Annotated in this window: 54 protein-coding genes (1 of these 54 cut by a window edge); 32 read left to right on the forward strand and 22 right to left on the reverse strand. The window is 74.2% G+C overall.

The genetic code is table 11. The features are described from left to right. Positions 1–670: 670 nt before the first annotated feature. Genes FL583_RS11725 through FL583_RS11735 form a run of 3 tightly spaced genes read right to left on the reverse strand, consistent with a single transcriptional unit; the run spans position 671 to position 2,316 of the window. Positions 671–1,135, reverse strand: coding sequence for a hypothetical protein (locus FL583_RS11725; protein ID WP_142704626.1), 465 nt, complete (start codon positions 1,133–1,135; stop codon positions 671–673). Between the two features lie 3 nt (positions 1,136–1,138). Beyond that, entirely contained in the window at positions 1,139–1,705 is a 567-nt protein-coding gene (locus FL583_RS11730) for a TetR/AcrR family transcriptional regulator (RefSeq protein WP_170323606.1), read from the reverse strand. Positions 1,706–1,731: 26 nt separating this feature from the next. Next, positions 1,732–2,316, reverse strand: a complete 585-nt coding sequence (locus FL583_RS11735; RefSeq protein ID WP_142704628.1) for a helix-turn-helix domain-containing protein — start codon at positions 2,314–2,316, stop codon at positions 1,732–1,734. A 67-nt stretch (positions 2,317–2,383) separates the two neighbouring features. Between FL583_RS11735 and FL583_RS11740 the strand changes: the two genes are divergently transcribed. Next, entirely contained in the window at positions 2,384–4,015 is a 1,632-nt protein-coding gene (locus FL583_RS11740) for an FAD-dependent oxidoreductase (RefSeq protein ID WP_142704629.1), read from the forward strand. Between the two features lie 34 nt (positions 4,016–4,049). Then, the gene (locus tag FL583_RS11745) at positions 4,050–4,811 is read left to right on the forward strand and encodes a class I SAM-dependent methyltransferase (protein ID WP_142704630.1); all 762 of its coding nucleotides are present in this window, start codon (positions 4,050–4,052) and stop codon (positions 4,809–4,811) included. Between the two features lie 19 nt (positions 4,812–4,830). Here FL583_RS11745 and FL583_RS11750 read toward each other — a convergent pair whose 3' ends face one another. Further along, entirely contained in the window at positions 4,831–7,179 is a 2,349-nt protein-coding gene (locus FL583_RS11750; protein ID WP_142704631.1) for an ABC transporter permease, read from the reverse strand. Further along, positions 7,176–7,868 (reverse strand): ABC transporter ATP-binding protein, encoded by a 693-nt coding sequence (locus FL583_RS11755; RefSeq protein WP_142704632.1) that lies wholly within the window; start codon positions 7,866–7,868, stop codon positions 7,176–7,178. Before FL583_RS11755 ends, FL583_RS11750 begins: the two co-directional genes overlap by 4 nt. Before the next feature lie 214 nt (positions 7,869–8,082). Between FL583_RS11755 and FL583_RS11760 the strand changes: the two genes are divergently transcribed. Together FL583_RS11760 and FL583_RS11765 are read left to right on the forward strand one after the other, a co-directional pair. Next, positions 8,083–9,501: a sensor histidine kinase gene (locus FL583_RS11760; protein WP_205752045.1), complete on the forward strand. Its 1,419-nt coding sequence runs from the start codon at positions 8,083–8,085 to the stop codon at positions 9,499–9,501. 56 nt (positions 9,502–9,557) lie between these two features. Next, the gene (locus FL583_RS11765; protein WP_420843132.1) at positions 9,558–10,163 is read left to right on the forward strand and encodes a response regulator; all 606 of its coding nucleotides are present in this window, start codon (positions 9,558–9,560) and stop codon (positions 10,161–10,163) included. 39 nt (positions 10,164–10,202) lie between these two features. On the opposite strand, the gene FL583_RS11770 is transcribed toward FL583_RS11765, so the two are convergent. Further along, entirely contained in the window at positions 10,203–11,402 is a 1,200-nt protein-coding gene (locus FL583_RS11770; protein WP_205752046.1) for a CynX/NimT family MFS transporter, read from the reverse strand. Positions 11,403–11,439: 37 nt separating this feature from the next. Here FL583_RS11770 and FL583_RS11775 point away from each other — a divergent pair, with 37 nt between their 5' ends. From FL583_RS11775 to FL583_RS11820, 10 genes are all read left to right on the forward strand, one after another. Continuing rightward, the gene (locus FL583_RS11775; RefSeq protein WP_142704635.1) at positions 11,440–12,108 is read left to right on the forward strand and encodes a FadR/GntR family transcriptional regulator; all 669 of its coding nucleotides are present in this window, start codon (positions 11,440–11,442) and stop codon (positions 12,106–12,108) included. A 117-nt stretch (positions 12,109–12,225) separates the two neighbouring features. Then, a complete protein-coding gene (locus tag FL583_RS11780) occupies positions 12,226–13,260 on the forward strand; it encodes a site-specific integrase (RefSeq protein ID WP_142704636.1) in 1,035 nt (344 codons plus the stop codon). A 57-nt stretch (positions 13,261–13,317) separates the two neighbouring features. Next, positions 13,318–13,815, forward strand: coding sequence for a toxin-antitoxin system HicB family antitoxin (locus FL583_RS11785; protein ID WP_142704637.1), 498 nt, complete (start codon positions 13,318–13,320; stop codon positions 13,813–13,815). 50 nt (positions 13,816–13,865) lie between these two features. Continuing rightward, a complete protein-coding gene (locus FL583_RS11790) occupies positions 13,866–14,708 on the forward strand; it encodes a DUF4097 family beta strand repeat-containing protein (RefSeq protein WP_142704638.1) in 843 nt (280 codons plus the stop codon). Between the two features lie 719 nt (positions 14,709–15,427). After that, on the forward strand, positions 15,428–15,952 hold the full coding sequence (locus FL583_RS11795) for an RNA polymerase sigma factor (protein ID WP_142704639.1): 525 nt from the start codon (positions 15,428–15,430) through the stop codon (positions 15,950–15,952). Then, complete coding sequence (locus FL583_RS11800; protein WP_142704640.1) at positions 15,939–16,655, forward strand: hypothetical protein; 717 nt, start codon at positions 15,939–15,941, stop codon at positions 16,653–16,655. The genes FL583_RS11795 and FL583_RS11800 overlap by 14 nt, the downstream gene beginning before the upstream one ends. 86 nt (positions 16,656–16,741) lie before the next feature. After that, positions 16,742–17,812, forward strand: coding sequence for a homogentisate 1,2-dioxygenase (locus FL583_RS11805; RefSeq protein WP_142704641.1), 1,071 nt, complete (start codon positions 16,742–16,744; stop codon positions 17,810–17,812). Further along, complete coding sequence (locus FL583_RS11810) at positions 17,809–18,894, forward strand: alpha/beta hydrolase (RefSeq protein WP_142704642.1); 1,086 nt, start codon at positions 17,809–17,811, stop codon at positions 18,892–18,894. The genes FL583_RS11805 and FL583_RS11810 overlap by 4 nt, the downstream gene beginning before the upstream one ends. Beyond that, positions 18,891–20,045: an acyl-CoA dehydrogenase family protein gene (locus tag FL583_RS11815; protein WP_142704643.1), complete on the forward strand. Its 1,155-nt coding sequence runs from the start codon at positions 18,891–18,893 to the stop codon at positions 20,043–20,045. The genes FL583_RS11810 and FL583_RS11815 overlap by 4 nt, the downstream gene beginning before the upstream one ends. Continuing rightward, positions 20,035–21,390, forward strand: a complete 1,356-nt coding sequence (locus FL583_RS11820) for a phosphotransferase family protein (RefSeq protein ID WP_205752047.1) — start codon at positions 20,035–20,037, stop codon at positions 21,388–21,390. Before FL583_RS11815 ends, FL583_RS11820 begins: the two co-directional genes overlap by 11 nt. Here FL583_RS11820 and FL583_RS40865 read toward each other — a convergent pair. The 3 genes from FL583_RS40865 to FL583_RS11830 are packed head-to-tail and all read right to left on the reverse strand — an operon-like array spanning position 21,383 to position 23,205. Beyond that, a complete protein-coding gene (locus tag FL583_RS40865; RefSeq protein ID WP_205752048.1) occupies positions 21,383–22,105 on the reverse strand; it encodes a hypothetical protein in 723 nt (240 codons plus the stop codon). The two genes, FL583_RS11820 and FL583_RS40865, sit on opposite strands and share 8 nt — an antisense overlap. Before the next feature lie 2 nt (positions 22,106–22,107). Beyond that, positions 22,108–22,602 (reverse strand): RNA polymerase sigma factor, encoded by a 495-nt coding sequence (locus tag FL583_RS11825; RefSeq protein WP_205752049.1) that lies wholly within the window; start codon positions 22,600–22,602, stop codon positions 22,108–22,110. A gap of 36 nt (positions 22,603–22,638) precedes the next feature. Next, complete coding sequence (locus tag FL583_RS11830) at positions 22,639–23,205, reverse strand: cysteine hydrolase family protein (RefSeq protein ID WP_142704645.1); 567 nt, start codon at positions 23,203–23,205, stop codon at positions 22,639–22,641. A 128-nt stretch (positions 23,206–23,333) separates the two neighbouring features. Here FL583_RS11830 and FL583_RS11835 point away from each other — a divergent pair, with 128 nt between their 5' ends. The 3 genes from FL583_RS11835 (at position 23,334) to FL583_RS11845 (ending at position 25,023) form a co-directional block, all read left to right on the forward strand. Further along, entirely contained in the window at positions 23,334–23,573 is a 240-nt protein-coding gene (locus tag FL583_RS11835; RefSeq protein WP_142704646.1) for a hypothetical protein, read from the forward strand. Further along, positions 23,570–24,010, forward strand: coding sequence for a hypothetical protein (locus tag FL583_RS11840; RefSeq protein ID WP_142704647.1), 441 nt, complete (start codon positions 23,570–23,572; stop codon positions 24,008–24,010). Before FL583_RS11835 ends, FL583_RS11840 begins: the two co-directional genes overlap by 4 nt. 131 nt (positions 24,011–24,141) lie before the next feature. After that, positions 24,142–25,023 (forward strand): DMT family transporter, encoded by an 882-nt coding sequence (locus FL583_RS11845; protein ID WP_420843133.1) that lies wholly within the window; start codon positions 24,142–24,144, stop codon positions 25,021–25,023. 665 nt (positions 25,024–25,688) lie between these two features. Here FL583_RS11845 and FL583_RS11850 read toward each other — a convergent pair. Further along, complete coding sequence (locus tag FL583_RS11850) at positions 25,689–26,705, reverse strand: LCP family protein (protein WP_170323607.1); 1,017 nt, start codon at positions 26,703–26,705, stop codon at positions 25,689–25,691. Between the two features lie 412 nt (positions 26,706–27,117). Here FL583_RS11850 and FL583_RS11855 point away from each other — a divergent pair, with 412 nt between their 5' ends. Then, positions 27,118–27,933 (forward strand): SDR family oxidoreductase, encoded by an 816-nt coding sequence (locus tag FL583_RS11855; RefSeq protein ID WP_142704650.1) that lies wholly within the window; start codon positions 27,118–27,120, stop codon positions 27,931–27,933. Here the strand turns inward: FL583_RS11855 and FL583_RS11860 are convergent. Beyond that, positions 27,916–28,656 (reverse strand): TetR/AcrR family transcriptional regulator, encoded by a 741-nt coding sequence (locus FL583_RS11860; RefSeq protein WP_142704651.1) that lies wholly within the window; start codon positions 28,654–28,656, stop codon positions 27,916–27,918. The two genes, FL583_RS11855 and FL583_RS11860, sit on opposite strands and share 18 nt — an antisense overlap. 119 nt (positions 28,657–28,775) lie before the next feature. On the opposite strand from FL583_RS11860, the gene FL583_RS11865 reads away from it, so the two are divergent. Then, the gene (locus FL583_RS11865; RefSeq protein ID WP_142704652.1) at positions 28,776–30,290 is read left to right on the forward strand and encodes a DHA2 family efflux MFS transporter permease subunit; all 1,515 of its coding nucleotides are present in this window, start codon (positions 28,776–28,778) and stop codon (positions 30,288–30,290) included. Here the strand turns inward: FL583_RS11865 and FL583_RS11870 are convergent. The 5 genes from FL583_RS11870 to FL583_RS11885 form a co-directional block, all read right to left on the reverse strand. Next, positions 30,220–31,041, reverse strand: coding sequence for an alpha/beta fold hydrolase (locus tag FL583_RS11870; protein WP_142704653.1), 822 nt, complete (start codon positions 31,039–31,041; stop codon positions 30,220–30,222). The genes FL583_RS11865 and FL583_RS11870 overlap by 71 nt on opposite strands. Then, on the reverse strand, positions 31,013–33,202 hold the full coding sequence (locus FL583_RS11875; RefSeq protein WP_142704654.1) for a cytochrome c oxidase assembly protein: 2,190 nt from the start codon (positions 33,200–33,202) through the stop codon (positions 31,013–31,015). Before FL583_RS11875 ends, FL583_RS11870 begins: the two co-directional genes overlap by 29 nt. A 1,956-nt stretch (positions 33,203–35,158) precedes the next feature. After that, the gene (locus tag FL583_RS11880; RefSeq protein WP_170323608.1) at positions 35,159–38,122 is read right to left on the reverse strand and encodes a helix-turn-helix transcriptional regulator; all 2,964 of its coding nucleotides are present in this window, start codon (positions 38,120–38,122) and stop codon (positions 35,159–35,161) included. Positions 38,123–38,183: 61 nt separating this feature from the next. Then, positions 38,184–38,345, reverse strand: a complete 162-nt coding sequence (locus FL583_RS40055) for a hypothetical protein (protein ID WP_170323609.1) — start codon at positions 38,343–38,345, stop codon at positions 38,184–38,186. 73 nt (positions 38,346–38,418) lie between these two features. Continuing rightward, positions 38,419–39,402 (reverse strand): sigma-70 family RNA polymerase sigma factor, encoded by a 984-nt coding sequence (locus tag FL583_RS11885; protein ID WP_142704656.1) that lies wholly within the window; start codon positions 39,400–39,402, stop codon positions 38,419–38,421. A gap of 63 nt (positions 39,403–39,465) precedes the next feature. On the opposite strand from FL583_RS11885, the gene FL583_RS11890 reads away from it, so the two are divergent. After that, on the forward strand, positions 39,466–40,266 hold the full coding sequence (locus FL583_RS11890; RefSeq protein WP_142704657.1) for an alpha/beta fold hydrolase: 801 nt from the start codon (positions 39,466–39,468) through the stop codon (positions 40,264–40,266). 19 nt (positions 40,267–40,285) lie between these two features. On the opposite strand, the gene FL583_RS11895 is transcribed toward FL583_RS11890, so the two are convergent. Together FL583_RS11895 and FL583_RS11900 are read right to left on the reverse strand one after the other, a co-directional pair. Further along, complete coding sequence (locus FL583_RS11895; protein ID WP_142704658.1) at positions 40,286–40,840, reverse strand: DUF2087 domain-containing protein; 555 nt, start codon at positions 40,838–40,840, stop codon at positions 40,286–40,288. A 159-nt stretch (positions 40,841–40,999) separates the two neighbouring features. After that, positions 41,000–41,920: a hydroxymethylglutaryl-CoA lyase gene (locus FL583_RS11900; RefSeq protein ID WP_205752050.1), complete on the reverse strand. Its 921-nt coding sequence runs from the start codon at positions 41,918–41,920 to the stop codon at positions 41,000–41,002. Between the two features lie 110 nt (positions 41,921–42,030). On the opposite strand from FL583_RS11900, the gene FL583_RS11905 reads away from it, so the two are divergent. From FL583_RS11905 to FL583_RS11950, 10 genes are all read left to right on the forward strand, one after another. Then, positions 42,031–42,675, forward strand: coding sequence for a GntR family transcriptional regulator (locus FL583_RS11905; protein ID WP_142704659.1), 645 nt, complete (start codon positions 42,031–42,033; stop codon positions 42,673–42,675). Further along, positions 42,672–43,871, forward strand: a complete 1,200-nt coding sequence (locus FL583_RS11910) for a CaiB/BaiF CoA transferase family protein (protein ID WP_205752052.1) — start codon at positions 42,672–42,674, stop codon at positions 43,869–43,871. Before FL583_RS11905 ends, FL583_RS11910 begins: the two co-directional genes overlap by 4 nt. Before the next feature lie 11 nt (positions 43,872–43,882). Beyond that, complete coding sequence (locus FL583_RS11915) at positions 43,883–45,925, forward strand: hydantoinase/oxoprolinase family protein (protein ID WP_142704660.1); 2,043 nt, start codon at positions 43,883–43,885, stop codon at positions 45,923–45,925. Then, positions 45,925–47,796: a hydantoinase B/oxoprolinase family protein gene (locus FL583_RS11920; RefSeq protein ID WP_142704661.1), complete on the forward strand. Its 1,872-nt coding sequence runs from the start codon at positions 45,925–45,927 to the stop codon at positions 47,794–47,796. The genes FL583_RS11915 and FL583_RS11920 overlap by 1 nt, the downstream gene beginning before the upstream one ends. 58 nt (positions 47,797–47,854) lie before the next feature. Then, a complete protein-coding gene (locus FL583_RS11925) occupies positions 47,855–48,508 on the forward strand; it encodes an isochorismatase family protein (RefSeq protein ID WP_205752053.1) in 654 nt (217 codons plus the stop codon). A 29-nt stretch (positions 48,509–48,537) separates the two neighbouring features. Further along, positions 48,538–49,788: a cytochrome P450 gene (locus FL583_RS11930; protein ID WP_142704662.1), complete on the forward strand. Its 1,251-nt coding sequence runs from the start codon at positions 48,538–48,540 to the stop codon at positions 49,786–49,788. A 261-nt stretch (positions 49,789–50,049) separates the two neighbouring features. Beyond that, the gene (locus FL583_RS11935; RefSeq protein ID WP_142704663.1) at positions 50,050–50,244 is read left to right on the forward strand and encodes a hypothetical protein; all 195 of its coding nucleotides are present in this window, start codon (positions 50,050–50,052) and stop codon (positions 50,242–50,244) included. 64 nt (positions 50,245–50,308) lie between these two features. Next, the gene (locus tag FL583_RS11940; protein WP_142704664.1) at positions 50,309–50,794 is read left to right on the forward strand and encodes a hypothetical protein; all 486 of its coding nucleotides are present in this window, start codon (positions 50,309–50,311) and stop codon (positions 50,792–50,794) included. Then, positions 50,760–51,095: an Imm51 family immunity protein gene (locus FL583_RS11945; protein ID WP_142704665.1), complete on the forward strand. Its 336-nt coding sequence runs from the start codon at positions 50,760–50,762 to the stop codon at positions 51,093–51,095. Before FL583_RS11940 ends, FL583_RS11945 begins: the two co-directional genes overlap by 35 nt. A 219-nt stretch (positions 51,096–51,314) precedes the next feature. Next, the gene (locus FL583_RS11950) at positions 51,315–52,994 is read left to right on the forward strand and encodes a RecQ family ATP-dependent DNA helicase (RefSeq protein ID WP_205752054.1); all 1,680 of its coding nucleotides are present in this window, start codon (positions 51,315–51,317) and stop codon (positions 52,992–52,994) included. On the opposite strand, the gene FL583_RS11955 is transcribed toward FL583_RS11950, so the two are convergent. Together FL583_RS11955 and FL583_RS11960 are read right to left on the reverse strand one after the other, a co-directional pair. Beyond that, a complete protein-coding gene (locus tag FL583_RS11955) occupies positions 52,977–54,167 on the reverse strand; it encodes a glycosyltransferase (protein ID WP_142704666.1) in 1,191 nt (396 codons plus the stop codon). The genes FL583_RS11950 and FL583_RS11955 overlap by 18 nt on opposite strands. Next, the gene (locus tag FL583_RS11960; RefSeq protein ID WP_142704667.1) at positions 54,164–54,742 is read right to left on the reverse strand and encodes a TetR family transcriptional regulator; all 579 of its coding nucleotides are present in this window, start codon (positions 54,740–54,742) and stop codon (positions 54,164–54,166) included. Before FL583_RS11960 ends, FL583_RS11955 begins: the two co-directional genes overlap by 4 nt. 131 nt (positions 54,743–54,873) lie before the next feature. Between FL583_RS11960 and FL583_RS11965 the strand changes: the two genes are divergently transcribed. Continuing rightward, entirely contained in the window at positions 54,874–55,593 is a 720-nt protein-coding gene (locus FL583_RS11965) for an ABC transporter ATP-binding protein (RefSeq protein WP_142704668.1), read from the forward strand. Beyond that, positions 55,590–56,354 carry an ABC transporter permease gene (locus tag FL583_RS40060; RefSeq protein ID WP_170323610.1) on the forward strand — a complete coding sequence of 255 codons (765 nt, stop codon included), beginning with the start codon at positions 55,590–55,592 and terminating at the stop codon, positions 56,352–56,354. Before FL583_RS11965 ends, FL583_RS40060 begins: the two co-directional genes overlap by 4 nt. Positions 56,355–56,364: 10 nt before the next feature. Here the strand turns inward: FL583_RS40060 and FL583_RS11975 are convergent, their stop codons facing one another. Both FL583_RS11975 and FL583_RS11980 read right to left on the reverse strand, forming a co-directional pair. Continuing rightward, positions 56,365–57,015 (reverse strand): response regulator, encoded by a 651-nt coding sequence (locus FL583_RS11975; protein ID WP_142704669.1) that lies wholly within the window; start codon positions 57,013–57,015, stop codon positions 56,365–56,367. Further along, positions 57,012–57,049, reverse strand: the 3' end of a protein-coding gene (locus FL583_RS11980) for a sensor histidine kinase (protein ID WP_142704670.1). The gene runs 1,573 nt beyond the window's last position; 38 of the gene's 1,611 nt are visible here — the last part of the coding sequence; its start codon lies off the right edge, out of view — the gene reads right to left on this strand; it ends in the stop codon at positions 57,012–57,014. Before FL583_RS11980 ends, FL583_RS11975 begins: the two co-directional genes overlap by 4 nt.

Raw genomic sequence — 57,049 nt, forward strand, 5'->3', positions numbered from 1 at the left:
GCCGGGCCGGGCGGGGCCTGGCCGGGCCGGGCCTGGCCGGCGGGGGCTGTGGCGGATGGGGTGCGGTGCGCTCTGGATGAGGTCGGCGGAGCGCAGGCCGACGGCAGCGGCCTCGGCCGCGGCGCGGCCCGAGTTCGGGCGCCCTCCATGCTTGTTCCGGCCGTCGCCCGCGGCCCCCCGCGCTCGCCCGCTCCTGGCCTGCGGCCCCGCCGTGCTGCTCTGCGGCTCTGGCCCACCCCGCCTCGGCCCGGTGGCCTTGCCTCCGGCGCAGCCCGATCGCGGCGGGGGGTTGACGGCTCGGCGCGGCCGACCGGCCATGGTTCGGCGCCCGGCCAAGCCGCGGGCTGATGTCCGAGCTCAGCTCGGCCCGAATGCCACGGCGGCCCGGCTCGACGCGTCAGGACCCGGGTACTCGACGCGACCCGGCCGCGCCACGGGGCTGAGAAGGGGCGGGCCAGTCCCGTGCGGTCGAGCTGCGCCGTAGTCGGGCTGCAGCGCGGTCGGGTCGTGGCGCGCTGGAGGCTCGCATCAACCCACCGCCGCGATCGGGCTGCGGGGTGATCGAGCTGCGCCGCGATCGGGCTCCGCCGCGATCGGGCTCCGCCGCAGCGGGCCGCGGCGCCGTCGGAAATGGCCGGTGAAGGACCGCGTGAGCACGGCGGGATCCGGCTCACAGCGTCGGGGCGGCGACGAAGGTGGCGGCGGTGGCGGTCAGGAGCAACGCGTGCAGGATCAGATGTTCCAGGTTGGGCCTCGGCCGATCGCCGATCCGCGGCACGACGGTCACCGTCTGCGCGTACGTGCGCGCGTGCAGATCGGCCCACGTCACCCCGGTCCCCCCAGTGGCCCACGGCACCGTGTACCCGGCCAGATACGGCAACCACCACAACAGCACCCCACCCACCGCGATCACCAGCTCCAACGCCCCGGCCACATAACCCAGGACCGGCAGCGACCACGCCGCCCCGAGGGCCAGCAGCACCGCGGGCAGCGTCATCACCGGTGCGTTGATCGCCACCTCGGTGCGCTGCTCGGAGCGCTTCGCCGCGCGGACGTTGTTGAACGGATAGAGGTCGACGAGCGTCGTGACGAGGAAGTAGGCCACGGTGAGAAGGATCAGCGCCAACGCGATCATGATTCACTCCCGGGAATAGCGAGCGGCAATACCGTCCAGAAAGGTCGTGACGGCCACGTCGAACCAGGCGTCGTAGAAGCCGGACGGGGCGGCCGGAGGCTCCGGCGCGTCACCGAACTCGGCCAGCGCCAGGCCCGTCACCAGGACGTAGACCGACTGGGCGAGGAGCAGAGCGACGTCGTCGGAGACGTCGAGGCCGGCCCGCAGCGAGGCGAGCAACGGCGGGACGAGCGGTTCCCAGACCTCCGGGGACACGTCCTGGGTGGCCACGATGACGGTGGCGCCCGGGTGCGCGGCCAGGGTGCGGCGCAGGTCGCGGGCCAGCGACAGCAGAAGGTCCCGCCAGCCGAGCGCCGGGTCGAGCCTTGCGGTGGCCTCGGTGGCGATCCGGTCGGCGAGCAGCCTCAGCAGCGTCACCCGGTTGGGCACGTGGTAGTAGAGCGACGCGGCCGTGACCCCCAGCTGGGTGCCCAGGTTGCGCATGGACAGCCCGGTGTAGCCCTTCTCGTCCACCAGGGCGAGGGCCGCGGCCTGGATCGCCGCCGCGTTGAGCTCTCCGTAGGCCGCCACGACCCGAATTCTAACAGTGTTAAAATCTATCCGGAAGCCGGTCGGGCGCGCACGTGGATGCGTTCGCCCTGCGGGCCGAACAGCGCGAGGACCTCGGCCGCGGCCGGGCCCGGGTTGCTGATCGAGTGCGGCGTCCGGCAGTCGAACTCGACGACCTCGCCGACGCCGAGGACGAAGTCGTGCTCGCCGAGGATCAGCCGCACCCGCCCGGACAGCACGTACATCCACTCGTAGCCCTCATGTACGCGCAGCTCGGTGACGTCCACCGACGCCGGCGTCGGCGGGATGATCTGCTTGTAGGCCCGCAACCCGCCGAGGTGCTGCGACAGCGGGATCGTCGTCCGCCCGTGCGCGGTGTAGGGCTTCATGTGGACGCGGGGGTCGCCGGTCGCCGGGGCACCGACGAGCTCGTCGAGCTGGACCTGGTGGGCCCGCGCCAGGGGCAGCAGCAGCTCGAGCGTGGGTTTGCGCTGCCCCGACTCCAGCCGGGACAGCGTGCTGACCGAGATCCCGGTGGACTCGGCCAGCTGGGTCAGCGTCGTCCCGCGTTCGATCCGCAGCGACTTGAGCCGCGGCCCGACCGCGGTGAGGACGTCATCCAGATCCGCCATGATCCTACTTTGCCATTTCGGCAAGAAAGTTTGTCACCCCGGGGCGGTCGGGTGCACGCTTCCGGCCATGACGACGACGAACGAATACGACGTGATCGTGATCGGCGGGGGCGCGGCCGGCCTGAGCGGCGCCCTGACCCTGGGCCGCGCCCGCCGGTCGGTGCTGGTGGTCGACGCCGGGCAGCCGCGCAACGCGCCGGCGGACGGCGTCCACGCGTTCCTCACCCGCGACGGCCTGCCCCCGGCCGAGCTGGTCGCGCTGGGCCGGGCCGAGGTCGAGTCCTACGGCGGGCGGGTGGTGACCGGCACGGTCGCCGACGCGCGCCCGGCCGGGGACGGCTTCGCCGTGCGCCTGGCCGACGGCACCGGCCTGCGGGCCCGGCGGCTGCTGGTCGCTACCGGCGTCACCGACGAGATCCCGCCGGTGCCGGGGCTGGCCGAGCGCTGGGGCCGGGACCTGCTGCACTGCCCGTACTGCCACGGCCACGAGGTCCGCGACCGGGCGATCGGGATCCTCTCGACCGGGCCGTTCGCGGTCGAGCAGGCGCTGCTGTGGCGCAACTGGAGCGAGCGGATCACGCTGTTCCTGCACACCGGCCCGGAGCCGTCCGATGCCCAGTACGAGCAGCTCGCCGCCCGGGGCGTCGCCGTGGTGGACGGGACCGTGACCGGCGTGCGGGTCACCGGCGACGTCCTGACCGGCGTGGAGTTGGACGGGGACCGGACGATCCCGGTCGACGCGGTCGTCACCACGACGCGGATGGACGTCCGCCTCGACGGGCTCGACGGGCTGGGCCTGCCGGTCGCCGACCTCGAACGCGACGGGGTCGTGATCGGCACCCACGTCCCGGCGGACCCGACGGGCCGGACCGCGGTGCCGGGCGTGTGGGTGGCCGGGAACGTGACCGCGCCGACGCTGCAGGTCGTCAACGCGGCCGCGGCGGCCAACCTGGCCGGCGCGATGATCACGTTCGACCTGATCGCCGAGGAGACCGCCCGCGCGGTGGACGCGGCGGGCCGGCACGGGCTGGGGCACGATGCGGTCATGACCGACGAGCTGGCCGAGACCTGGAACGACCGGTACCGCGAGAACGAGGCGATCTGGAGCGGGGAACCCAATGCGGCGCTGGTCAAGGAGGTCAGCGACCTGACCCCGGGCCGGGCCCTCGACCTGGGCTGCGGGGAGGGCGGCGACGCGGTGTGGCTGGCCCGGCAGGGCTGGACGGTCGCCGCGGTCGACATCTCCTCGGTCGCGCTGGAGCGGGCGGCCGCCGCCGCGGCGACCAACGGCGTCGCCGACCGGATCACGTTCGAGCAGCACAACCTCGGGGTGAGTTTCCCGGACGGCCGGTACGACCTGGTGTCGGCGCAGTTCCTGCACTCGTGGGGCGACATGCCCCGGGACGAGATCCTGCGGAAGGCGGCGGCCGCGGTGGCGCCGGGCGGGGTGCTGCTCATCGAGGGGCACTCGGGCGCACCGCACTGGCAGGAGGCCGACGGCTCCGCGGGCCACGACCCGCACGAACACCAGCACCGGGGTCACGACCTGCCCGGCCCGGGCGAGGTGCTGGCGTCCCTCGGGCTGCCGGAGACCGAGTGGGAGACGCTGGTCGTCGACGAGCACGAGCGGGTCCGGACGCTCCCGGACGGGCGGATCATCAACCACGTCGACAACACGGTAAAACTCCGGCGCCGGTAGGGCGCCGGTTGGAGGCGCCGGTAACGTCGGTTGCATGGCTCCACGATCTCCGCACACCGACCGGGCTCGCGCCGAATCGTTCGGCGGTATCGCCACCGACTACGACCGCTACCGGCCGGTGTGCCCGGACGCGTTGCTCGCCGATCTGGTCGGGCTGGGCCCGGACCGCGTTCTGGACGTCGCGTGCGGCACCGGCAAGATCGCGGTGCCGCTGCGCGCGGCCGGTCTGGACGTGCTCGGGGTGGAGATCGACGAGCGGATGGCGGCGGTGGCCCGCGGGCACGGCGTCCCGGTGGAGATCTCCCCGTTCGAGTCGTGGGACGCCGCCGGGCGCCGGTTCGGGCTGATCACCTGCGGCAACGCCTGGCACTGGATCGACCCGGAGCGCGGCCCGGCGAAGGCCGCCGAGGTGCTCGAGTCCGGCGGCACGATCGTCCGGTCGTGGACGTACGCGGTGCTCGACGCCGACGCCCGGGCGTTGCTGGCGGCGGTCTACGCCGAGCACGCGCCGGACGCGTCGACGCATGCCGGGTCCGACGAGGACGACGACGAACCGCTGGACCCGTTCGCGTCCCGGCCCGAGTTCGACGCGCCGGAGATGCGCCGGTACGCGTGGGACCTCACGATCCCGGGTGACGAGTGGGTCGGGCTGATCGCGACGTTCTCCGACCACCAGCTGCTGCCGGCCGGTCAGCGTGCCCGGCTGCTGGAGGCGGTGTCCGGTGCGATCGCCGCCGCCGGCGGCGTCCTGCGCGGCCACGGCCGCGCCGACGCCCTCTTCACCCGCCGCCACTGACCCGCCCCGGGGCGGCTGCTCACTCCGTGCGTAGCGCGGTCGCGGTGCGGGTCTTCGCGGCCCAGCCGGCCGGCAGGAACGCACCGACGACCGCGAGCACGAGCCCGCCCAGCGCGAACAGCGTCAGCTGCCACGGCCGGTACACGGCCAGCACGACCGGCGGCAGCTCCACCCCGGCGCCGTGCCCCATCGCCGGAACCAGCACACCGTGCAGCACCAGCCCGGCCGGCACCCCGACGACCCCACCGACCAGCCCGATCAACGCCACCGACGACAGCACCGAGGTCAGCGTCTGCCGGGGCGTCATCCCGAGCGCCTTGTGGATCCCGATGTCGTGCACCCGGTCACGCACGTCCAGCACCACCGAGTTGAGGACGCCCAGCCCGGCCACCGTCACCAGCATCAGCGTCAGGAGCCCGGCCAGGGTGTCGATGACGACCAGCAGCTCGTCGACGCCCTCGCTGCCGTCGACGTGGACGGTCAGCCCGAGCGGGTCGAGTTTCGCCCGGATCGCGGTGGCGTAGGCGCCGACGTCGGTGCCGTCGGACAGGCCGACCTGCCAGGACTCCGGGGTGGCGCCGGCCCCGGCCCGGGTCAGGAGCAGCCCGTCGTTGTTGCCGGGGTCGAACACTACGCCGACGATCGTCAGCACGGTCGTGACCCGGCCGTGGGTCACGGTGATCGGATCACCGAGCTTGGTGCCGGTGGCCCGCAACAGCTCGGTGGGGACGACGACCTCGCCGGGGCGGGTGAACCAGCGTCCGGAGACCAGCGCGAACCCGGCCCAGCCCGGGTCGGCGGTGCACTCGACGAGCGACGTGTTCCCGGAGAACCCGGCCACGACCGCGTCGGACTCGGTCGACCCGTAGTAGTGCGCGGTGCCGGGCTGGGCGTCGAGGATCGCCCCGACCGTCGCCGCGTCGACCGTCGGCGTCGTCGTCCCGCTGCGGGAGGCCGGTTTCTCGATCCGGTCGCGGTGGCCGTCGATCGTCAGATCGCTACCGGAGTGGTCGGCGGCGACCTGCACCCGGTCGAGGGACGCGGCGAGCCCGGCGGCGAGCGTCACCGCGGCCGCGCCGAACGCGATCGCGACGATCATCGCGACGGCCCGCACCGGGGCGCTGAACGGCCGGGCCAGGCCGAGGCTGACCGGCCGCGGCAGCGGCAGCCGGGCGGCGATCCGGGCCGCGGTCTGGCCGCGGTGCGCGGCCGGGGTACGGCCGACGGCGAGCGCGTCGACCGCCGAGAGCCGTCCGGCGCGTCCGGCGGCCGCCGACGCGGTGGCCGCGACCAGGGCCAGCACCCCGAGCAGGACGACGACGTCGACCCACGGCGCGATCGTCAGCGACACCGTGCCGTACAGGTCCTCGGTCTCGGACAGCAGCGGCACCGCGATCGCGTTCCCGGCGGCCAGGCCGAGCCCGGCGCCGATCACCGCCGGGATCATCGCCTGCCCCACGTACGCGCGGACCACTTCGGACGGCGTGAACCCGAGCGCCTTGAGGACGCCGATGCGGCGCAGCGTCGAGGAGACCGCGCCGGCCACGACGGTGCCGGTGATCAGCACCGACAGCAGCAGGCTGAGCCCGCCGAAGGCCAGCAGGAACGGCACGAACAGCGACGTCTTGTCGGTGGCCTCCTGTTTGACGGTGAGCCAGGTCCGGGCGCCGGTCACCGCTCCGCCGGGCAGGGCCGCGGCGATGGCCTTCCGGGCCGCGGTGAGCCCGGCGGCGGTGCCGGGGTGGTCGAGCCGGTACAGCATCTGGTAGCCGGTCTGCTGCGCGTGCAGCCCGGCGACACCGGCCGGGGTCATCCACCCGCCGGCGGTGCCGCTGACCGACCGGGCGAACCCGACGACCGTCACGTCGACGCCACCGACCCGGATCGTCGTGTTCAGCGGCGTGCGGAAGTCACCGCCGGCGGCCAGCACGAGTTCGCCGTGTTTCGTCGCCCACCGGCCCTCGGTGAGCGTGAGCCGGTCGACGCCGGTCCCGGGGCCGGTGCGGGCGGCGATCGTCACGACCGGCCCGCGGGCGTTCGCCGGGTCGGGGTCGGGCATGCCCGGGGGCGGCGGCGGCAGGATCATGGCCTGGGCGACCAGGAACGGGCCCGCGGTCCCGGCGACGCCGTCGGTGTGTGCGGTGGCGGCCAGCTGCGCCGGGGTCGCTTTCGTCCGGTCGGTCAGGACCGTGAGGTGCGCGCCGTGCTGGGCGCGGAACGCGTGGTCGAACGGCGCGTTGGACGCCACCAGCAGCCCGACGCCGAGCAGCCCGGCGGTGACCGCGGCCGCGGTGGCGAGCGTGATCACCGCGGTCTGCACCCAGCGGCGCTGCACCCCGGACCGGACGACCCGGCTCAGCGCGCTCATCGGGCCGCCTCCAGCGCCGTGTCGGAGGCGATCCGCCCGTCGACGACCTGGACCGTGCGGGTCGCGCACTCGGCGGCGAGCGTCCGGTCGTGGGTGACCAGCACGATCGTCTGCCCGTCGGCGTGCAGGTCGGTGAGCAGCCGGCGCACCTCGGCGCCGGACGCGGTGTCGAGCGCGCCGGTGGGTTCGTCGGCCAGCAGCAGCGACGGCCGGTTCATCAGGGCCCGCGCCACCGCGACCCGCTGCCGTTCCCCACCCGACAGCCGGCCCGGGTAGGCGCGGGCGTGCCGGTCGATGCCGAGGCCACGCAGCAGCTCGGTGGCGCGGCGGGTCGTCTCGCCGCGTCCGGCGCCGGCCAGCTGCGCCGGCAGCACCACGTTGTCGAACACGGTCAGGTCGTCGAGGAGGTTGAAGAACTGGAAGACCATCCCGATCGTGGCCCGCCGGTACTTCGCGGCGCGGGCCTCCCCCAGCGTGTCGATGCGGGTCCCGCCGACCGTGACGGTTCCGCCGGTCGGTTTGTCGAGGCCCGCGATGAGGTTCAGCAGCGTCGACTTCCCGCTGCCGGACGGCCCGAGGATCGCGACCGCCTCCCCCGGTGCGACGGTCAGCGACACGTCGTCGAGGGCCGGCGGTCCGCCGTCGTAGCGGCGGCTGACGCCGCGCAGGTCGATCAGTGGCTCGGTCATGGTTGCTCCCCGCGTTCGGTCTCTTTCCGACGACTTCCGACGACGCGGACGCTAGGGGTGTGCGCCGGGCGGGCACATCGCTCGGCGGACGCACTGCCCGTACCGCAGTGGGTGGACGGTGGAGCGGGTCATCCGTGCGGCGTAGTCGCGGCCGCGGCCGGAGTGATCCCGGGGAGCGACGCCGCGGGCGGCGCCGGCATCGGAGAATGGGCGCATGGTCCGAGTGCGGCGCCCGGTCGGCGCGAGCGTGCGCGGCCTGGCCGGGCAGCTGGTGCGCCGGTCGGGGCCGATGCTGCCGCTCTCCCGGCGGAGCTGGTTGTTCGACGCCGGGCTGGCGGTCGGGTTGTTCGCGGTCGCGGCGCTGACCAGCGTCGGGGACCAGGACGACGGGTATGTCTCGACGGAGCGGCTCGGGCCGCCGTACGGGCCGGTGGAGCCGGTGCTCCCGCCGGTGCCGCCGGCCGAGCTGCACCACACGGTGTCCACCGGTGAGGCCGTCGCGCAGGTGCTGCTGCTGGCGCTGATCGCCGCGCCGCTGATCTTCCGCCGCCGGTATCCGCTGTCGGTGCTGTGGTGCGTGCTGGTGACCTCGGCGTTCGTCGGGAACGACACCGCGCACCGCCCGATGCAGCTGTCGTTCTACGCCGCGGTGATCGCCGCGTACAGCGCCGCGGTGTACAGCCCGTACCGGGTGCCGGCGCTGGTGAGCCTGCTGCCGGCCGCGTTCCTGTTCCAGCAGTTGCAGGGCGGCGACGCCGAGCCGGTGGTGGGCGGGGCGATCAGCGCGGTCCCGCAGGGCGTCGTGCCGTACCTGATCCTGCTGCCGATCGCGGTGGCCGCGTACGGGCTGCGCGGCTGGCGGTCGCGGGCCGACGCGGAACGCGAACGCGCGGCCGAGGCCGAACGGGGCCGGGCGGAGGCGGTGTCGCGGGCCACGGCCCGGGAGCGGGCCCGGATCGCCCGGGAGCTGCACGACGTGGTGACGCACAACGTGAGCGTGATGGTGATCCAGGCCGGTGCGGCCCGCAAAGTGCTCGAGTCCTCGCCCGGGGACGCCCGGGAAGCGCTGCTGGCCGTCGAGTCGGGGGGCCGGGCCGCGATGACCGAGCTGCGTCACGTGATGGGCCTGCTCACGATCGACACCGACGACCCTGCCGACGCGGAACCCGAGTTGGCTCCGCAGCCGGGGTTGTCGCAGGTGGGGCCGCTGGTGGAGCGGGTGCGGCGGGCCGGGGTGCTGGTGGAGCTGGTGGTGACCGGGCGGCCGCGGCTGCTTCCGGACGGGATGGATCTGGCCGCGTACCGGGTGGTGCAGGAGGCGTTGACGAACACGGTGAAGCACGCGTCGGGGACGTCGGCGGTGGTGCGGATCGATCACGGTGCCGACCGGTTGTGGATCGAGGTCACCGACACCGGCGCCGGGGCGGCGTCCGGATCGGGTTTTGCGTCCGGATCGGCGTCCGGACCGGACGGCGGGGAACCCGACGGGGCCGGGCACGGGCTGATCGGGCTGCGGGAGCGGCTGGCCGTGTACGGCGGGTCGTTGCGGGCGGGGCCGCGGATCCGGGGCGGGTTCCGGGTCGAGGCGGTCCTCCCCTACGCCGCCCTCCCGGATCCGGAGGTGGCCGCGTGAGCGGGCCGCGGGTGGTCGTGGCCGACGATCAGGCGCTGGTGCGGACGGGGTTCCGGATGATCCTGACCGCCGACGGGATCGACGTGGTGGCGGAGGCGACGAACGGCGCCGAGGCGGTGGACGCGGTGCGCCGGACGCGGCCGGACGTGGTGCTGATGGACATCCGGATGCCGGAGCTCGACGGTCTGGAGGCGACCCGGCGGATCCTGGGCGCGGGTCCGGGCGGGCCGCGGGTGCTGATGCTGACGACGTTCGACCTCGACCGGTACGTGTACGCGGCGCTGTCGGCCGGGGCGTCGGGGTTCCTGCTCAAGGACGTGACGCCGGAGCAGCTGACCGCGGCGGTGCGGCTGGTGCGCACCGGGGACGCGTTGCTGGCCCCGGCGATCACCCGACGGCTGGTGGAGCGGTTCGCGCGGCGGGACGAGGCGGCGTCGGCGGTGCACCGGGATCTGGCCGCGCTGACGCCCCGGGAGCTGGAGGTGCTGCGGCTGCTGGCCCGGGGGTCGAGCAACGCGGAGCTGGCGTCGTCGTTGTCGTTGTCGGAGGCGACGGTGAAGACACACGTGGCCCGGATCCTCGGGAAGCTGCAGTTGCGGGATCGGGTCCAAGCGGTCGTCGTGGCCTACGAAACGGGGTTGGTCTCACCCGGGGAGGGCTGATTTCCGGCCGCTGCGTTGATCTGAGGACGTTTTCGCTGGTCAGAGGGGTCGGTTTCGGCCCGCGGCGACGCCCGCGGCGCACTGGACGGCCATCAGGACGGTGAGGAACACCAGCGGGCCGTGCCAGGTGCCGGTGTGCTGGTAGAGCGCGCCGACGATGACCGGGCCGGGGATCGACAGCAGGTAGCCGGTGCTCTGCGCGAACGCCGACAGACGTCCGACGGTGGCGGCGTTGTGGCCGCGGAGGCCGATCATGGCCAGCGCGAGCGGGAAGCTGCAGTTGGAGACGCCGAGCAGGATCGCCCAGAGCCAGGGCGCGCCGGCCGGGGCGATCAGCAGCCCCAGGTATCCGGCGATGCCGAACGCGGCGAGTCCGGCGGCGAGGAGGCTCTGGCTGCGCAGGCGTCCGGCGAGCGCGCCGAGGACGTAGGAGAGCGGGACGCCGAGCAGGGACGTGACCGCGAAGAGGAGCCCGGCGGTGGAGGCGGAGAGGCCGGCGTCGCGGAAGACCTGCGGGAGCCAGCCCATGATGACGTAGGCGGCGGTGGCCTGGAGCCCGAAGAACACCGCGAGGGCCCACGCGACGGGGCTCGTGGCCATCGACCGCGGCCCGGTCGGCGCGGCCGGGGCGCTGACGGTTCGGGGACGGGTGGCGCGGGAGCGTCGGAGCAGGATCGGCCAGGGGGCGAGGGCGGTGGCGGCGACCACGGCCCAGGTACCGAGGCCGAGGCGCCAGCTGTCGCCGAGCGCGGACGCGAGCGGGACCGTGACGGCGGCCGCGGCGGTGGCGCCGACGTTGAGCGCGGTCGTGTAGACGCCGGTCATCGGGCCGACCCGGTCGGGGAAGTACTGCTTGACGACGACCGGCAGCAGCACGTTGACCAGCGCGATCCCGCCGAGACCGACGGCCGAGAGGATCAGGAACTCGGCGGTGCCGCCCACCAGCGGGCGCAGCGCCAGGCCGGCGGTGAGCGCGACGACGCCGGCCAGGATGACCGCGTCGACCCCGAACCGGCGGGCCAGCCGCGGCGCGGTGACGCCGACCACCGCGAAGCAGAACGCGGGCACCGAGGTGAGGAGCCCGGCGACCGTGGCGGTCATGCCGAGGTCCCCGCGGACCTCCTCGAGCACCGGGCCGAGGCTGGTGACGGCCGGGCGGAGGTTGACCGCGGTGAGGATCAGCGCGGTGGCCGCGAGCCAGGGGGTGGCCCGGGTTCGTCCGGGGGTTTTACTCGTCACTAATAGATCCGTCACAATCCCATCATAGAATCATGGGATGAATCTTGACCCGGTCTCCCGGCCCCGGAGTCTGTCGGATCACGTCATCGCGACGCTGCGGGCGCAGATCACGTCGGGGGCGTGGCCGGTCGGGTCGCGGATTCCGACCGAGCCGACGCTCGTGTCGCAGCTCGGGGTGGCCCGCAACACCGTGCGGGAGGCCGTGCGGGCGCTGGCCCACAACGGGCTGCTCGACATCCGGCAGGGTTCGGGCACGTACGTGGTCGCGACCAGCGAACTCGCCGGCGTGATGCGCCGCCGGTTCGCCGACGCCCCGCAGCGGGACGTCACCGAGTTGCGCGGTGCCCTGGAGGCGACCGCGGCGAGCCTGGCCGCGGCCCGCCGCACCGACGCCGACCTGCGTCACCTCGACGGGATGCTGGCTGAGCGGGAACGCGGCTGGGAGTCCGGTGACCGGGAGGCGTTCGTCACCGCGGACACCGCGTTCCACCTGGCGGTGGTGGCGGCGGCGCACAACGAGGTGCTCGGAGGGCTGTACGCGGACCTCGGGGCGGTGATCCGGGAGTCGTTGCGGGAGCACTTCACGCCGGTGCTGCGGCCGGAGGACTACGTGGACCATGCGCGGCTGGTGGAGGCGATCCGGGCCGGGGACGCGTCGGCCGCGGCGGCCGAAGCCGCCTCCCACACGGAGTCGATCCGCGTCTAGCAATCGTTTCGTTTCGTTTTCGTCTTAACGTTTTGACGGGTGGCGTGACGATTGGTGGTCACGATAGCGTTCATTATCGCGACCTGTTGGGGAGGGGTTCGGATTAACGAAATAGCCGTGACGGGCGGGGCGTCGGAGCTGGATCACACGATCTCGGCCGCCACCGCGCAGCGGATCGCCGATGCGGTCCCGCGGAACACCGTCCGGGCCTACGCGGCCGACCGGGCCGCGTTCCGCCGGTGGTGCGCACTCGTCGGCCGCACTCCCCTGCCGGCCACGGCCGAGACCGCCGCCGAGTACACCCGGTTCCTCGCCGACGGGGGCGCCCTCCGGGCGGACGGGCGGCGCAGCGGACCGGCCGCTCCACGCTCGATCGACCGCGCGCTGTCGGCGATCCGCACCGAGCACCGCGAGAACGGCTACGGCGGCCTCCCCGACCTGTTCGGGGCCCGGCGCATCCTCACCGGCCTGCGCAAGGACCGTGCCGAGCGCGGGGTCCGCGACCGGCAGGCGGCGCCGCTGAGCGTCGAGGACGTGCGGGCGATGGTCGGCGCCTGCGACCCGGGCACGCTGGCCGGGGCCCGCGACCGCGCGCTGATCGCGCTCGGGTTCAGCATGATGGTGCGCCGCTCGGAGCTGGTCGCGCTGAACGCGATCGGTGACCTGGCCGACCGGCCGGGCGGGGTCGAGGTGCTGATCCGGGCGTCGAAGACCGACCAGGAGGCGATCGGCGACACGGTCGCGGTGCACTACGGGTCGTCGCCGGCGACCTGCCCGGTGCGGTTGCTGGGCGCCTGGCGGGAACGGCTGGCCGGCGTGCGCCCCGGCGAGGGCCCGCTGTGGGTGCCGATCGACCAGAGGGACCGGATGCCGGGGATGGCCGGCTACTCCGGGAAGCCCGGCAGCGGGCGGCTCTCCGGCCAGGCCGTCGGGATCATCCTGCGCACCGCCGCGGCCCGGGCCGGCGTCAGCACCGAGGCGGTGACCGCCCACTCGTTGCGGGTCGGCGGCGCCACCGCGGCCTACCAGGCCGGGAACGATCCGCTGAAGATCGCCCGCCGGGGCCGCTGGAAGGACGGGTCCCCGGTGTTCCTCCGGTACATCCGCGACGCCGACAAATGGAAGCACGACCCCATGGACGGCGTCCTGTAGTGCCAAAGTGGCACCACTACCCTTGTGGTGGTGCCACGATGGTGCCATAGTAGTGCCATGGAACTCGCGCCGTACGTAGCTGCCCTCCGGGCCGACCTCGCCAGCGCGGCGCAGGCCGGCGGGGACGACGCCCGGGCCCTGGCCGACCGGCTCACCGCCCCGCTGGAGTCCGCCACCCGCCTGGCCCTGCTCAACGCGCTCACCGCGGCGATGAGCGAGGTCACGCTCGACCTGGCCCCCGGCTCGGTCGACGTCCGGCTCCGCGGCCTCGACCCCGAGTTCGTCGTGACGCTCCCGGCGACTCCGGAACCCGCCCCGACTCCCGCGCCCACGGCCCCCGCCCCCGAGGACTCAGACGCCGGAACCGCGCGGATCAATCTTCGCCTGCCCGGCCACCTCAAGTCCCGCGTCGACGACGCCGCCGCCCGGGAGAACCTCTCGGTCAACGCGTGGCTCGTCCGCGCGGTCGCCGCCGCCCTCGACGGCACCCGCCCGGCGTCCCCGCCGCCCACCACCAACGCCTCCACCCAGCGCTACACCGGCTGGGTCCGTTAATCCCCTCATTCCGACAAAAGCCCGAAAACAGCACGGAGGTCAGCGCAGCCATGCCCAGTTTCGACACCCCCTCGCCCATTTCCGCCCACTTCGAGACCGAATGCGTGACCCTGCGGGTCGTCGCGTCCGACCGCACCGACACTGTCGTCACCGTCGACCCGGCCGACCCCGCCAACGACCGCGACGTCCGCGTCGCCGAGCAGACCACCGTCGGCTTCGCCGCCGGCCGCCTCACCGTCCGCGCTCCGCGCAGCCGGGGCCTGTTCAGCCGCCCCGGCACCGCCGCGGTCCTGGTCGAACTCCCGGCCGGCTCCGACGTCGACGCCGACGCGTCGATCGCCGACTACACCTGCGCCGGCCCGCTCGGCGCCGTCACGCTGAAGACGTCGGTCGGCAGCATCCGCGTCGACCAGGCCACCGCGGTGACGCTCAAGACCGACCACGGAGACGTCCACGCCGGCCACGTCACCGGCTACACCGACATCTCCGGCTCCGGCCGCGTCGACGCCGACGACCTGGGCGCCGACGCGCACATCCGCAACACCAACGGCGACAACCGCGTCGAGGAGGTCGCCGGCGACCTGCGGATCTCCACCGCCAACGGACGCATCCGGATCGGCACCGCCCACGCCGACGTCGACGCGAAGTCCTCCAACGGCTCGATCCGCATCGGCCGGGTCACCCGCGGGCACGTCACCGCGAAGACCGCGGCCGGCGACGTCGAGATCGGCATCGGCCCGTCGACCGCCGCCTGGCTCGACCTGCACACCCAGCTCGGGTCGGTCCGCAACGGCCTCGACGGCACCAGCGGCCCCGGCGACGCCGCCCACACCGTCGAGGTCCGCGCCCGCACCCCGCTCGGCGACATCACGATCACCCGCACCCAGCCGTAACCACCGCACACGGCCCCATTTGCGGCGCATGCCGCCGAAGATCGTGGCGGTCAGGTCGAAGCGTTGGAGCGGCCCGGTGACCCTGGTCCTCGCTTCGGTGCGGCCGAGGTGGTGCCTGGCGATGTCGCTGGTCGGGAGGAGGCCGAACTCGCGGACCGCGTCGCGGTCCTCGGCTCCGCCCGGCCCGTCACCGAAGGCGCTCCGGCCGAGCTGAAGCGCCGCACCGACGGCGGCCACGTCGAGCGCCGGTCGAGCGCCGGTCGAGCGCCGGTCGAGCGCCGGTTCGCCGCCCCTGGGGCCCTCCGGGCCGCCATGGCCCGCGTCGCCGGCGCCACCCGGACCCGGACGCGCCGGCGCTGCGCGTCCCCGGCAACGGCGACGTCGCCGACCTCCGCCGCGACACCCTCGACGCAGCCGACATCGACGCCACCGAACTGTGCCGATGCGGCGGTGTCCGGGGCCGTGAGCACCGCGATCGGCATCTGCACCGATGCGACCGAGGGCATCGTCGACCGCGATCTCCCGCACCGCCTTCCTGGCCGGGCGCGTCGCCGGCGATCGCCCGCAGACGACGCGGCCGGCCGCCCTCGGGCCGATATCGCGTTCACCCGGCCGGCCGCGGCGTCGGGCCGCGTCGCTCCCGCCGCGCCGACACCGCAACCTGACGGGCGCGTCGCGCGTAGTAGGGGCGTCCACAGTGTCGAACGGAAGGAGGGCGGGTGCCCAGCCGCGCAGACACCGACAGCTTCGACGCGTTCTACGCGACGCACTACGCGCCGCTCGCGGCCCAGGTCGCGGTGTACCTCGGGGACCGCGCCGAAGGGGAGGACGTCACCCAGGAGGCGTTCTGCCGGGCCTGGCGGCACTGGCCGCAGCTCGCCGGGGGCGCCAACCCGGCCGGCTGGGTGTCGACGGTCGCCTACCGGCTGGCCGCGTCCCGCTGGCGACGGCTACGGACCGCGCTGCGGCACCGCCAGCGCACCCGCCCGCAGAGCGTCCCACCACCCGACGCCGACCACCTCGACCTCAGCCTCGACCTCAGCGCGGCCCTCCGCACGCTGCCCGACGCGCAGCGCCGCGCGGTCGTCCTGCACTACCTGGCCGACCTGCCGGTCGACGAGATCGCCGCCCGGGAACGCGTCCCGATCGGGACCGTCAAGTCCTGGCTGCACCGGGCCCGCACCCGCCTGGCCGCCGAGCTGACCGAAGAACACCGGGAAGGCGCCTCCAGTGACCCTCGATGACCCGACCCTCACCGCGGCGCTGGCCGCGCACGAACGCGCGATCCGGGACGGCATCGTCCCACCCGGGGGCCCGGCGGCCCGCGCGACGGTCACCCGCCGTCGCCGGCGCACCGCCGTCGTCGCGGCCGCCGCGGCGGTGGTGGCCGTGGTCGCCGGGATCGGCCTGCTCCGGGCCGGCCCCGGCGAGGACCGCGCGGTCATCCCGGCGGCCCCGCCGTCGCGGTCCACCGCGCCGACCCCGTCGAAACCACCGGCGCCGGCCCTGGCCGACGACACCATCGACTTCTCCCGAGCCCCCGAGTCGCAGTGCGGCGGCCCCACGATCCGCTTCCACGACGGCGACTCCGACTACGTGCACCGGCTCGGCACCGTCTTCAGCTACCACGTCAAGATGAACGGCGGCCGGACGACGGACCTCACCGGCGACGGGAAACCCGACCGGATCGCCGAGCTCGGCTGCGTCGGCGAAGGCGGCGGCACCGGCCAGTACTTCCTGTTCCTGCTCACCGGGGCCGCACCGAACTGGACGGTCGCCGGGGCCGGGGTCCCGACCAGTGGCCCCAACGACGGCTGGGAGATCATCTCGATCGAGCCGGAGGACGGCGGCGTCGTCAAGGTCGGCCTGGCCGACCCCGGCGGCCGCGGCACGGAGCTGCGGCTGACCTGGGACGGCACCCGCCTGACCACCGTCGGCTCCAACTGATCGATCCAGCTGCCCCGGGTCACCTGAACCGCTGACCCGGGGCACGCCCTTGTGCTTCGCTGGGCTCCCCGCGCGAAGGAGCGCCGATGGAGTCGTTCGTCCAGTTGCGCCGCGGCACCACCCCCCGCCGGATCCACGCCGACCTCGACGGCCTCAAAGACGACGAACTCGGCCGCGGCGGGTTCACCGGCCGCACCGCGCACCTCTACCGCCGCCACGACCCCACCGCGTTCCGCGCCGAAGGCCCCCTCGCCGGCACCGACGTCCAGGTCGCCACCCTCACCCCGGGCGACGCCACCGACCCGGCCGGCACCCCGCTGCTGCTGTTCAGCAACCCCGACTGCCGCCTCTCGCTGTCCCGCCGCACCGCACCGCACCCCTTCTACGTCCGCACGGTCGACGGCGACGAGCTGTACTTCGTCCACCAGGGCGACGGGACGTTCGTCACCGAGTTCGGGGACCTGGCCTACCGGCCGGGGGACTTCGTGTACCTACCGAAAGCCACCACCTACCGGCAGGTCCCGCGGACCGCCACCACCGCGCTGGTGATCGAGACCGTCGACGAGCTGCGGCCGCCACCGGCCGGGGCCCTCGGCCGGCACTTCCCGTTCGACTCCGCGCTCGCGGTCATCCCCGAGGCCCGCGCCATCGACGACGACGGCCGCGACGAATACGAGGTGCGCCTCTACCACTCCGGAGACCACACGAGCCTGTTCTACCGGCACGACCCGTGCGACGCCGAAGGCTGGCGCGGCGACAACTTCCCGTTCACGTTCCACGTCGACGACTACACCCCGGTACTGTCCGACGCCGTCCACCTGCCGCCCACCGTCCACCTGTTCCTGCAGGCCACCGGCGTCGACGTGCTGAACTTCCTGCCCCGGCCGGCCGAGACCGTGCCCGGCACCGAACGACTGCCCTGGTACCACCGCAACGCCGACCACGACGAGATCGCGTTCTTCCACGGCGGCACGCTCTTCGGCGCCGACCTGCCCGCCGGGCTGCTCACCCACGCCCCGCAGGGCGTCCACCACGGCGCCCCCGAGGTCGCCCGCGAACACGCCCGCCGGCACTTCGCCGACCACGACCGGGTGAACTGGACGATCATCGCCGTCGACACCCGCCGCCGCCTCACCCCCGGCCCCGCACTGCGATGAGCGCCTACGACCGCGTCCCGTACCTGGTCGTGTTCCCCGACACCTCACCCCACCGCGACACCTACGGCGGGCCCGGCGGCATCGTCGCGCTCGAGTCCTACCTGCTGCGCCCACCCACCCCGAGCGACACCGTGCTGATCTTCATGCACCCCATCGGCGGCGGCGCCTACCTGCCGATGGTCACCGCGCTCGCCCGCGCCGGGCACCACGTCATCTACTGCGGCAGCCGCTACCGGGGCGTCGACTCGGCGCTGATCATGGAGAACGTCGTCGAGGACCTCGGCGCGTGCGTCCGCGACGCCCACGACCGCCTCGGCTACGTCCGGATCGTCCTGGCCGGCTGGTCCGGCGGCGGCGCGCTCTCCCTCTACTACCAGCAGCAGGCCAACGCCGGGACAGGCATCCCGGCCGACGCGATGCTGCTGCTCGCCGCGCACGTGTCCCGCCACGGCACGCTCACCGAATGGCTCGACGCCTCGATCCGCGACGAGACGAACCCCGACGACCGCGACCCCGCCCTCGACCTTTACGGCGACACCGTCACCCCGCCCTACAGCGACGAGTTCCTCGCCACCTACCGGGCCGCGCAGATCGCCCGCAACCGGCGCATCACCGCCTGGGTCCACGACCAGCTCCGCACCCACGACGAACGGGCGTTCGTCGTGCACGGCACGATGGCCGACCCCCGCTGGCTCGACCCGGCCGTCGACCCCAACGACCGCGTCCCCGGCCGCTGCTACCTCGGCGACCCCCGCGTCGTGAACAACGGCCCGGTCGGCCTGGCCCGCTTCACCACGCTGCGGTCCTGGCTGTCCCAATGGAGCTACGACGAGGCCCGCGGCGACGGCGTCCGCTGCGCCGCCGACGTCGGCGTCCCCACCCTCGTCATCGGCAACAGCGCCGACGACGCCTGCACCCCCAGCCACACCCGGCGCCTCTACGACGCCGTCGGACACCCCGACAAGACCCTCCACACCGTTCCCGGCGCCACCCACTACTACGCCGGCCCCGACCAGAAACCACACCTCGCCGAAGCCGTCGGAACCGTCAACGGCTGGCTCGCCGAACGGGGGCTCTCATGAACACCCGCCGCGCCATGCGCGCGTTCCTCGACGACGAGGTCATCCCGGCCGAACCCGCCCTCAACGCCGGAGACCGCGACACCCTCCGCGCGCTCCAGACCCGCGCCAAAGCCGCCGGCCTGTGGGCGCTGGGCCACCCGGCCGAACTCGGCGGCGGCGGACTCTCGTTCGGCGACTTCGTCCTCGTCAACGAGATCATCGGCCGGTCCCGCTGGGGCCAACTCGCCGTCGGCACCGTCTCCATGCAGGACTCGATCATGCTCCACCGCTACGGTACCGACGACCAGAAGAGCCGCTGGCTCGCCCCGCTCGTCGCCGGCGAGATCCTGCCCAGCGTCGCGATGACCGAACCCGAGGTCGCCGGCTCCGACCCCACCCTCATCCGCGCGACCGCCCGCCTCGACGGCGACCACTGGGTGATCAACGCCCACAAATGGTTCACCACCGGCGCGTCCGGGGCCGCGTTCACCACCGTGTTCGCCCGCACCGACGACGCCGAGCCCCACCGGTCGCTGTCGGCGATCGTCGTCCCGGCCGGCACCCCCGGCTTCGACATCGTCCGGGTCATCCCCACCATGGGCACCACCAGCGGCGACCACTGCGAGATCCGCCTCACCGACGTCCGCGTCCCCCTCGACTCACTCCTCGGCGAACGCGGCGGCGGATTCACCGTCGCCCAGGTCCGCCTCGGCCCCGGACGCATCTTCCACGCCATGCGCTGGCTCGGACAGGCCCAGCGCGCCTTCGACCTCATGCTCGACCGCGCCCGCACCCGCTACGCCCACGGCTCCACGCTCGGCGAGAAAGGCGAGATCCAGCGGTACATCGCCGAATCCGCCGCCGACATCCAGGCCGCCCGGCTCCTCGTCCTCGACGCCGCCGCCGCCTACGACCGCGACGGCCGCGCTCGCGACGAGATCGCCCTGGTCAAATTCTGGGTCGCCCGCGTCCTGCACGACGTCGTCGACCGCGCCATCCAGGTCCACGGCGCGCTCGGCGTCACCGGCGACACCCCCCTCGAAGAGATGTACCGGGAAGCCCGCTACGCCCGCATCTACGACGGCCCCGACGAAGTGCACCGGATGACCGTCGCCCGCCGGCTCCTCGCCGACCCCCGCCGCGCCCCCTGGCGACGCGACGATGCCGACTAACTCCGACGACACCGAGCAGCTCCGCGCCGCCCTGCAGGACTTGTTCGCCCGGCACTGGGGGCCCGGCACCGTCGTCGGGGAACTCACCGCGCTCACCGGCGGCGCGTCCCGCTCCACCCACCGCTTCCCGGTCACCGCCGACGGCCGCGAACACACCCTCATCCTCCGCCGCGACACCCTCGTCCCCGCCCCCGACTCGACGCTGCTGCGCGAAGCCGCCGCCCTGTCCGCCGCCCACGACGCCGGCGTCCCCACCCCGGAAGTGCTCGTCGCCGGGGTCGGCCCCGAACGGCACCCGTACCTGATCATGCGGCACGTCCCCGGCGAAGCGATCCCGCGGCGGCTGCTGCGCGACCCCGAATACGCCGGGATCCGTCCCCGGCTGGCCCGGGAACTCGGCGCCCTCGCCGCCCGCATCCACGCGGTGCCGGACCCTCCCTCGCTGCTGACCCGCCCCCACCCCCTCGAACTCCTCCGCGACATCTCCGACACCTACGACGACCCCCGGCCCACCGCCGAACTCGGCTTCACCTGGCTGCACACCCACCGCCCCCCGGACGCCCCCGACACGCTCGTCCACGGCGACCTACGCACCGGCAACGTCCTCATCGGCCCCGACGGCATCCGGGCCGCCCTCGACTGGGAACTCGCCCACGTCGGCGACCCCGTCGAAGACCTCGGCTGGCTCTGCGTCAAAGCCTGGCGCTTCGGCTCCCCCCACCCCGCCGGGGGCTTCGGGTCCCGCCGGGACCTCCTCGACGGCTACCGCACCGTCGCCGGCTGGACCCCCACCCCCGACCAGCTGCACTGGTGGGAGGTGTACGGGACGCTGCGCTGGGTGCTGCTCTGCCGCCAACAGGCCACCGTCCACCTCCGCGGCCTGCGCGACTCCCTCGAACACGCCGTCATCGGCCGCCGCGTCTGCGAAGCCGAGTTCGACCTCCTCCTCGCCCTCGGCCTCACCCACCCCGACCCCGCCGTCGGACCCGAGGCCGCCCCCGGCCCCGCCGACGTCCCCCGCCTACCGCACGACGCGCCGGACGCCACCCACCTGATCACCGCGGTAGCGGACGCGTTCCGCGCCGGCGCCTTCGGCTCGACGTACCTCGGGCGGGTCGCCGCCAACGCCCTGAGCATCGCCGCCCGGGAACTGACGCTCGGCCCCGAGCTGGCCTCGGCCCACTCCGCCCGGCTGGCCGCCCTGGGCCTGGCCTCCGACGCCGACCTCGCCGCCCGCATCCGCACCGGCGACACCACCCCCGCGATCACCGACGCGGTCGTCGCCACCGTGCGCGACAAACTCCGGGTCGCCAACCCGGCCTACCTCGCCCAGCCGGTCAGCTGAACCCGCCCTTCCCGTCCAGCCGGTAACTCCCCAGCCGGTTCGCGGCCGAGAAGTCCTGGTGCGACCGGTACACCACCACCGCCCCACCCTCGATCCGCAGACCGAAATCACCCTCACCCAGCTCCACCGGCCCCGCCGCGACCGTCTCGTACCGCGTCGCCGACACCGCCCCCACCACCAGCAGCTCCGACCGCGCCGACCCGCCCTGCCGGCACACGATCGCGATCGCCTGCTCCGCGTGCCCGTCCCCGGTCAGGTCCCCGTCGGTGAACGCCGAACCCCCGTACAGCGTGTACTCCACCCCGCCGACCGTGACGGTCGGCGACGACACCGCGAACCGCACCGTCGCCGCCGGACACCCACCGGCCCGCTCCGGCACCACGAGCGGCACCCCGTCGTAGAACCGCAGCTGAGTGACGTCCAGAAGAGGACCCGAGGCCGACGACGACGGCCCGGCGGGGGACAGGCCCGCAGACGGCCGGGAACCGGCCGTGATCCGCGCCGTGTCACTCGGCGGCTCCAGCGACAGCAACCACCCGACCCCGGCACCGGCCAGCACCACGACCACCGCGGCCAGCGCGAACCAGCCCCGCCGGGCCCGCCGCCGCCGCGCCACCGTCCGGCGCGCCGCCTCCGGACCCGGCGGTGGCAACACCGGCGCCGTGGACTTCAGCTGCGCGAACGCGACATCGAGATCAGAACGATCCTCGGGCATGCTCACGCCTCCCTCACCCACGTGCTCGACCCGTCCGACAGGGCCTGCCGCAACGCTGCCCGCCCCCGGTGCAGCCACGACTTCACCGTGTTGACCGTGACGTCGGCGTCCGCCGCGATCTCGGCCACCGACAGATCCGCCAGGTAATGCAGCACCACCGCGCGCCGCTGATCACCCGGCAACGCCGCCAGCCCCCGCACCAGATCCACGTGATCGCCCCCGAACTCCACGACCACCGACTCGGCCAGCCTCGCCGAATGCGACCGCGCCACCCGCGCCCGCCGCCACCGGCTCACCGCTAGCCGCCACGCCACCCGACGCACCCACGCCGCCGGATCGTCGTACCCCCGCACCACGTCCCACCGCTCCCAGGCCCGGCAGAACGCCTCCTGGGTCAGGTCCGCCGCATCCGCCGCATCCCCGAAATACGCGTACAGCTGGACGCTGATCGCACGGAAATGCGCCCCGTAGAACGCGTCGTAGCCGGTGGGATCCACACGCACTACACGCCGCTGCGACCCACCCGGTTGCACCTAACGCAGAAGCGCCGCGATCTCGTCGACCGTGCCGGTCTCACCGACCATCCGCGCGAACCACCCCACCGACAACGCGTGCGTGTCCGGCCGCAGATCCGTCACCGCGTCCGTCGCCACCACCACGTGATACCCCAGGTCGTAGGCGCCCCGGGCACTCGACTCCACCCCGATGCTCGTCGCCACCCCCGCGAACACCACCTGCGTCACCCCACGGCGCCGCAACACCAGATCCAGCTCGGTCGCGGTGAACGCGCTCAACGTCCGCTTCGCCACCGTCACGTCACCCGTGAGCTCCGGACCCGTGAGCTCCGGCACCAACTCGTCCCAGTCCGCCGGATACTCCTGACCGCCGCTCCCGAACTCCGTCCGGCCCGGCGCCGCCCCGGCCAGCATCCGCACCAGCACCACCGGCTTCCCGGCCGCGCGGAACGCGTCCGCCAGCCGCACGGTGTTCGCGACGACCTCCGCACCGGACAACGGCGTCAGACCGGCCCGGCCCACCGTGCCCTTCTGCAGATCGATCACGACCAGCGCGACGTTCTCATCCACGACCGAAACAGGCATAGCTTCGGGACCTCTCACAGGCGGGCGATCATGACCAGGAGCGCGGCCGCGCCGAGCAGCCACCCCGAACTCTTCAGGCTGAACTGAAGAAATTCGAGCCCGGAGTATGACTCATCTACGCTCCCGGTGTGACCAAGCGGATCACCATCAGCGTCCCCGACGACGTCGCCGCCCACCTCGAAGGCGTCGGCGCCCGCCGCGTCTCCGGCTACATCACCGACGCCATCCGCCACCACGTCCAACGCGAAGCCCAACGCCGCCAACTCGACGAAGTCTTCGCCCGCACCGGCGCCCCCGACGAACCCGACCGCCAACGCGCCGAACGCTTCCTCGACGACGTCGCCGCCTGGCAACACACACGCGGGTGACCACCACCCGCGCACCCAGCCAAGTCGGACTCGTCTTCGACCACCACCCCCTGACCGCCTACGCCACCAGCAAAGACCTCATCGCCCCCTCCCTCGTCGCCTCCATCCTCGAACGCCAGCAGTTCATCGCCGTCTCACCGCTCGTCCTCGCCGAGGCCTACTGCTCCTTAGACCCCGAAGAAGCCGACGTCCTCGACCTCCTCACCTCCGGCGCCCTCGCCGCCGCCATCGTCGTCGAACCCTTCGACGGCGAAACCGCCCGCCTCCTCGGCCGCGACTCCGCCCCCACCCTCACCGCCGGCGGCGGCCACCGTCCCACCCTCGCCACCCTCCACACCGCGCAACTCGCCGTCCGCCACGCCGCCGGCGTCGTCACCGGCGAACCCGCACCCCTCCGCAAACTCCTCGGCCCCGACTGGCCCGTCCTCGAGGTCTGACAGCAAACACCAGCGGGCTGCCAGCACCACACTCTTCGACCCGGCCCGAACCATCCCTCGCCTACCGTCGAACCGTGACCACGACCGGAACCCGCGAGCCCCGGCCAGAACCCGGCCCCCCAACGCGAACGGTGACCGCCACCACCGACACCGGCCAACGCCTGCGCACCCTCGGCGCCATCACGTTCACCGTCCTCGCCTGGGCCTCCGCCTTCCTCGGCATCCGCTACGCCGGCCACACCTACACCGCCGGACCCCTCGCCTTCGGACGCCTCACCGTCGGCACCCTCGCCCTCGGCGCCGCCCTCCTCGCCACCCGCCGCTGGACCCCGCCCACCCGCCGCGAATGGCTCCTCATCCTGCTCTGCGGCGTCGCCTGGTTCGGCATCTACAACGTCGCCCTCAACGAAGCCGAACGCCGCGTCGACGCCGGCACCGCCGCCATGCTCGTCAACCTCGGACCCATCCTCATCGCGCTCTTCGCCGGAATCCTGCTCCGCGAAGGCTTCCCCCGCTGGCTCCTCGTCGGCGCCGCCGTCGCGTTCACCGGCGTCATCCTCATCGGCGTCCCCTCGGCCCGGGCCGGCCACTCCGATGGCGTCGGAGTCCTGCTGCTCCTCGTCGCCGCCGTCACCTACGCCATCGGCGTCCTCGCCCAGAAACCCACCCTCCGGCGCCTGCCGGGCCTCCAGGTCACCTGGCTCGCCTGCACCATCGGGACGCTCTGCAGCGCGCCGTTCGCCCCCGCGTTCGCCCGCCAGCTCGCCGACGCCCCGGCCGGAGCCACCGCCGCCCTCGTGTACCTCGGGCTCGTCCCGACCGCCGCCGCCTTCGGCACCTGGGCCTATGCACTGGCCCGCACCGACGCCGGACGCCTCGGCATCACCACCTACGCCGTGCCGCCCCTGGCCGTCCTCGGAGGATGGGCGCTACTCGGCGAGACGCCCGCCGCCCTCGCTCTGATCGGAGGAGCCGTCTGCCTGGCCGGAGTAGCCCTGTCCCGCCGCCGCTGACCCCCACGCCGATTGACGAGTTTCGGGGCTTCTCAGGGCTCCGACAAGCCCGATAAGTCGTCAGTCCGCGGGGTCGCCGGCGGGCGAAGGAGTGGTCAGCCTCGGCGGAAAGATAAGCGGCCGTGCCCGCCCGAGGGCGACCCGCCGCGACGGCGGCCGCGGGAACACGTGCACAGAGCGGCGGGAACTCGCCACCGCTGTGCCATTCGCGGGCCGCGCTCGCGAATGGCACGCGGAGCACTGGGTCGGCCGGGCAGATCCAGGCGCGCCGGTTCGAGCGCACCACCCAACACGCGGGCTGGGCGGCGCACGCATTGCGCGCAGTAGACGACGTATGCGCTGGGCGATGTGCGGGCTGCGGCCAGGGCCGCCGGCTCAAGGCCTCGGGCTCTCCACGCCATGGATCGCTGCGCCGTCGCTCTGCGTCCGAATGCGCTACCTCAGCAGGCTGCCGCCCAGGCCTTCGTGATCGGCCAGCCGTCGACCCCGGGAAGCACCCAGATGCCGCAGCATGCGGCGGCGAACCGCAAAGGCTCAGTGTCTCGTGGGGTGCCGTTTTGGCCGTTCGAGGCGTGGGTCCAAGCGTATGGGCTTGTTATTTTCACGAGTACGTACGGAAACGAAAGAACCCCCGCGCGGAGGCGGGGGTTCGATCGGGAAGCGGGTCAGGCGGCGGAAATCCACGTGGGGTTGGCCGCCACGAACTGGTCCATCGTGTCGTTCTTGATCGCCTGGAGCATCTCCAGGCTCTTGTCGCTGAGCTTCTCGTACCAGATCCCGTCGACCATCTCGGCGTTGAACTTGCCGTCGTTGGTCTTGACCATCGTGAGCTGCTCGGGCTTGATGCCCTTGAGCGTGAACACCCAGTCGGTGATCGACACGTTGTTGTTGTAGAACGACACCGCTCCCCCGAGGGACTCGAGGACCTTGTTCACCTTCACCGGGTTGGTGACGACCCCGGACGAGGTGGCCTTCTGCATGATCGCCTTGATCAGCTGCTGCTGGTGGCGCTGCCGTCCGTAGTCGCCGTCGTTGTTGGCCAGCAGGTCGCGCTGGCGGGCGTAGTCGAGGGCCTGCCAGTTCGTGAAGTTCCGGCAGCCGGGGTAGTAGACCTGGGGCCGGACGTTGTACCGCAGCCCGGCGGGGGTGCCGTCGGGGTTGATGTAGTACGGCGCGGCCCGCTTACCGGTGGTCTTGTCCCACCCGATGTGGATCGACGTGACCTTCTCGTCGACGCACATCCGGACGCCGCCGAGCGCGGTGACGACGGATTCGAGGCCGGCGAAGTTCACGATCGCCGCGCCGTCGAACTTCATGCCGCCCATCAGGTCGCTGACCGTGTTGGCGAGCAGCGCCAGGCCTTTCTCGCGGCCGCCGTCCTTGCGGTACCCGAACTGGAACGCGGCGTTGATCTTGTCGCGCCCGCCGGGGTACTGCGTGTCGGGGAACGCGGGGATGTCGACGAGGCTGTCCCGCGGGATCGACGCGAGGTAGGCGCGGTCGTGGGCCGCGTTGATGTGGGCGATGATGATCGAGTCGGCCCGGACGCCCGCGGTCGGGTCGGTGGACCGCTCGTCGATGCCGGCCAGCAGCAGGTTGATCGGGCCTTCGATCGACTTGCCGGTGTCGGCCGCGTCGCCGAGGCCGCCGGAGTGGGTGATCTTCCCGGCGTAGTGGTTCACCGCGGTCGGGACGCCGATCAGGACGACGCCGGAGATCAGGACGAGGACCGCGCCGGCCGCGACGGCCAGCCAGGCCCAGCGCGGGGCACCTTTCCAGGTGCCGGGGTGGCGCGGGGGTTTCGGGGGGCGGCCCGGACCGGGGTCCGGGGTGTTCGGGGTCGGGCTGCCGGTCCGTTCCGGCGAGCCGAGGCTAGTCAGCGTGTCCTGCCCGATGACTGCGACCCGCCCGGATGTCGCGCCGACGCATCAACAACCCCATCTCTCCCTGGCCGTTATCCGCCACACTCTATTGCCCCGGTGCCATTGCATCGGTAGCCGGGGAAACACATATTCAATCCTTACCCCTTCCCCTGGTGGCGGGCTTCTGCCGGGCGGGAGTGAGCCGGGAAGTATGGGCTTGTTATTGTGCGGCATGGCTTCTTCGGGCGTGGCGGTCGTCACCGGCGGCGGGAGCGGGATCGGCCGGGCGGCCGGGGTCGCGCTCGTCGCGGCCGGGTTCGGGGTGGTGTTCGCGGGGCGCACCGAGGCGACGCTGGCCGAGTCGGTCGCGCTCGCCCGGTCCGTTCCGGCCCAATCTGCTCCGGCCCGGTCCGCGTCGGCCCGGGCGTCCGACGCGCCCCCGGCGTCGGACGAGGCGTCGTACGCGGTGCTCGACGTCACCGACCGGGGCGCGGTCGACGGGCTGTTCGACGGCGTGGTGGCCGCGCACGGGCGGGTGGACCTGCTGGTGAACAGCGCCGGGATCTTCGGCGCGGCGAATCCGGTGGCCGGCACCACCGACGACGACTGGGACGCGGCGATCGCGGTCAACGTGACCGGGAGCTTCGCCGCGGCCCGGGCGGCGTTCCGGGTGATGTCGGCCCAGGAGCCGCGGGGCGGCCGGATCGTCAACCTGGGGTCGGTGTCGGCGCAGGTGCCGCGCCCGCACGCGACCCCGTACACGGTCAGCAAGCACGCGATCACCGGCCTGACCAGGTCGCTCGCGCTGGAGGGCCGGGATCTGGGCATCGCGGTCGGCCAGCTCGACGTCGGCAACGCGGCGACCGCGATGACGCGCGGCCTGCAGGTGGGCGCGCTGCAGCCGGACGGGTCGCGCCGGGCCGAGCCTGCGTTCGACGTCGGGCATGTCGCGGACACGGTCGTGTTCCTGGCCCGGCTCCCGCTGTCGGTGAACGTGCCGTTCATGACCGTGATGGCCACGGCCATGCCGCTACTCGGCCGCGGCTGAGCCCGTCCGCGCCGGATCGGGGAGCGACGCCTCGATACCGTCGAGGAGCCAGTTCAGGCCCTCGGTGAAGCTGTCTTCCGCGTAGCCGCCGGTCGCCATCGCGTCCCGGAGCAGCGGGTACTCCCCGGCGTCGAGCAGGGCCCGGTAGTACGGGTGCTCGAGCGTCCCGGAGACGTCGGCGGCGGCCCCCACGGACCGGCGGGTGAGGTAGCCGAGCACGTAGTCGTCGACCGCCATGAGGATCTGGGCCTGCCGGGAGGGCGGGAGCCCGAGGCCGGCCACCGCGCGCAGCGACTGCTCGACGTGGCGCAGGCCGGACGGGCCGCCGTAGCGGCGGCCCTCGGCCATCAGGGGGACGACCCAGGGGTGGCGGCCGATCTGGTCGCGGGTCGCCTCGGCGACGAGCGTCAGCGCGGCGCGCCAGTCGCCGGGCAGCGGCTCGGGCAGCAGGGTCTCCCCCGCGGCCGCGTCGCCCATCAGGTCGAACAGGTCGTCCTTGCTGTCGAGGTAGGTGTAGAGGCTCATCGCGCGCGCGCCGAGCTCGGCGGCGACCCGGCGGATCGAGACCGCGGCCAGACCCTCGCGGTCGGCGAGGTCGACGGCCGCCGCGACGATCGCGGCCCGGCTCAGCGTCGAGCGCCGCCGGGTCTCCGGCCGCGCCCAGATCGGCTCCCGGACGTCGTTCCCGGACGACGGGCCGGGAACCGGATCAGCGCTGGTCATGGCCGCATCCTAGCCGTACGGCGTAGCGCTACGCTGTACGGGCAATGCGCTACGGCGTACGCTCAACGTACGCCGTAGCGGTTACGGCGTTTTCCGAGCGGCCAGGAAGGCCTTCCCCCATGACCACCTCCACCGCGCGCCTCGACCCGCAGTTGCGGTCGCTCGCACTGGTCGTGCTCGCCGGCACGATCATGACCGTCCTCGACACGACGATCGTCAACGTCGCCCTCAACGACCTCGGCCGCGACCTGCACACCTCGCTCTCGACGATCCAGTGGGTGCTGACCGGCTACACGCTCGCGCTCACGATGACGATTCCGCTCACCGGGTGGGCCGTGCGCCGCTTCGGCGCGCGCCGGGTCTGGCTCGCCGCGCTGTTCGCGTTCGGGCTCGGCTCGGTGCTCTGCGGCGTCGCCTGGTCGGTCGGCAGCCTGATCGCGTTCCGCGTCCTGCAGGGCGTCGGGGGCGGCGCGCTGATGCCGGTCGGACAGACGATGCTCGCGCAGGCGGCCGGGCCGGACCGGATGGGCCGGGTCATGTCGGTCGTCGCGATCCCGGCGATGCTCGCGCCGGTGCTGGGCCCGGTGCTCGGCGGCGCCATCCTCGACCATCTGGCCTGGCGGTGGCTTTTCTTCATCAATGCGCCGGTCTGTGTGGTTGCGGTGGCGCTCGCGGTGCGGTGGTTGTCGTCGGATCATGGTGGATCGGATGTCGGGGTCCGGTTGGATGTGATCGGTCTCGTGTTGTTCTCCCCCGGCCTCGCTGCCCTGGTCTACGGTCTGTCCGAGGCCGGCAACGGCGCCGGCCTCTCCAGCTCTCGCGTCCTGGCCGGAGTGTCGGCCGGGGTCGTGTTGCTCGTCGCCGGCGTGGTCCACGGGGCCCGGGCGCGGGCGGGTGCGGCGCTGATCGACGTCCGGCTGTTCACCCGCCGGTCGTTCCTGCTGCCGACCGCCGGGATGTTCAGCTACGGCGTCGGGCTGTTCGGCGTGATGGTCCTGCTGCCGCTCTACTTCCAGCTGATCCGGGGCGCCGGGTCGCTGGAGGCCGGGCTGCGGATCGCGCCGCTGGGCCTCGGCGCGATGGCGACGATGGCGGTGTCCGGACGGCTCGCCGACCGGTACGGCGCCCGCTGGATCGCGGCCGGTGGCGTCGCGGTCGTGGGTGGTGCGCTGCTGGTGTGCACCCGGTTGTCGGCGACCACGAGCCTGCCGCTGCTGCTCGGGGTGGTGCTCGTGATCGGGGTCGGGCACGGGCTGGCGACTCCGCCGCTGATGGCCGCCGCCTACCGGGGGCTCGACCGCTCGCAGGCCCCGGCCGCGTCCACCGCCGGGAACGTCGTCCTGCGGCTGGGAACGGCGATCGGGCCGGCGGTGCTGGCCGTCGTCCTGCAGAGCGCGATCCGCGACCGGGTGCCCGGCGCGGCCGGGACCCTGGCCGACGCGGGCCGGGCGGCCGCGACCGGCGGCGCGGACGCCCTCGCCGGAGCCTTCGGTGTGGGCTTCGCCTGGGCCGCGGGCGCGCTCGCGGTCGCCCTGGCCCTGGTGCTGGCCATCCCGCGGGTGGTCAGGCCAGCAGCGCCGCCGGAGCCGGCAGCAGGTCGGCCAGCAGATCCGTCAGCTGCTCCGGCTGCGTGAGGTAGGCGTCGTTCGGGCCGTCGACCCGGAGCACGGACAGCGCCGGGACCTCGGCGGCCAGCCCGGTCAGGGCCGACGTGACCCACTCGAGGTAGGCGAGCCAGGCCAGCCCGAGCTCGGTCGGCAGCAGGTCGGCGAGGTCGGACTCCCGGCTGAGCACGGCGACGGTCGGACAGCGCACCGCGCGGTAGAGGTGCAGCAGGTCCAGGCTCTCGACGGCGCGGAGCGCTTGTCCGAGCGTCGCCGGGACGCTTCGCGCCAGATGGTCGGAGAACGCGACGATCACTGCGTCCCGGTTCGCGTCCGGGGACAGCGCGGCGAGCTGCTCGGGCCGGGTCGGGTTGCCGTAGCCGTCGATCGTGACCGCGAGCGGGCACTCGGGGTGGCGGGCCGCCCAGCCGGCCGCGGTCGTGCCGCCGAGCCCGTGCCCGATCACCGCCGGCCGGTCGAGCCCGAGCGCGTCGACGACCGCGGCGACGTCGCCGAGGACCGCGTCCCAGGTCCAGTCCCCGTCGCCGGACCGCCCGTGGCCCCGGGGCTCGATCGCGACCGGCCGGTAGCCCAGCCCGCGCAGCAGCGTCCCCACGACGTCCCAGGACGCGGCCGTGCCCCGGGCCGACGGGAGGAGGACGACGTCGCCGCCCCAGCCGTCGCCGGACCCGCTCTGCGGGTGGCGTCCGAAGTCGCGGACGGAGAGCGGGACGGCGGCCGGGACGAGCAGGTCAGCGGGCGGCAGCCCGAGATCGTTCATGGTTGTCACTGTCCCGCCTGCGTCGACCGAATATCCGGGCCGCACGCAGTACCCGCGCCGCACCGCGGTCGGCCAGGAAGAGCAGGCCGGCGAGCGCGCCGACGACGGCGAGGAGGGTGCCGCCGACGGCCTGGTCCTGGGCCTGGCTGGTGCTCCCCCAGGGCCACGGGAGCAGCATCACGCGCTGCAGGCCGGTGTACCAGTCGGGGGCGACGACCCGGCCCGTCCCGGCGAGCAGGGCGCCCGCGGTGGCGGCCGCGGCGGCGGTGGCGGCCGCGACCAGGGTGCGGGTCCGGTCGGGGCGGCGGCCTCCCGGCCGCGGGTCCGGTCCGGTCACGAACCAGGCCAGGAGGACGCCGGTGGCGAGGAGGTAGCCGTCGAGGAGGAGCTCGGTGGCGTAGGACCAGCGGGCCTGGTCGAAGAGGGGGGTGAAGTAGATCGCGAACGGGCCGGCGGCCCAGAGCAGGACGACCGTAGCTGGGTGGGTGAGGGCGCGCGCGGTCCGGGAGGTGAGGGCCGTGCGCAGCCAGGCGCCGGCGCCGGTGGGGTCCGACGCGGCGCCGTCGGCGGCGGCGGCGGCGTCGGCGGCGTCGGCGGCGTCGGCGGCGGCGCCGTCGGCGCTGGCCGAGGCGGCGCTGTCGATGCTGGCCGAGACGGCGCTGTCGGTGCTGGCCGAGGCGGGCGGGCGCGGGGTGCGGAGCATGGCGGGATGCGAGGCGCGGAGCGCGAGCGTCAGCGGGGTGGCGCGGACCAGCAGGAGCGGCGCGACGAGCGCGAGCAGCAGGTGCTGGACGATCGCGACGCTGAAGAACACGGTCGTGTACCGCCCGACGCCGCTGCAGGTCGCGACCACGACTACCAGGACTCCGGCCAGCCAGGACACCCCCCGCCGGGCCGGCCAGGGGATCCCGGCCCGGTGCGCCCGCGACTCGAGACGCAGGTAGCCGACGACCGCGGCCGCGCACAGCAGGAGCCAGACCAGGTCCACCGTCCAGCTGGTCGCGAGCGTGCCGACCGACACGACCGGCGGCAGGTCGAAGCCGAGCATCTGGACGCCGGCCGACTCGTGATGCGGGGCTCCGGCGCCGGAGTCGAGCGGCGCCGGGACCCGCGACAGCGCGACGGTCAGCCCGGTGGCCGCACCGAGCACGACCAGCTCCAGCACCGCGAACCGCAGGAACGGCCCGGGGAGGCCGCGTCCGATCGCCGGGATCGTCTGGGTGCGGTGCCAGCGGCCGATCGCCGCGACCACGGCGAGGGCCAGGAGTTCGAGGGCGGCGAGCCGCCCGTAGGCGCTGTCGAGGCCCGTGTCGGAGGGGGCAAGGATCAGGATCGCGTGCAGGATCCCGGTCGCGAGGGCGACCGGGACGGCGATCAGGCTCAGCCGGGAGTACCGCTCGGCGGTGCGCTGCAGGTCGCTGTGTCGCAATGCGGATCGGGTTCCGCGGGCCGCGGGCTGGTTTCGCCGGCCGGCGAGGCGGTCTACCGGGCCGGCGAGGCGCTCTACCGAGCCTGCGGGGTGGACTACCGGGCCTGCGGAGCGGCCTTCCGGGCCTGCGGGGCGATCTTTCGGGTCGGCGGCCGAGGCGGCGGCTGCGCCGGCGGGGTCGGCGTCCGCGGCGGCGGGTGAGTCGGCGGCGGCGGATGAGTCGGCGGCGGTCGAGGCGTCAGCGGCCGAGGCGGCGGATGAGTCGGCGGCCGAGGTGGAGGTGGAGGTCGAGGCGGCGCGGGGCGCGTTCGCCGCGGGGCGGGGCCCGGTCATGTCGCCGCGAGGCGCGGCCAGGGAACTCCGGGCGCGGAGCAGCAGGGCGCCGAGTGCGCCGGTGCAGAGGGTGAGGCTGAGCAGGTGCAGCAACTGGGCACCGGCCGCGAGCTTGAGATCGGCGACCACCACCTCGTCACCGACGAACGCAGACGGCGCGACCCCGAGCAGCGCCGCCCCGAGCGCCGCGACCGGAGCCCGCCGGACCAGCAACAGCGCGGCCACCGCGGCCACGACCGCGACGGCCCGGGCCCGCCCGGCCGGAGTCTCCAGCCCGACGTTCCCCAGCGCGCCGACGGTGAGCACCTCCCCGACCGGCCGCCCGAGCTGGTCGGACACGGTCAACACCCAGGCCACGACCGCGGCCACCACCCACACGACCGCCGCGCGCGCGGCCACCGCCCGATGCCGCACACCGCTGCCCGCCTGGACGCCCCCGCCCCCCAGACCCGCACCACGGCCGAGCGCGCGACCAGCAGCGGGACGGCCGGACATGGGCCCAGCGGTGGCATTGGCGCCGGAGCCGAGCGCGGTGCCGCCGGCGGAGCCAGCGATGCGGCCGGGCGTGCGGCCAGCGGCAGAGCCGACGGCGGAATCGCCGCCGGAGCCGGGCGCCCTGCCGGCGGGGCGGTCTTCCGGGCCGGCGGGGCGGCCATCCGCAAGGCCAGCCGCAGAGCCGACGGCGGGATCGGCGCCGGAGCCGGGCGCCCGGCCGGCGGCAGAGCCAGCGATGCGGCTGGTCGCGGGGCCGGCGACAGGGTGGGGCATGCGTTTGGTGGCGCGGCCGGCGGCAGGGGGTTCCGGGCGGCTCCAGAACGCGGCGGCCAGGGAGCTGCCGGCGACCAGCGCGGCGGCGAGGTCGCCGACGAGACGGGCGAGTGGCAGGCCCCAGTCGGTGAGGGCGCCCGGGGCCGGGAGTCCCGGCACCATCGCCCGGCCGGCGCCGTCGCCGTAACCGAGCGCGACCGCGGTCGTCCCGGCCGCGATGGCTCCGGCTGTGACCCCGACGACCAGCGCGGCCTTTTCGCGAGGAATCAAGTTCTGCAGAGGTGTGGCGTGCCCCATGCCCTCACCTACGCACCCCGCCACCGGTCAGTTCACCGCGCCCACGGGCGATCCCTGCCGCGGGCCGCCGCGCCCCACCCGTACCAGCCTCGCGAATCGCAGCCGCGCGAGCCGCGGAGGCGCGAGCGGGCCGCGAGCGCAGGAGCGCGCGGGCACCCTGATGCGAAGACCCGGACGCGCGGACGCCTGGGCGCGAGCAGACCCGAGAGTGCGGAGGCCCGCCCGCACGCCCAGACGCCCAGACGCCCAGACGCACGGACGCACGGACGCCCAAACGCACGGACGCCCCGAGGCCAGGAGGCCCGACGCCTGAGGCGCTAACCCGCGGAGCCGCGAAAGCGCGGAGGCGCTAAGCCGCGGAGGCGCGCAGACGGGAAGAGGCGCACGTGGGAGGCCAGGAGGCGAAAGCGCGAACTCCCGGGACGCAGGCGCGACAGCGCGAACGCGGCAGGCGCAGACGCCCAGAGGGGGGCGCGCCCACGCGGAGGCACGAGGGCGAAGGCGCGCACACGCGACGGCGAGAAGGTCCGGACGTGCGCACACGCGAAGGCGCGAACGCCTCGGTGCCCGCGACCGCGACGGCACGAACGCAGCGGGCCCGGACGCCCGGACGCAGGCCGGGAGGCCCAGACGCAGGGCACGCGCAGCACGGAAGGTGGAGGCGCCCGGACGCCCGGACACGCGGACGCCCGGACGCCCGGAGGCGCGGACGCCCGGACGCCCGGAGGCGCGGACGCCCGGACGTCCGGAGGTGCGAAGACACGAAGACACGAAGACGCGGAGACGCGGAGGCACGAAGGCGCGCAGAAGCGCGGACGCGAAGGCGCGCAGACGCGGAGGCTTCGAGGCGCGGACGCCGGAGACGCGCCCGGACGCGAGAAGCGCAGAGACGGGGGCGCAGGAACCGCCCCGACGCCAAACGCGCGAAGACGCAAAGGCCCGGACACCCGGCTGCGCGGACGCAGCAGGCCCGGAGGCACAGGCCCAGGTGACGCGCGGACACGGCCGGCGAAGGCACAGCAAACGCCCGGATCCCCAACGTACGGAGACACAGAATCGCACAGGCCCAGAGACGCGGACCCGCGGCGGCGCGGACGCAGAAGGCCCGGATCCGCAGGCGCAGGGACTCACAGGCGCGGAGGGCGAAGGCGCAGGAAGCGCCCGAACGCCCGGCGTCCCGGGGCCCTCGACCAGCACCGCGAGCCCAAGCCCACCAACCCGCCCCGCGGCCCCCACCGAACCCCGCCGGCCCAGGCCCCCGGCCCCACGGCCCTCCGGCCCCGGCCGCCCTCAGCTCACCGCACCATCCAAAAGACCCGCCCTCCGCGCCAACGCCGCCGCCTCCGTCCGGCCCCCCGCGCCCAGTTTCGCCATCAAATTCGTCACGTGCACGCTCACCGTCTTGTCGCTGATGTACAGCGCCCGGCCGATCTGCCGGTTCGTGCGGCCCAGGGCCAGCAACTCCAGCACCTGCTGTTCCCGGGGGGTCAGCTCGGCTCCGTCCCGGCGCTCGGGGACGGCCGCCGCGCGCGGCGACCCGGGCAGGGCCAGCGCGGCCAGCTCGGCCAGCAGCGGCTCGGCGCGCAGGGCGGACGCGACCTCTCGGGCGGTGGCGGCCTCGGCCTCGGCGGCGGTCAGATCACCGGTGGCCGACAGGGCGGCGGCGAGGCGGGTCGCCGAGCGGGCCTGCTCGAACGGGTGCCCGTAGCCGAACGCGTCGGCCGCCGTGCGCCAGGCGGCGACCAGGTCGGCGGCGTCCGGGGCGTCGATCGCGGCGGCCCAGCGCAGCCTCGCCCACTCGGCCTCGGCGCGGGCCACCCAGGCGACGCTCTCCGGGCCGCCGATCACCCCGCGGCGGCTCCGGGCGGCCTCGGCGTGGTGACGGACGTCGTCGATCAGGCTCGCTCCGCGGGTGACGGCGGTGGCGCGGTCGGCCCGGGGCGCGCCCGCCACCGAGCCGGCGAACGCGGCCAGCGCGAGCGTGTGCAGCCGGTAGCGGGCCTCGAACCAGTCCTGCCCCCAGAGCGTGCAGACGGTCTCGACGACGTCGTCGTGGGTGGACAGTGCGCGGGCGACGTCGCCGCGCTGGCCGTACGTGTCGACGAGCGCGGCGCCGCCGATGATCGCCAGCACCGCGTCGCGCTTCCACCACGGGCGGTTGGTCTTGGCCCGGCGGACCGCGTCGGCGGCGCCGCGACCGGCGTAGACGGCCAGGCTCGCGGCGGCCAGGCCGGCCCGGGCCAGCGCCGGGGCGTCGGGGTGCGCGTCGGCCCGGCGGACCGCGTCGTCCCAGCGGCCGGTCGAGTAGTCGGCCTGGACGAGCATGATCTCGGCGTCGGCCGCGTACGGGGCCCAGGGCCGGCCGCCCTCCCGGCCGATGCGCACGACCTCGGCGAACGTCTCGCCGGCGGGATCGAGCTGGCCCCGTTCGTGCTGGTAGATCGCGAGGCTGTAGACCGAGCGGAGCTTCGCCCGCAGGTCGCCCGATTCGCGGGCCCTGGCGATGCTCTCCCGGATCAGCCGCTCGGCGTCCTCCGGGGCGCCGCGCCAGCGCTCGACCCGGCCCCGGGTGGTGACCGCGTCGGCCTCGACGTTCGGGGTACCGACCTGCACGGCGACCGCGCGGGCCTCGTCGGCGTAGCGGATCGCCTCGTCGACCGTGCGGTCGTTGCCGGACAGCGACCGGGCCAGCGCGGCCAGCGCCCGGGCCCGCAGCGCGCTGGGCGGCTCCTCGGGGACCGCGTCGAGGGCCTGCCGGGCCAGCGCGACGACGTCGTGCCCGCTGTCGAGCGCGAGCGCGTGGTCGGCCAGCTCGATCAGCAGTGTGGCCCGGACGCCGGCCGGGGCGTCACCGGGCAGGCGGGCCAGCGCCTCCTCGATCACGTGCACGGCCCGGAACGGGTTGCCGGCGTGCGACGCCGCCCACGCGGCCTTGCGGGGCAGGTCGGCGACCGTGCGGGGGTCCTGGACGAGCGGGGTGAGCTCCTGGGCGGCCTCGTAGAGCCGTAGCGCCTCACCGGGGGCGGCGATGCGCATCGCCTCGTCACCGGCGCGGATGCCGGCGTCGAACGCGGTGGGCAGGTCACCGGCCTCGCGGGCGTGCCGGGCCAGGTCGGCGTCGGTACCGGGCAGTTCGGCCGACGCGATGACCTGGGCGAACTGGGCGTGGTGCCGGCGACGCTCGCCGGGCAGCAGGTCGTCGTAGACGGCCTCGGCGAGCAGCGCGTGCCGGAACGCGTACCCGTCGGACCCGGTGCGGTCGAGCACGTACGCGTCGGACGCCTCGCGCAGCGCGGCGTCGAGCGCGCCGTCGTCGAGGCCGGCGACGCGGGCCAGCCGGTCGTGGCTGATCTCCCGGCCGGCGACCGCGACGACCTGCAGGACGTGCCGGGTCGCCGACGAGAGCCGCTCGAGCCGGAGCAGCAGCAGGTCGGCCAGGTTGCGGGGCACCCCGGGCGCGGGCCCCGGCCCGACCCCGACCTCGGCCAGCAGCTGCTCGGCGAAGAACGCGTTGCCCTGGGCCCGGTCGAGCAGGTCGGAGAGCGCGCGGTCGTCGAAGTCGCCGCCCGAGTCGCCGGCCAGGCCGCGCAGGATCGCGGCCACGTCGTCGCGGGGCAGCGGTTCCAGCGGCAGCCGCAGCACCCCGGGCAGCCGGCCCCACTCGAGCACGACCGAGCGCAGCGGGTGACGCCGGTGCAGGTCGTCGGAGCGGTAGGAGCCGACGAGGACGACCGGCCCGTCGGGCTCGGCGGCCAGCCGGGCCAGCAGGAAGCCGAACAGGTCGCGGGTGGCGCCGTCGGCCCAGTGCAGGTCTTCGACGACGAGCAGCACCCGCCGGTCGGCCGACAGGTCGAGCAGCGCGCCGAGCACGGCCTCGTAGAGATCGGCCGGGTCGAGCCGGCCCTCGCCGCCCTCGGACCCGACCATCCGGCGGTGCGGCAGCAGCCGGGCCAGCGGCGGGTAGTGGGCCCGCAGCGTGGCCACCGCCTCGGGCTCGTCCCGGGCGAGGCGCCCGAACGCCTCGCTGACCGGCAGGAACGGCACCGCGTCGCCGCCGAAGCTGACGCAGTGCCCGACCAGGACCAGCGCGCCGTCGGCGGCCGCCGCGCGGGCGAACTCGCGCAGCAGCCGCGTCTTGCCGATGCCGGCCTCGCCGGAGACGAGCGACGCGGCCGGCGGGCCGGGCGGCAGCAACCGGCCGAGCAGGGCGAGTTCGTCGTCGCGGCCCACCAGCGGCGTCGGCTCGGTCGTCATGAATCCATTGTCGCCCTCGGGTCCGACAGAATTTCCGGCTCCGCCACCGGCGAACATCGGATCAGGACGGGCGTAACCGGGAGCGGGCGAACAGCAGTGTCCGCAGGCTCGCCCGGTGGCGTCCGGGCGCGTCCTCGTCGGGGCGGCGGCGGGCGCCGGCGGCCAGCCGCTCCCGGGTGTAGTCGTACTGGGCCTTCGCGAATTCTTCGGTCAGCGAGAACATGCTCCCACCGTGCGCGTCTGAGGGGGCCCGGGACATCGCTACTACTCCCTAACCGGACCCCCCTTAGACGCACTCACCCGGCCTTAGGCGGCAGCCCGAACACCCGGAAATGCTCCGCCCCCAGGAACGACGTCACCGCGGCGATCCGGTCGCCCCGCAGCGTCAGCACGGTGATCGACCAGGCCGCGAACACCCCGTCCCCCGGATCCAGGTACGACGCGACCGCCGGCTGCCCGTTCGCGGACGTCGCCCGGTGCCGCCAGGCGCCGCAGCGGCTCAGCGGCACCTCGGTCGCGAAGTCGCGTACCGCCGGGAGCCCGGCGTACCAGTGGGCCAGCGGCGGCATCGACCAGGTCACGTCCTCGGTGAGCAGCGCGACCAGCGCGTCCGCGTCGCCGCGTTCGAGGGCGGCCGAGAATCCCTCGACGACGGCGCGGAGCCGGGCGTCGCCGAGCGCCCGGACGGTCCGCTGCCGGCTGCGGTCGCCGACCTTCTCGGTCACCACCCGGCGGGCCCGCTGCAGCGCGCTGTTCACCGAGGCCACCGACGTGTCCATGATCCCGGCGATCTCCGCGGCCGAGAACCCGAGGACGTCGAAGAGCAGCAGCGCGGCCCGCTGGTTGCCCGGCAGGTGCTGGCAGGCCGCGACGAACGCCAGCTCGACGGCTTCGCGCTGCTCGTAGGCCAGGCCGGCGTCCGGGTACGGGGTCAGCCAGGGCACGTCCGGCACCGGCGGGTCGTCGAGCACCGCGTGCGCGCTGGACGGGCCCAGATCGATCGGCAGGACCCGGCGGGCCCCGATCAGGTCCAGGCAGGTCCGGGTCGTGACCGTGTAGAGCCACGTCCGCACCGAACTGCGCCCCTCGAACCGGGCCAGCCCGCGCCAGGCCCGCAGCAGGGCGTCCTGCAGGGCGTCGTCCGCATCGTGGGAGGACCCCAGCAGGCGGTAGCAGTGCGCGTGCAGCTCCCGCCGCAGCGGGCGGACGAGGCGGTCGAAGGCCGCCTCGTCGCCTCCGGCGGCCGAGTCGAGGTCGGGCACCGCAGAAATCTGGCTCACGAGCGATGAGTCTGCCGCACCGGCGCAGTCTGTTCCGGTGAGAACCCGAGCTGAGGAGGACGTATGACCGCCGCAACCCTCGCCGTCCCCGGCGCCGAGCTGTACTACGAGGTCCGGGGCCGCGGACCGCTGCTCGTGCTGGCCGGGGCGCCGATGGACGCCCGCGCGTTCGGCGATCTCGCCGACCGGCTCGCCGACGGCTTCACCGTCCTGACGACCGACCCGCGCGGGATCGGCCGCAGCCCGGTCGACGACCCGGACGCCGACTCGACGCCGGACGAGCGGGCCGACGACCTGGCCGCGCTGATCGCGCACCTCGACGCGGGCCCGGCCATCGCGTTCGGGTCCAGCGGTGGCGCGGTGAGCGTGCTCGCGCTGGCCCAGCGCCACCCGGCGTCGGTCTCGGCGGTGATTCCGCACGAGCCGCCGCTGACCGACCTGCTCGACGACCGGGCCGAGATCCGCGACCGCACCGAGGAGATGATCGCGGTCCACGCCACCGGGGACCGGCGCGGGGCCTGGCTGCTGTTCCTGAAGAACGCGGGCATCGAGCTGCCCGGGCCGGTGTTCGAGGCGATGTTCGCCGCCCCGCTCGACGGTCGGGACGCGGCCGACGAGAACTTCCAGTTCGCGCACCTGCTGCGGGCGACCACCCGCTGGGAGCCGGACGTGACCGCGCTGCGCGCGGGCCCGCGGATCGTGGTCGGGATCGGGGAGGAGTCGGCCGGTCAGCTGTGCGACCGCACGGCGCGCGCGCTCGCCGCGCGGCTGGGGACCGACCCGGTCCTGTTCCCCGGCGACCACACCGGCTTCCTCACCCACGGCCCGGCCTTCGCCGGCCGCCTCCGATCGGTCCTGTCCTAGGTGGACGGGGTTCCGGACGTCAGACCGGGGCCGGTTCGGCCCGCCGGTAGACGCCGGCCTCGCGGGTGAGGATGCCCGCGTCGACGAGGTAGCGGCGGACCGAGACGTGGTCGATCGGGGCGCCCTCGCACCAGGCCGCGAGTCGCTCGTTCACCGCCGCCTCGCCGACCTCCTCGCCCCACGGGAACGACCGCCCGGCCAGGTACTCCAGCACCAGGCGCTTCTTCGTCCAGGCGGCCGGGAAGCCGATCAGGCGGTCACCGCGGACGAACGGGCGCAGGACGGCGTCGGTGCCCGCGCCGGTCGCCTCCGGGGCCGCCCGGCGGGCGAGGTCGCGGAACACGTCGGTGCGGGCGGCGAACGCCGGGCCGTCCGGCTCGACCAGGCCGCCGGCCCGCAGGCGGGTCAGGGCGGCGTTCACGGCCCGGGGGCTGTCGCCGGTGAGCTCGGCGAGCGCCGCCGGGGTGCGGGAACCGGGGGCCTGGACGCCGAGCGTCAGCGCCGCGAACACCCGCAGCCGCACCGGTTCGGCGAGCAAACGGACCACCGCGTCGGGCGTCAGGTCGGAATCCATGCGCCCGACGCTAACCCCCGCCCCGGCCGACGGACGACCGATTTTCCCGGGCGCCCGGTCAGCCCCGCTCGGGGCGCGCCGCGGTTTGACGACTTTCCGGGGTCTCCGAGCGCCCCAGAACCCCGGAAAGTCGTGAAAGCGCGCCAAAGCCCGCCCCGGTCAGCCCCGTTCGGGGCTCAGGGCGCCCGGGAAGTCGCCCGCCCGGCCCAGCAGGGCCGGGACCGGCGCGCCCAGCTCCCCCTCGATGAACGCGGCCGCCCCCACCACCCCGGACAGCGACAACCCGGACGCCACCCCCGACCGGCGCAGCGCGTAGGCGAGGTCCTCGGTGGCGATGTTGCCGGTCGCGGCGGGCGCGAACGGGCACCCGCCGATGCCCCCGGCGCTGGCGTCGAGCGCGGCCGCCCCGAGCGACACCGCGGCCAGCGCGTTCGCGTACCCGGTGTTGCGGGTGTTGTGGAAGTGGAACCGCAACGGGAGCGCGGTCACGTCCCGGGCCGCCTCGACCAGCCGGGCCACGTCGGCCGGGACGCCGACGCCGATCGTGTCGGCCAGCGCGATCTCGTCGGCCCCGGCGTCGGTGCAGGACCGGACGAGCGCGCCGACCGCCGACGGGGCCACCTCGCCCTCGAACGGGCAGCCGAAGCTCGCGCCGATCGTCGCCGTGACCCGCAGGCCCGCCGCCCGGGCCCGGGCGCTGATCGCGCCGAACGACGCCACCGCCTCGGCGACCGACATCCCCTGGTTGCGCCGGCTGAACGTCTCGGTCGCGACCACGACGACGTTCACCTCGTCCACTCCGGACGCCAGGGCCCGGTCGAGCCCGCGCTCGTTGACGACCAGCCCGATGTACGAGACGCCGCCGCCGCGCGGGACGCCGGCCATCACGGCCTCGGCGTCGGCCATCTGCGGCACCCGCTTCGGGTGGACGAAGCTCGTCGCCTCGATCCGGCGCGCGCCGGCCGCGACCAACGCCTCGACGTAGGCGATCTTGGCCGGCGTCGGCACCAGCGCGTCCTCGTTCTGCAGCCCGTCGCGCGGCCCGACCTCGACGATCTCCACCGCTGCTCGCTCGCTCACCGGCCCTGTCTAACACCGACCCGCAGATGTATGCAATGCCGACGCAGCCTCTTGATCAACACGCGCCTCACCCCTTAAATGTATGCATTCGGCGAAGGGACGGACGTCACATGACGGCGGCCAGCGACCGCGCGGCGGACGAACTGCGCATTCTGATCCTCGGCGGGGAGTACGTGCCCGGCGAGCGGCTCGGCGAGCAGGAACTGGCCGCGAAGCTCGGGGTGAGCCGCACCCCGGTCCGGGAGGCGCTGCGCCGTCTGTCGGCCGACGGGCTGGTCGAGATCACCACGAACAAGGGCGCCCGGGTCGTCGAGCACCCACGCACCGACCTGAACGCGATCTTCGCGATCCGGGCCCACGTCGAGGGGCTGGCCGCCCGGGCCGCGGCCGAGTCCGGCACCGACGCCGACTTCGACCGCCTCGAGGCGCTGGCCACCGAGCTCGACGAGCACTCCGACGCCGGCCGCCTGGACGAGGTGTACCGGCTCAACGCCGAGTTCCACGGCCTGCTCAACGGGCTGGCCGGCAGCCCGGTGATGACCAGCACGATCAACCAGCTCATCCACGCGTCGGTGCTGTTCCGGACCCTGCACGCGTTCGACGAGGCGGCCCGGCGCCGCAGTTGCGCGCACCACCACGAGATCGTCGCCGCGCTGCGGGCCCGCGACCCCGAGTGGGCCGAGGCCGTGATGCACGCGCACCTGTTCTCGGCCCGCGCGTCGCTGCTCGGGCCCCGCCTCGAGGAGGATTCGTGACTCGCCCACTCCCCCTGCACGACGTCCGGGTGATCGAACTGGGCCAGCTGCTGGCCGGCCCGTTCTGCGGGCAACTGCTCGGGGACTTCGGCGCCGAGGTCATCAAGGTCGAGGACCCGAAGGCCGGCGACCCGATGCGCCAGTGGGGCCGGGAGAAGCCGCACGGCCGGTCGCTGTGGTGGCCGGTCGTCGCCCGCAACAAGAAGTCGGTCACCGCGAACCTGCGCAGCACCGAAGGCCAGGAGCTGCTCCGGAAACTGATCACCGAGGCCGACGTGCTGCTGGAGAACTTCCGGCCCGGCACCCTGGAACGCTGGGGCCTGGCCCCCGAGCAGCTCTGGGAGATCAACCCGCGACTCGTCGTCACCCGGGTCACCGGCTACGGCCAGACCGGCCCGTACGCGGCCCGGGCCGGGTTCGGGTCGATCGGCGAGGCGATGGGGGGCATCCGGTACGTGACCGGCTCCCCCGACCAGCCGCCGTCCCGGGCCGGCATCTCGCTCGGCGACGCGCTGGCCGCGATGCACGCCGCTCTCGGCACGCTCGTCGCCCTGCACGAGAAGACGAACTCCGGCAAGGGCCAGGTCGTCGACGCGGCGATCTACGAGTCGGTCCTCGGCCTGATGGAGTCGATGCTCAGCGAATGGCAGCAGGCCGGCTACCAGCGCGAACGCACCGGCCCGGTGCTGCCGAACGTGGCTCCGAGCAACGTCTACCCGACCCGTGACGGCGACTCGATCCTGATCGCCGCCAACCAGGACACGGTCTTCGGCCGGCTGACCGACGTGATGGGGCAACCGGCCCTGAAGACCGACGAGAGGTACGCCACCCACGGCGCCCGCGGCGAGTACATGGCCGAACTCGACGCGGTCATCGCCGGGTGGACCGCCCTCTCCGACACGGAGGACCTGCTGCGACGCCTCCACGACGGCGGCGTCCCGGCCGGGCGCATCTACACCGCGAAGGACATGTTCGACGACCCGCACTTCGCCGCGCGCGAGGCGATCGTCACCGTCGACGACCCCGACCTCGGCCCGATCGCCATGCAGAACGTCTTTCCGAAGCTGTCCGCCTCGCCCGGCTCGGTCCGGACGTCCGGACCGGCGCTCGGGCAGCACAACGACGAGATCTACCGGGACCTGCTCGGCCTCCCCGAGCAGGAGATCAGCCGGCTGCGCGCAGCCGGAATCATCTGAAGGAGGCGCGGATGCGCTATCGGTTAGGTGTCGACGTCGGTGGCACGTTCACCGACGTCCTGCTCATCGACGAAGACAGCGGCGAGTCGTACCGCGCCAAGACCCCGTCCACCCCCTCCGACCAGTCCGTGGGCGTCCTCAACGGGATCGACAAGGTCTGCGCCGCGGCCGGCACCTCGATCGACGAGATCAGTCAGGTCCTGCACGGCACCACGGTCGCCACCAACGCGATCCTCGAGGGCAAGGGCGCCACCGTCGGCCTGGTCACCACCCAGGGCTTCCGGCAGGTGCTGCAGATCGCCCGGTCGTTCGTCCCCGGCGGCCTCGCCGGCTGGATCATCTGGCCCAAGCCCGAGCCGCTGGCCGCGCTCGAGAACACCGTCGAGGCGGTCGAGCGGATCGGCGCCGACGGGACGATCGTCACCCCGCTCGATGAGGACGACCTGCGCGGCAAGCTGCGCACGCTGGGCGACTCGGGGATCGAGGCGCTGGCGGTCGCGCTGATCAACTCCTACGTCCGGTCCGACCACGAGGACCGGATCGCCGCGATCGCGGCCGAGGAACTGCCCGGGATCCCCGTGTCGGTCAGTTCCCGGGTGCTGCCCGAGCTGCGCGAGTACGAGCGCACGATCACGACCGTGGCCAACGCGTACGTGCAGCCGCAGGTCGCCCGCTACCTGGAGAACATGGGCGGGAGACTCAACAAGCGGCTCTACGTCCTGCGCAGCGACGGGGGGCTGGCCAGTGCCCCGGCCGCGGCCGGCAACCCGGTGTCGATGCTGCTGTCCGGCCCGGCCGGCGGCGTCAGCGGCGCGGTCTGGGCGGCGGCCCAGGCCGGCCACCCCGACCTGCTCACGTTCGACATGGGCGGCACGTCGACCGACGTCGCGCTGGTGCAGGCCGGCGTCCCCCGGATCGGGCGGGAGACGAAGGTCGGCGACCTGACCGTCCGCTCGGCGTCCGTCGACGTGCGGACGGTCGGAGCCGGTGGCGGGTCCGTCGCGCACGTCCCCGAGCTCACGAAGGCGCTGCGGGTCGGTCCGCAGTCGGCCGGGGCCGACCCCGGCCCGGCCGCCTACGGCAAGGGCGGCACCGACCCGACGGTCACCGACGCGAACGTCGTGCTGGGGTACCTGCCCTCCGAGCTCGCCGGCGGCGAGATCTCCCTGGATACGGACGCCGCCCGGGCGGCGGTCGGAGCCATTGCCGACGCGATGGGGCTGGGCAGCGTGGAGGCGGCCGCGGCGGGCATCGTCGACATCGTCAACGAGAACATGTTCGGCGCGCTGCGGCTGGTCTCGGTGCAGCAGGGCTACGACCCGCGGGACTTCGCGCTGGTGGCGTTCGGCGGCGCCGGGCCGCTGCACGCGAACGCGCTCGGCAAGCTGACCGGGGCCTGGCCGGTGATCATCCCGCCGTCGCCGGGCGTCCTCTGCGCCTACGGCGACGCCACCACCGGCCTGCGTGACGAGGCCGCCCGGACCTACATCCGGCGGTTCTCCGAGCTGACCGACGACGAGGTCCGCGGGCTCTGCGGCGAGCTGGCCGGGCAGGCCGTCGCCGCGCTGGAGGCCGAAGGCGTCGACCGGGCCGATCTGGCCCTCACGTACCAGGCCGACCTGCGCTACCACGGGCAGGGCTTCGAGATCACGGTCGCGTTCGACCTCGACGGCTTCTCGCTGGCCGGGCTGGGGGCGCTGTTCGACGCCGAGCACGAGCGGCTGTTCTCGTTCCTGCTGGAGAAGAACGAGCGGGAGCTGGTGTCGCTGCGGGCCGCCGCCACCGGGCCCCGCCCGCACGTCGCGCCGGTGGCGCTGGTCGAGGGCGGCCCGGATCCGTCCGGGGCGGTACGCACCACGACCACGATCCACGTCGAGGGATCCTCGGTCGAGGCGACCGTGTACGACCGGGCGAAGCTGCAGGCCGGCAACGTCGTGCCGGGCCCGGCGATCGTCACCGAGATGGACTCCACGACCCTCGTCCTGCCCGGGCACGCGGCCACCGTGCACCCGTCGGGCAGCCTGCTGATCCGCCCGTCCGAGGAGGCTTCCTGATGGCCGAGATCCTGACCGACTCGTCGCCGCTGGCGTCGGTGGACGTCGACCCGGTGACGCTCGACATCATCGAGAACGCGCTGCGCAACGCCCGGTACGAGATGGACGAGGTGCTGTTCCGGACCGCGCTCTCGCCCGGCATCCGCGAGCAGCACGACGAGTTCCCGCTGATCGGCGACCCCTCGGGGCGGATGGTCGTGGGCCAGTTCGGGCTGTCGATCCCGGCGCTGCTCGACCGGTACGAGGGGACGATCGGCGAGGGCGACGTGCTGCTCACGTCCGACCCGTACTCCTGCGACGGCGCGATCAGCCACGCCAACGACTGGCTGGTCGTGATGCCGATCTACGTGGACGGACGGGTCGTCGGGTGGGCGTCGATGTTCGGGCACATGTCCGACGTCGGCGGGAAGACCGTCAGCTCGATGCCGACCGACGCGCACACGATCTACGAGGAGGGCGTCGTCATCCCGCCGTTCAAGCTGTACGCGGGCGGGGTGCTGAACGAGGACGCGCTGCGGATCATCCTCAACCAGGTGCGGCAGCCGGAGTGGAACCGGGCCGACCTGAACGGGATCGTCGCCGCGTGCCGGACCGCGTCCCGGCGGATCCAGGAACTGTGCGCCCGGTTCGGCACCGACACCTACGTCTCGGCCCTCGACGCGCTGATGGACCGCAACTACCAGGCGATGAAGAAGCTGCTGACGACGATCTTCGAGGACGGGGAGACGATCAGCTTCACCGACTACATCTGCGACGACGGGGTGGGGTACGGCCCGTACGAGCTGACGCTGTCGCTGACCCGCACCGGCGACAAGGTGCTGCTCGACTTCACCGGGTCGTCGCCGCAGTCGCCCGGGCCGATCAACTACTACCTGAACGAGAACCTGGCCCGGATGTTCTTCGGGATCTACCTGATCACGGTGGCCGACCCGCAGATCCTCTGGAACGACGGGTTCTACCCGCTGGTCGACGTGCACATCCCGGCGGAGACGTTCTGGAAGCCGTCGCACCCGGCCGCGCTGAACGCCCGCAACCACGGCGTCGGGCGGATCTTCGACCTGTTCGGCGGGCTGCTCGGGCAGAAGAACCCGTCGCTGCTGAACGCGGCCGGGTTCTCGTCGTCGCCGCACTTCATGTACTCGGGGAACTACGTGGACGGCGACCGGGCCGGCGAGTGGTTCCAGCTGTACTCGATCGGGTTCGGCGGCATCCCGGGCCGGCCGATCGGCGACGGGCCGGACGGTCACTCGCTCTGGCCGTCGTTCGTGAACATCCCGTGCGAGTACCTGGAGTCGTACTACCCGCTGCGGATCGAGCGCTGGGAGACCGTCGCCGACACCGGCGGGGCCGGGCTGCACCGCGGCGGCAACGGCGTCGACGTCGCCTACCGGTTCCTGCAGCCGGGGACGATCGCGATCCACGACGACCGGTGGCTCACCTACCCGTGGGGCGTGAACGGCGGGGACCCGGGCGCGCGCGGGCGCAAGTGGATCGACCGGGCCGACGGGTCGCGGGAGATCCTGCCGTCCAAGGTGCACGACGTGCACGTCGGGATCGGCGACGTGCTGCACTTCGTCACCTGGGGCGGCGGCGGGTGGGGTGACCCGCTGGAGCGGTCGCCGGAGCTGGTGGCCCTCGAAGTGCGGCGCGGGCTGGTCTCGGCCGACGGGGCCGCGCGCTACGGCGTGGTGATCGACCCGGACGGGGCGCTCGACCCGGCCGGGACCGACGCGCTGCGGGCCCGGCTGGCCGGGACCCGGCCGGAACCGGCGGTGTTCAACATGGGCCCGCCGCTGGCCGAGATCCTGGCCAACGCCGAGTCCGAGACCGGGCTGCCCGCGCCGCGGCCGCCGGTGGCGGCCCGCCCCTAGCGCCCCGGGTGGCCGGTCGCCCGGGCGACCGGCCACCCCCCGATTCCGGAGGTTCGCGGTGAACGACTTGTCGGACGACTACGCCGGGGCCGGGTTCGGGCGGGCGCTGGAATGGGGCGCCTCGCCGGCCGTGCTCGTGGTCGACATGGTGCGGGCCTACTTCGAGCCCGGCGCCGAGCTGTACCTCGGGTCCCGGGACTGCCTGGCGTCGGCGGGGCGGGTGGTCGCGGGCGCCCGCGCCGCCGGCGTCCCCGTCGTCGTGACGCGGGTGGAGTACGCGCCGGGAGGCGCCGACGGCGGGCTGTTCTACCGGAAGGTCGGCGCGCTGCGCCATTTCGACCGGGGCGCGCCCGGCGGGCTCGGGGACTTCATGCCGGAGATCGCCCCGGCCGACGGGGACCTGGTGCTGACCAAGCAGTACGCGTCGGCGTTCTTCGGGACGTCGCTGGCCGCCACGCTGGCCGCGCGGCGGATCGACACGCTGGTGATCTGCGGGGTGAGCACCAGCGGGTGCGTGCGGGCGACCGCGGTGGACGCGGTCTCCTCGGGGTTCGTGCCGATCGTGGTGCGGGAGGCGGTCGGGGACCGCGATCCCCGGCCGCACGAGGCCTCACTGTTCGATCTGGAGGCCAAGTACGCCGAGGTCTGGGACGAGGCCCGAGTGCTCGCCGTTCTGCAACAAGTTCCAATTACGGACGCGAATGGGCGCTAACATCGGGACGCTTCGAGCGAGGAGGCCCGATGACCACCGTTGCGCGCACGTACGACCCGGCCGACATCAGCACGATGGAGTTCTGGTCGACGACCGCCGCCGACCGGGAGCGCACGTTCGCGCTGCTCCGTGAGGAACGGCCGATCTCCTGGCACCCGACGCCGGAGAGCGGTTTCCTGGACGCGCCCGACGACCCGGGCTTCTGGGCGGTGATGCGCCACGCCGACATCGTCGAGGTGTCGCGGCGCAACGACGTGTTCGTGTCCGGCCGCGGGGTGATGTTCGGGAACGTGCCCGAGGAGTTCCTCGAGGCGTCGCAGTCGTTCCTGGCGATGGACCCGCCCCGGCACACGCTGATCCGCAAGCTGGTCTCGGCCGCGTTCACGGCCCGGCAGATCGCCCGGCTCGAGGACCAGATCGCCGCGAACGCCCGGCTCGTGGTGCGGGAGCTGGCCGCGACCGGCGGCGGCGTCGACTTCGTCGAGCACTGCGCGATGAAGCTGCCGATCCGGACGCTGGCCCAGATGATGGGGATCCCGGAGTCCGACTGGGACACGGTCGTGACGCACGCGAACACGCTCGTGTCGGTGGCCGACCCGGAGTTCTGCGCCGGGCGGGACCCGCTCGACCTGCTGGTCGGGGCCTTGTTCGCGCTGCACCAGGAGGCGGCCGAGCTGGCCGCCCGGCGGCGGGTCGAGCCCGCCGACGATCTGATGACCGCGCTGGTGCAGGCCGAGGTCGACGGGGTCGGGCTCACCGACGCCGAGATCGCGGCGTTCTTCGTGCTGCTGTCGGTGGCCGGGAACGACACGACCAGGCAGACGACGTCGCACGCGATGCGGGCCCTGACGCTGTTCCCGGCGCAGCGCACGTGGTTGCAGGAGGACTTCGACGGGCGGATCGGCACCGCGGTCGAGGAGTTCGTGCGCTGGGCCACCCCGGTGATGACGTTCCGCCGGACCGCGTCGCAGGACTTCGTGCTGGGCGGGCAGGAGGTCGTGGCCGGCGACAAGGTCGTGATGTTCTACGCGTCGGGCAACTGGGACCGCTCGGTGTTCGCGGCCCCGGAGCGGTTCGATCTGTCGCGGCGGCCGAACCCGCACGTGGCGTTCGGGGGCGGCGGGGCGCACTACTGTCTGGGGTCGAACGTGGCCAAGGTCCAGCTGCGGTGTCTGTTCCGGGAGCTGCTGACGCAGTTGCCGGAGCTGCGGGCGGGGGAACCGGACTACGTGGCCGGAGCGTTCATCCACGCCATCCGCCGAATGCCCTGCGACTTCTGAGAACCCTCCGGCGATCCGGCCCGCGTATCGGTCCGTAGCGGGTGCGTCACACCCCGCCGCCCCGGTGCGCGACCGCACTGGTCGGCGCCGTCCTGTTCGCGCTGTCCACACCGCCCGCGTACGCGGACCCCGGCGAACCAGACCCTCGCTACGACGTCGTCTCCTCGTGGAACGACACACAATCTCACGGTTGCCGCGGTCCGCACGGCGACCCAGTGTCCAGAGACGCGCCGGCTCGTCGCGGGCAGCAAGTACAACGTCGTGACACCGGTCCACTATGTACGGCGCAGCGGATGGTGGATCTTCCGGACCTGCCGGACCGTGGAGACGCTCGACGTCACGGTCGGGGTCGATTTCCGCGGCGTGGGTGACGGATCGTTCGGCGTGGTCACCGCGTTCTGCTCGGGAGTAGTGCGCTGTCCGGACTGGGTCAAGGAAGCGGCGGACAGCCAATGACTCCCGACGAGGGGATGCGGCCGGTGGGACTCGCGGTGGAGCAGGGGCGCTCCTGGTCGAGGCGGTGGCGGTCCAGCGGGCCTGGGCGGGTGTGCTCACTCTCGTGCGGTTCGCGGACGACGGCACCGTGTCGGCGACGGGCACCGGGCCGGCCGGGGAACGCACCGCGCGGCTACCGCTCGGGGCCGGGCGGGGCGAGATCGCGGCCGCGGTGGCACCCGGGGTCGCGCCCGCCCCCGGTGACGCGAGCGGCCTGCCGGTCGGCTCGCCGCCCGGCGCGGTCTACGCGGACCTCCTGCGCGATCTCGGCGTCAACGCCGACGCGCTGGAAACCTACCTCGGGGGCGGGTTGCGGTACGCCGGGGTCCGGACCGACGGTCTGAGTACCGCGGTCGTGGGCGTCGCCGACGCGGCCGGCGTCCTGCTCGACACCGCGGTCACCCTGGCCGAGCCGCCGATCGGGGTGCCCTACACGCTCGTCGAGAGCTTCCGGGGCCTATGGAATCCTGAGCCGCGTGAGTACGCGGTTGATCGAGACGACACCCGGTAACTTCTCGCTGCTGCTGGACGCCGGGGCCACCCCGGCCGACGGGGCGGTGTTCGACGCCGGGCACGAGCCCAACGGCTACTTCTGGGAGGGCGTCGCGCGGTTCCTCGTCGGCACCGAGGCGCCCGGCCTCAAGGACCGGTTCGCGTACGACCCGGAAGGCAGCATGTTCTGCGCCTACGGCGCCGACCGGGAGGCCCTCGAAGACCTCGGGATGCTCCTCGACGAGATCGCCGCCGACCCGGCCCGGATGCACGACCTGATCACCGCCGCCGAAGCCGACGGCCACGACTTCGATGACTAGGCCCTGTCCTGCGGATCCGTGCTCGGCTGCGGCTCCGCTCAGCCGCCGCCAGGCCGCGTTGTCGGGATGTCCGGATACAACGGCGGTATCCGGACATCCCTCCGCCTTGCCTGGCGACGCCTGAGCGGAGCCTCGCTGCGAGCGAGATCCGCAGGACAGGCCCTAGCCGTTACGCTCGCCGAGGGTTAGCGACGGCCGCGCCTGGATATTCGCCGACCCGTGACCACTGACGACGAGCGGCGCCGCCGCCGCCGGCGATCGCCCCTCACCTGGGCCCGCCGCCGCAGCGACCTGAAGAAGCTCCGGACGATCGCCCGCCGGCTGTACGGCTGGGACGAGCTGCGACCGGTCCAGTCCGAGGCGATGGTCCAGCTCGCCAACGGCGTCGACACGCTGGTCGTGGCCCCGACCGGGTCCGGGAAATCGGCGATCTACCAGGTCCCGGCCGTGCTCATCGACGGCCCGACGATCGTCGTCTCGCCGCTGCTGGCCCTCCAGCGCGACCAGATGGAGGCCCTCGCGGCGCACGGCGCGCCGACCGCCGTCGTCGTCAACTCCGACCGGACCGCGTCCGAGAACGCGGCCGCGTTCACCAGCCTGCAGGACGGGAGCGCCGAGTTCCTGTTCCTCTCCCCCGAACAGCTCACCAAACCCGACGTCCTCGACGCGCTCCGCGCGGCCAAGCCGTCACTCTTCGTCGTCGACGAGGCCCACTGCGTCTCGGCCTGGGGCCACGACTTCCGCCCCGACTACCTGCGCCTGGGCGAGGCGATCGACCACCTCGGTCACCCCACCGTGCTCGCGCTCACGGCGACCGCGGCCCCGCCCGTCCGCAAAGACATCCTCGCGGTACTCGGCCTGAAAGATCCCAAAGAGGTCATCGGCGGCTTCGACCGTCCCAATCTCTGGCTGGAAGTGTCGCGGCAGGTCACCGCCTCCGGCGTCCGCAAGGCGGTGATCGACCGGGTGGCGTCGGAGACGCCGACCGGACTGCTGTACGTGCAGACGCGCCGCGAGACCGAGGAGTACGCGGCCGCCCTCCGCGAGCTGGACGTCCCGGCCTACCCGTACCACGCGGGCATGAAGCAGTCGGAGCGCGAGGCGGTGCACGACGCGTTCCGCGGGACGGAACCGGTCGTGGTCGTCGCGACCTCGGCGTTCGGGATGGGGATCGACAAACCCGACGTGCGGTTCGTCATCCACGCCGGGCCGGCCGAGTCGCTCGACTCCTACTACCAGCAGATCGGCCGGGCCGGCCGGGACGGCGAGCAGGCGATCGCCGCGCTGTACTTCCGGCCCGAGGACCTGCACATCCCCCGGTTCTTCACCGGCGGCACCCCCGACGAGGACCTGCTGGTCCGCGTCGGCACCGGCCTCAAGCACCACCGCGGACCGGTCCGCGTCGCGGACCTCGGCACCGAGCTCGAGCTCACCAAGGCGAAGGTGACCCGCGCGGTCAACCTGTTCGAGCAGTCCGGCTCGGTCGACGTGACCCCGGACGGGTCACAGTGGCACGGCCGGCGCACGGTCGGCAAGGCCGTGGAGCTGGCGGTCGAGTGGGCCGAGCAGCGGCGGCGCATCGAGCAGACCCGCGTGGAGATGATGCGCGGCTACGCCGACACCGAGGGCTGCCGCCGGCAGTTCCTGCTCGGGTACTTCGGCGAGGACCGGTCCGAGCCGTGCGGGTTCTGCGACACGTGCCGGGACGGCACCGCCGAGGAGACCCCGTCGGGCGAGACCGGGTTCCCGGTGCAGTCGCGGGTGAAGCACACCGAGTGGGGCGAGGGCACGGTGATGCGCGAGGAGGACGACCGGCTGACGGTCCTGTTCGACGGCGAGGGCTACCGCACGTTGTCGCTGAAGGCGATCCGCGAGCACGACTTACTGACGTCGCTGTAGGGACGTCTCGGCCTGCGGCCGGAGCACGGCGACGGCGGCGCCGGCCGGGTCGAGCGCGCGGATCCGGGCCCCGACCGTGGCCGCCGCGGCCCGGTGCGGGCCGGGTCCGGCGAGCTCGGCGATCAGCGCCCGCAGGGCCGCCGGGCTCGACCGGCGGCTGACGGTGCGGCCGGCGCCGGCCGCGGCCACCGCGGTGCCGATCGCCGGGTGGTCCATCAGCGGGTGCCCGGGCAGCACCAGGACCGGGACGCCGTGGGCCAGCGCGCGCATCGTCGTGCCGTGGCCGCCGTGCCCGACCACGAGGTCGACGCCGGGGAGCAGGGCCTCGTGGTCGGCGTGGCGGAGCACCTCGGCGTTGGCCGGGGCGCGCAGGGCGGCCGGGTCGACCGAGGCGCCGGTCGTCACGACCGCGTCCAGGTCGAGTCCGGCGACCGCGTCGAGCAGGTGTTGCAGCGTGCGGTCCTGGCCCGGGTACCAGATCGAGCTCAGGCTCAGCAGCACCCGCGGCCGCGCACGGGTGCCGCCCCGCGAGCCCGCCGCGCCCGTGTCCCCCGCGTCCGCCGCGTCCACTGCGTCCGCCGCGTCCGATTCGGACGCCGGGGACGGGGCCGGGGTCACCGGGCCGACCGCGTGCAGGGCGGGGAACGCGGACGCGCGGCCGGCGTCGAACTCGGGCAGGACCGTCGCGATCGTGGCCGAGGCCGCACCCCAGACCCGCGCCGGCCCGCACCCCCGCAGAGCCGCGACGGCTCCGATCGGCGTCCGAGCGAACGGCCCGGCGAAGTACGACGGCAGCGTGTGGACGAGCGTCACCGTCCGGAACCCGGCGTCGCCGACCGCCCGCCCCACCGCGAGCAGCAGACAGTCGACCACCACCACGTCGGCCCGCTCCCGCTCGGCCACCGCGACCGCACCCCGGCCCGCCGCCGGGTCGGTGAGCACGGCGGTGAGCGCCCGGATCGTCCCGAGCGCGTTCCGGTGCCGGGCCGGGTCGTACGGACGCAACCCGGGCAGCGGCGCGAACTCCACCCCCGCGGCGGCCACGGCGTCGGCCTGCCCGGGATGACCGAGGACGAGCGCCCGTCCCCCGCCGGCCGCGAACCGCTGGGCGACGCCGAGCATCGGCGGGAGGTTGCCACCCGCGCTGAGCGTGACGAACAGGGCAGTGCTCATGCCGGGCTCCCCAGGATCGCGTCGACCAGGCGGCGCATGCGGGCTTCGGTCGCGGCCCGGGACAGCCCCCGGTCGCGGCGCAGCAGTTTCCAGGTGAACAGGTCGCAGGCGACGACGAGCAGGTCGAGGACGTCCTCCGAGCCCGGCGCGAACACCTCGGCGACCCAGGCCCGGTGCAGCGCGCGCCCCGGCCCGGTGATCGCGGCGAACCGCGGGTCGTCGCGCTCGTGCCCGATCAGGTGCAGCATGAAGTCGCCGCGCTTCTCGTAGTGCGCGACGACCGTGCGCACCGCGACGGCCGTGCGCGCCGCGGCGGTCACGGCCCCGGCCGGGACCCGGCGCTCGTCCCGGGTGTCTTCCAGCCCGGCCGCGATCGCCGCGTCGAGCAGCGCGTCGCGCGTGCCGAAGTGGCGCAGCACGGTCTGCACGCTGACGCCGGCCCGGGCCGCGACCGCCTCCAGCGTCGGGTCGAGGTCGAACGACTCCTCGGCCAGCTCGCGCACCGCCCGCAGCACACGCAGCCGCGTCCCGGCGACCGCGTCGGCCCGGGAGCGCATCGTGTACGCCCTTTTCACGGTAACGAAGACTTCCACCAAATGCTTTTCGCGTCAACGTCCACTCACGCGGAATCACTGCCGAAAGGCAGGGGGCGGACCTGCCGATCGGCAGCGGCGGCCGGGGTGGGCCGGACCCTAGCGTCGGGCCCATGATCACGTTCCGGCACGTCACGAAACGCTACGGACGGCGGACCGCGGTGGACGACCTCACGGTCGACGTCCGTCCCGGCCGCGTCACCGGGTTCCTCGGCCCCAACGGGGCCGGGAAGTCGACGACGATGCGGATCCTGCTCGGCCTCGACCGCCCGACGTCCGGCGAGGCGCTCGTCGGCGGCGTCCGGTACGCGGCGCTGCGGTGGCCGCTGCGCGAGGTCGGCGCGGTGCTCGACGCCCGCAGCGCGCACCCCGGCCGCACCGCCCGGGCCCACCTGACCGCGCTGGCCCGCAGCAACCGGCTCCCGGCGGCCCGGGTCGACGCGGTGCTCGACCGGGTCGGGCTGACCGCGGTCGCCGGCACCCGGGCCGGGAAGTTCTCGCTCGGGATGAGCCAGCGGCTCGGCATCGCGGCCGCGCTGCTCGGCGACCCCGGGGTGCTGGTGTTCGACGAGCCGGTCAACGGTCTCGACCCGGAGGGCGTCCGCTGGGTGCGCGAGCTCGCGCGGTCGCTGGCGGCCGAGGGCCGCACGGTCCTGCTCTCCTCCCACCTGATGAGCGAGGCCCAGCTGACCGCCGATCACCTGCTGGTCCTCGGTCGCGGACGGTTGCTCGCCGACGCCCCGCTGGCCGATCTCGTCGCGTCCCACGGTTCTCTCGAGGACGCCTACCTGGCGCTGACCTCGGGCAGCGTCGAGTACGGGGCGACGCGATGACCGCGGCGGTGAGTTTCGAGTGGGTGAAGCTGCGGACGCTGCGGTCGACGTGGTGGTGCGCCGGGGTCGCGGTGCTGCTGCAGGGGCTGTACGCGCTGCTGCTCGGCATCGACGCCCGGGCCGACCTGGAGCACGGCGGCGGACCGTCCGATCTGGTCGTCGGCGACGCCGGGCTGCTCTCGGTGCAGTTCGCCCAGTACGCGCTGATCGCGGCGGCGCTGCTGGCGGTCACCGGGGAGTACTCGTCCGGGACGATCGGTGTCACGCTGCGGGCGGTGCCGGTGCGGGCCCGGATGCTGGCGGCGAAGGCCGCGGTCGTCGCGGCCGGGGCGGCCGGGCTGGCCGCGGTGCTCATGCTGCTGGCCGCGGTGGCCGGGGGTCTGGCCGCCGGGTCCTACGCCCGCTGGGAGGTCGGCGGGCTGCTCGGCGACACCGCGCTGGTCGCCGGGTACGCGGCCGCGCTCGCGGTGTTCGCGCTGGGGCTCGGCACGGCGGTGCGGAGCGCGGTCGGCGGGCTGACCGTCGTGCTGGTCGTGGCCGTGGTGCTGCCGACCGTGCTGGCCCGGATCAGCCTGTCCGCGGTCGCGGACCTGAACGACTACCTGCCCGGCTCGGCCGGGACCGCGGTGCTGTACGGCGCGCTGAGCGACCCGCAGCCGCCGCAGCCGTACGGCCCGGGGATCGGGCTGCTGGTGTTCGCCGCCTGGGGCGCCGCCGCCCTGGCCGCCGGCTACGCCGTCCTCCGCCACCGCGACGCCTAGCCGCTGATCCTCAGCCGGTCAGGCCGGCCTCGTGGGCCAGGAGCGCGGCCTGGACGCGGTTCCGGACGCCGAGCCGGGTCAGGATCGTGCTGACGTAGGCCTTGACCGTGCCCTCGACCAGGAACAGACGCCGGGCGATCTCGGCGTTCGAGTGGCCGCCGCCGACCAGGGCCAGCACCTCCCGCTCCCGGTCGGTGAGCACCGCGATCCGCTCCCGGGCGGCGGCGGCCGGGCCGGTCCGCGACCCGGCGTAGGCGGCGATCACCCGCTGCGCGACCTTCGGCGACAGGAACGCGGCCCCGCCGGCGGCCGCGTGCACGGCGGCGAGCAGCTCGCGCGGGTCGCCGGACTTCAGCAGGAACCCGGCCGCTCCCCCGGTCAGCGCCCGGTCGATGTACTCGTCCTCGCCGAACGTCGTCAGCATCAGCACCGCGACCGACGGCGCGACCCGGCGCAACTCCTCGGCCGCGGTCAGGCCGTCCAGCGACGGCATGCGGATGTCGAGCAGCGCGACGTCCGGCCGGTGCCGCCGGGCCGCCTCCACGGCCGTGCGGCCGTCGCCGGCCTCGGCCACCACGGCGACGTCCGGGTCGGTGGTGAGGATGGCCCGGACGCCGGCCCGGATCATCGCCTCGTCGTCGGCGACCAGGACGCGGATCACGGAGTCCCTCCTCGGGCGGTGCGGCCGGGGATCA

Origin of the sequence: Cryptosporangium phraense (assembly GCF_006912135.1) — a bacterium.
GTDB lineage: Bacteria > Actinomycetota > Actinomycetes > Mycobacteriales > Cryptosporangiaceae > Cryptosporangium > Cryptosporangium phraense.

Coding starts and splice junctions, on each gene's coding strand:
- FL583_RS11725 (WP_142704626.1), bottom strand. CDS start 1,135: ATGATCGCGTTGGCGCTGATCCTTCTCACCGTGGCCTACTTCCTCGTC.
- FL583_RS11735 (WP_142704628.1), bottom strand. CDS start 2,316: ATGGCGGATCTGGATGACGTCCTCACCGCGGTCGGGCCGCGGCTCAAG.
- FL583_RS11740 (WP_142704629.1), top strand. CDS start 2,384: ATGACGACGACGAACGAATACGACGTGATCGTGATCGGCGGGGGCGCG.
- FL583_RS11745 (WP_142704630.1), top strand. CDS start 4,050: ATGGCTCCACGATCTCCGCACACCGACCGGGCTCGCGCCGAATCGTTC.
- FL583_RS11750 (WP_142704631.1), bottom strand. CDS start 7,179: ATGAGCGCGCTGAGCCGGGTCGTCCGGTCCGGGGTGCAGCGCCGCTGG.
- FL583_RS11755 (WP_142704632.1), bottom strand. CDS start 7,868: ATGACCGAGCCACTGATCGACCTGCGCGGCGTCAGCCGCCGCTACGAC.
- FL583_RS11760 (WP_205752045.1), top strand. CDS start 8,083: ATGGTCCGAGTGCGGCGCCCGGTCGGCGCGAGCGTGCGCGGCCTGGCC.
- FL583_RS11765 (WP_420843132.1), top strand. CDS start 9,558: ATGATCCTGACCGCCGACGGGATCGACGTGGTGGCGGAGGCGACGAAC.
- FL583_RS11775 (WP_142704635.1), top strand. CDS start 11,440: ATGAATCTTGACCCGGTCTCCCGGCCCCGGAGTCTGTCGGATCACGTC.
- FL583_RS11785 (WP_142704637.1), top strand. CDS start 13,318: ATGGAACTCGCGCCGTACGTAGCTGCCCTCCGGGCCGACCTCGCCAGC.
- FL583_RS11790 (WP_142704638.1), top strand. CDS start 13,866: ATGCCCAGTTTCGACACCCCCTCGCCCATTTCCGCCCACTTCGAGACC.
- FL583_RS11805 (WP_142704641.1), top strand. CDS start 16,742: ATGGAGTCGTTCGTCCAGTTGCGCCGCGGCACCACCCCCCGCCGGATC.
- FL583_RS11810 (WP_142704642.1), top strand. CDS start 17,809: ATGAGCGCCTACGACCGCGTCCCGTACCTGGTCGTGTTCCCCGACACC.
- FL583_RS11815 (WP_142704643.1), top strand. CDS start 18,891: ATGAACACCCGCCGCGCCATGCGCGCGTTCCTCGACGACGAGGTCATC.
- FL583_RS11820 (WP_205752047.1), top strand. CDS start 20,035: ATGCCGACTAACTCCGACGACACCGAGCAGCTCCGCGCCGCCCTGCAG.
- FL583_RS40865 (WP_205752048.1), bottom strand. CDS start 22,105: ATGCCCGAGGATCGTTCTGATCTCGATGTCGCGTTCGCGCAGCTGAAG.
- FL583_RS11830 (WP_142704645.1), bottom strand. CDS start 23,205: ATGCCTGTTTCGGTCGTGGATGAGAACGTCGCGCTGGTCGTGATCGAT.
- FL583_RS11855 (WP_142704650.1), top strand. CDS start 27,118: ATGGCTTCTTCGGGCGTGGCGGTCGTCACCGGCGGCGGGAGCGGGATC.
- FL583_RS11860 (WP_142704651.1), bottom strand. CDS start 28,656: ATGACCAGCGCTGATCCGGTTCCCGGCCCGTCGTCCGGGAACGACGTC.
- FL583_RS11865 (WP_142704652.1), top strand. CDS start 28,776: ATGACCACCTCCACCGCGCGCCTCGACCCGCAGTTGCGGTCGCTCGCA.
- FL583_RS11870 (WP_142704653.1), bottom strand. CDS start 31,041: ATGAACGATCTCGGGCTGCCGCCCGCTGACCTGCTCGTCCCGGCCGCC.
- FL583_RS11880 (WP_170323608.1), bottom strand. CDS start 38,122: ATGACGACCGAGCCGACGCCGCTGGTGGGCCGCGACGACGAACTCGCC.
- FL583_RS40055 (WP_170323609.1), bottom strand. CDS start 38,345: ATGTTCTCGCTGACCGAAGAATTCGCGAAGGCCCAGTACGACTACACC.
- FL583_RS11890 (WP_142704657.1), top strand. CDS start 39,466: ATGACCGCCGCAACCCTCGCCGTCCCCGGCGCCGAGCTGTACTACGAG.
- FL583_RS11895 (WP_142704658.1), bottom strand. CDS start 40,840: ATGGATTCCGACCTGACGCCCGACGCGGTGGTCCGTTTGCTCGCCGAA.
- FL583_RS11905 (WP_142704659.1), top strand. CDS start 42,031: ATGACGGCGGCCAGCGACCGCGCGGCGGACGAACTGCGCATTCTGATC.
- FL583_RS11915 (WP_142704660.1), top strand. CDS start 43,883: ATGCGCTATCGGTTAGGTGTCGACGTCGGTGGCACGTTCACCGACGTC.
- FL583_RS11920 (WP_142704661.1), top strand. CDS start 45,925: ATGGCCGAGATCCTGACCGACTCGTCGCCGCTGGCGTCGGTGGACGTC.
- FL583_RS11930 (WP_142704662.1), top strand. CDS start 48,538: ATGACCACCGTTGCGCGCACGTACGACCCGGCCGACATCAGCACGATG.
- FL583_RS11955 (WP_142704666.1), bottom strand. CDS start 54,167: ATGAGCACTGCCCTGTTCGTCACGCTCAGCGCGGGTGGCAACCTCCCG.
- FL583_RS11965 (WP_142704668.1), top strand. CDS start 54,874: ATGATCACGTTCCGGCACGTCACGAAACGCTACGGACGGCGGACCGCG.
- FL583_RS40060 (WP_170323610.1), top strand. CDS start 55,590: ATGACCGCGGCGGTGAGTTTCGAGTGGGTGAAGCTGCGGACGCTGCGG.